Origin of the sequence: Spirillospora sp. NPDC047279 (assembly GCF_040643285.1) — a bacterium.
GTDB lineage: Bacteria > Actinomycetota > Actinomycetes > Streptosporangiales > Streptosporangiaceae > Spirillospora.
Map to the genome: position 1 here is coordinate 224643 of NZ_JBEYUA010000004.1, position 52015 is coordinate 276657.

Annotated in this window: 73 protein-coding genes and 5 tRNA genes (1 of these 78 running past the window's edge); 39 read left to right on the top strand and 39 right to left on the bottom strand. The window is 64.8% G+C overall.

What is annotated here, in order from left to right; all coding sequences use genetic code 11:
* The first annotated feature begins 511 nt into the window (after positions 1 to 511).
* Together lepB and ABZ810_RS11435 are read left to right on the top strand one after the other, a co-directional pair.
* Positions 512 to 1483 carry a signal peptidase I gene (gene lepB, locus ABZ810_RS11430; protein WP_358402118.1) on the top strand — a complete coding sequence of 324 codons (972 nt, stop codon included), beginning with the start codon at positions 512 to 514 and terminating at the stop codon, positions 1481 to 1483.
* A 50-nt stretch (positions 1484 to 1533) separates the two neighbouring features.
* Positions 1534 to 2262, top strand: a complete 729-nt coding sequence (locus ABZ810_RS11435; protein ID WP_358402120.1) for a ribonuclease HII — start codon at positions 1534 to 1536, stop codon at positions 2260 to 2262.
* Between the two features lie 65 nt (positions 2263 to 2327).
* Here ABZ810_RS11435 and ABZ810_RS11440 read toward each other — a convergent pair whose 3' ends face one another.
* A complete protein-coding gene (locus ABZ810_RS11440) occupies positions 2328 to 3215 on the bottom strand; it encodes a helix-turn-helix transcriptional regulator (RefSeq protein ID WP_358402122.1) in 888 nt (295 codons plus the stop codon).
* A gap of 103 nt (positions 3216 to 3318) precedes the next feature.
* On the opposite strand from ABZ810_RS11440, the gene ABZ810_RS11445 reads away from it, so the two are divergent.
* A complete protein-coding gene (locus ABZ810_RS11445; protein ID WP_358402124.1) occupies positions 3319 to 4836 on the top strand; it encodes an MFS transporter in 1518 nt (505 codons plus the stop codon).
* Positions 4837 to 5720: 884 nt separating this feature from the next.
* On the top strand, positions 5721 to 6035 hold the full coding sequence (locus ABZ810_RS11450) for a DUF2469 domain-containing protein (protein ID WP_358402126.1): 315 nt from the start codon (positions 5721 to 5723) through the stop codon (positions 6033 to 6035).
* A gap of 239 nt (positions 6036 to 6274) precedes the next feature.
* Here ABZ810_RS11450 and ABZ810_RS11455 read toward each other — a convergent pair whose 3' ends face one another.
* From ABZ810_RS11455 to ABZ810_RS11490, 8 genes are all read right to left on the bottom strand, one after another.
* Positions 6275 to 6463, bottom strand: coding sequence for a hypothetical protein (locus tag ABZ810_RS11455; protein WP_358402128.1), 189 nt, complete (start codon positions 6461 to 6463; stop codon positions 6275 to 6277).
* Between the two features lie 566 nt (positions 6464 to 7029).
* Positions 7030 to 8097, bottom strand: coding sequence for a DNA-processing protein DprA (dprA, locus tag ABZ810_RS11460; protein WP_358402129.1), 1068 nt, complete (start codon positions 8095 to 8097; stop codon positions 7030 to 7032).
* A 620-nt stretch (positions 8098 to 8717) separates the two neighbouring features.
* A complete protein-coding gene (locus ABZ810_RS11465; RefSeq protein WP_358402131.1) occupies positions 8718 to 10130 on the bottom strand; it encodes a YifB family Mg chelatase-like AAA ATPase in 1413 nt (470 codons plus the stop codon).
* A 704-nt stretch (positions 10131 to 10834) separates the two neighbouring features.
* Positions 10835 to 11239, bottom strand: coding sequence for a hypothetical protein (locus ABZ810_RS11470; protein ID WP_358402133.1), 405 nt, complete (start codon positions 11237 to 11239; stop codon positions 10835 to 10837).
* A gap of 60 nt (positions 11240 to 11299) precedes the next feature.
* Entirely contained in the window at positions 11300 to 11494 is a 195-nt protein-coding gene (locus ABZ810_RS11475; RefSeq protein ID WP_358402135.1) for a DUF397 domain-containing protein, read from the bottom strand.
* A gap of 87 nt (positions 11495 to 11581) precedes the next feature.
* A complete protein-coding gene (locus ABZ810_RS11480; protein ID WP_358402137.1) occupies positions 11582 to 11866 on the bottom strand; it encodes a hypothetical protein in 285 nt (94 codons plus the stop codon).
* Positions 11850 to 12182 (bottom strand): hypothetical protein, encoded by a 333-nt coding sequence (locus tag ABZ810_RS11485; RefSeq protein ID WP_358402139.1) that lies wholly within the window; start codon positions 12180 to 12182, stop codon positions 11850 to 11852. Before ABZ810_RS11485 ends, ABZ810_RS11480 begins: the two co-directional genes overlap by 17 nt.
* A 375-nt stretch (positions 12183 to 12557) precedes the next feature.
* Positions 12558 to 12695: a hypothetical protein gene (locus tag ABZ810_RS11490; protein ID WP_358402141.1), complete on the bottom strand. Its 138-nt coding sequence runs from the start codon at positions 12693 to 12695 to the stop codon at positions 12558 to 12560.
* 258 nt (positions 12696 to 12953) lie between these two features.
* Between ABZ810_RS11490 and ABZ810_RS11495 the strand changes: the two genes are divergently transcribed.
* The 3 genes from ABZ810_RS11495 (at position 12954) to ABZ810_RS11505 (ending at position 14507) form a co-directional block, all read left to right on the top strand.
* Positions 12954 to 13772 carry a helix-turn-helix transcriptional regulator gene (locus ABZ810_RS11495; RefSeq protein ID WP_358402143.1) on the top strand — a complete coding sequence of 273 codons (819 nt, stop codon included), beginning with the start codon at positions 12954 to 12956 and terminating at the stop codon, positions 13770 to 13772.
* Positions 13769 to 13957 (top strand): DUF397 domain-containing protein, encoded by a 189-nt coding sequence (locus tag ABZ810_RS11500; protein ID WP_358402144.1) that lies wholly within the window; start codon positions 13769 to 13771, stop codon positions 13955 to 13957. Before ABZ810_RS11495 ends, ABZ810_RS11500 begins: the two co-directional genes overlap by 4 nt.
* A gap of 202 nt (positions 13958 to 14159) precedes the next feature.
* The gene (locus ABZ810_RS11505) at positions 14160 to 14507 is read left to right on the top strand and encodes a hypothetical protein (protein ID WP_358402146.1); all 348 of its coding nucleotides are present in this window, start codon (positions 14160 to 14162) and stop codon (positions 14505 to 14507) included.
* Between the two features lie 33 nt (positions 14508 to 14540).
* Here ABZ810_RS11505 and ABZ810_RS11510 read toward each other — a convergent pair whose 3' ends face one another.
* A complete protein-coding gene (locus tag ABZ810_RS11510) occupies positions 14541 to 14915 on the bottom strand; it encodes a hypothetical protein (RefSeq protein WP_358402148.1) in 375 nt (124 codons plus the stop codon).
* Between the two features lie 133 nt (positions 14916 to 15048).
* Here ABZ810_RS11510 and ABZ810_RS11515 point away from each other — a divergent pair, with 133 nt between their 5' ends.
* The 25 genes from ABZ810_RS11515 to ABZ810_RS11635 all read left to right on the top strand — a co-directional run bounded on the left by ABZ810_RS11515 (position 15049) and on the right by ABZ810_RS11635 (position 27479).
* A complete protein-coding gene (locus tag ABZ810_RS11515; protein ID WP_358402150.1) occupies positions 15049 to 15525 on the top strand; it encodes a hypothetical protein in 477 nt (158 codons plus the stop codon).
* A gap of 1432 nt (positions 15526 to 16957) precedes the next feature.
* Positions 16958 to 17338, top strand: coding sequence for a hypothetical protein (locus tag ABZ810_RS11520; protein WP_358402152.1), 381 nt, complete (start codon positions 16958 to 16960; stop codon positions 17336 to 17338).
* Positions 17339 to 17484: 146 nt separating this feature from the next.
* A complete protein-coding gene (locus ABZ810_RS11525; RefSeq protein ID WP_358402154.1) occupies positions 17485 to 17676 on the top strand; it encodes a hypothetical protein in 192 nt (63 codons plus the stop codon).
* 62 nt (positions 17677 to 17738) lie between these two features.
* Positions 17739 to 17981, top strand: a complete 243-nt coding sequence (locus ABZ810_RS11530; protein WP_358402156.1) for a hypothetical protein — start codon at positions 17739 to 17741, stop codon at positions 17979 to 17981.
* Between the two features lie 247 nt (positions 17982 to 18228).
* On the top strand, positions 18229 to 18471 hold the full coding sequence (locus ABZ810_RS11535; protein ID WP_358402158.1) for a hypothetical protein: 243 nt from the start codon (positions 18229 to 18231) through the stop codon (positions 18469 to 18471).
* 155 nt (positions 18472 to 18626) lie between these two features.
* Positions 18627 to 19415 carry a hypothetical protein gene (locus ABZ810_RS11540; protein WP_358402160.1) on the top strand — a complete coding sequence of 263 codons (789 nt, stop codon included), beginning with the start codon at positions 18627 to 18629 and terminating at the stop codon, positions 19413 to 19415.
* Between the two features lie 49 nt (positions 19416 to 19464).
* Entirely contained in the window at positions 19465 to 19773 is a 309-nt protein-coding gene (locus ABZ810_RS11545) for a hypothetical protein (protein ID WP_358402161.1), read from the top strand.
* 63 nt (positions 19774 to 19836) lie between these two features.
* Positions 19837 to 20349, top strand: coding sequence for an antirestriction protein ArdA (locus tag ABZ810_RS11550; protein WP_358402163.1), 513 nt, complete (start codon positions 19837 to 19839; stop codon positions 20347 to 20349).
* Positions 20350 to 20422: 73 nt separating this feature from the next.
* Positions 20423 to 20548, top strand: coding sequence for a hypothetical protein (locus tag ABZ810_RS11555; protein WP_358402165.1), 126 nt, complete (start codon positions 20423 to 20425; stop codon positions 20546 to 20548).
* A gap of 113 nt (positions 20549 to 20661) precedes the next feature.
* Positions 20662 to 20880 (top strand): hypothetical protein, encoded by a 219-nt coding sequence (locus ABZ810_RS11560; protein WP_358402167.1) that lies wholly within the window; start codon positions 20662 to 20664, stop codon positions 20878 to 20880.
* Complete coding sequence (locus ABZ810_RS11565) at positions 20880 to 21059, top strand: hypothetical protein (RefSeq protein ID WP_358402169.1); 180 nt, start codon at positions 20880 to 20882, stop codon at positions 21057 to 21059. Before ABZ810_RS11560 ends, ABZ810_RS11565 begins: the two co-directional genes overlap by 1 nt.
* Complete coding sequence (locus tag ABZ810_RS11570) at positions 21059 to 21298, top strand: hypothetical protein (protein ID WP_358402171.1); 240 nt, start codon at positions 21059 to 21061, stop codon at positions 21296 to 21298. Before ABZ810_RS11565 ends, ABZ810_RS11570 begins: the two co-directional genes overlap by 1 nt.
* The gene (locus ABZ810_RS11575) at positions 21295 to 21492 is read left to right on the top strand and encodes a hypothetical protein (RefSeq protein ID WP_358402173.1); all 198 of its coding nucleotides are present in this window, start codon (positions 21295 to 21297) and stop codon (positions 21490 to 21492) included. Before ABZ810_RS11570 ends, ABZ810_RS11575 begins: the two co-directional genes overlap by 4 nt.
* A gap of 85 nt (positions 21493 to 21577) precedes the next feature.
* Entirely contained in the window at positions 21578 to 22831 is a 1254-nt protein-coding gene (locus ABZ810_RS11580) for a DUF3987 domain-containing protein (protein ID WP_358402175.1), read from the top strand.
* Entirely contained in the window at positions 22828 to 23571 is a 744-nt protein-coding gene (locus ABZ810_RS11585; RefSeq protein ID WP_358402177.1) for a hypothetical protein, read from the top strand. Before ABZ810_RS11580 ends, ABZ810_RS11585 begins: the two co-directional genes overlap by 4 nt.
* Positions 23540 to 24079 (top strand): transcription elongation protein SprT, encoded by a 540-nt coding sequence (locus tag ABZ810_RS11590; protein WP_358402179.1) that lies wholly within the window; start codon positions 23540 to 23542, stop codon positions 24077 to 24079. The genes ABZ810_RS11585 and ABZ810_RS11590 overlap by 32 nt, the downstream gene beginning before the upstream one ends.
* Complete coding sequence (locus ABZ810_RS11595) at positions 24076 to 24330, top strand: hypothetical protein (RefSeq protein WP_358402181.1); 255 nt, start codon at positions 24076 to 24078, stop codon at positions 24328 to 24330. Before ABZ810_RS11590 ends, ABZ810_RS11595 begins: the two co-directional genes overlap by 4 nt.
* 11 nt (positions 24331 to 24341) lie before the next feature.
* The gene (locus tag ABZ810_RS11600) at positions 24342 to 24680 is read left to right on the top strand and encodes an Lsr2 family protein (protein ID WP_358402183.1); all 339 of its coding nucleotides are present in this window, start codon (positions 24342 to 24344) and stop codon (positions 24678 to 24680) included.
* A gap of 67 nt (positions 24681 to 24747) precedes the next feature.
* Positions 24748 to 25113, top strand: coding sequence for a hypothetical protein (locus ABZ810_RS11605; RefSeq protein WP_358402185.1), 366 nt, complete (start codon positions 24748 to 24750; stop codon positions 25111 to 25113).
* Positions 25110 to 25361, top strand: a complete 252-nt coding sequence (locus ABZ810_RS11610) for a hypothetical protein (RefSeq protein ID WP_358402187.1) — start codon at positions 25110 to 25112, stop codon at positions 25359 to 25361. Before ABZ810_RS11605 ends, ABZ810_RS11610 begins: the two co-directional genes overlap by 4 nt.
* Positions 25362 to 25631, top strand: a complete 270-nt coding sequence (locus ABZ810_RS11615; protein ID WP_358402189.1) for a hypothetical protein — start codon at positions 25362 to 25364, stop codon at positions 25629 to 25631.
* Between the two features lie 68 nt (positions 25632 to 25699).
* Positions 25700 to 26224, top strand: a complete 525-nt coding sequence (locus ABZ810_RS11620; protein ID WP_358402191.1) for a hypothetical protein — start codon at positions 25700 to 25702, stop codon at positions 26222 to 26224.
* A 60-nt stretch (positions 26225 to 26284) separates the two neighbouring features.
* Positions 26285 to 26497, top strand: coding sequence for a hypothetical protein (locus ABZ810_RS11625; RefSeq protein WP_358402193.1), 213 nt, complete (start codon positions 26285 to 26287; stop codon positions 26495 to 26497).
* 38 nt (positions 26498 to 26535) lie between these two features.
* Positions 26536 to 26940, top strand: a complete 405-nt coding sequence (locus ABZ810_RS11630; protein ID WP_358402195.1) for a hypothetical protein — start codon at positions 26536 to 26538, stop codon at positions 26938 to 26940.
* A 107-nt stretch (positions 26941 to 27047) separates the two neighbouring features.
* A complete protein-coding gene (locus tag ABZ810_RS11635; RefSeq protein WP_358402197.1) occupies positions 27048 to 27479 on the top strand; it encodes a DUF4352 domain-containing protein in 432 nt (143 codons plus the stop codon).
* A 48-nt stretch (positions 27480 to 27527) separates the two neighbouring features.
* On the opposite strand, the gene ABZ810_RS11640 is transcribed toward ABZ810_RS11635, so the two are convergent.
* From ABZ810_RS11640 to ABZ810_RS11780, 29 genes are all read right to left on the bottom strand, one after another.
* Positions 27528 to 28271 carry a C1 family peptidase gene (locus tag ABZ810_RS11640; RefSeq protein ID WP_358402199.1) on the bottom strand — a complete coding sequence of 248 codons (744 nt, stop codon included), beginning with the start codon at positions 28269 to 28271 and terminating at the stop codon, positions 27528 to 27530.
* A gap of 63 nt (positions 28272 to 28334) precedes the next feature.
* The gene (locus tag ABZ810_RS11645; RefSeq protein WP_358402201.1) at positions 28335 to 28634 is read right to left on the bottom strand and encodes a hypothetical protein; all 300 of its coding nucleotides are present in this window, start codon (positions 28632 to 28634) and stop codon (positions 28335 to 28337) included.
* A gap of 13 nt (positions 28635 to 28647) precedes the next feature.
* Positions 28648 to 29415 carry a peptidoglycan-binding protein gene (locus ABZ810_RS11650; protein WP_358402203.1) on the bottom strand — a complete coding sequence of 256 codons (768 nt, stop codon included), beginning with the start codon at positions 29413 to 29415 and terminating at the stop codon, positions 28648 to 28650.
* Positions 29415 to 29543: a hypothetical protein gene (locus ABZ810_RS11655; RefSeq protein WP_358402205.1), complete on the bottom strand. Its 129-nt coding sequence runs from the start codon at positions 29541 to 29543 to the stop codon at positions 29415 to 29417. The genes ABZ810_RS11650 and ABZ810_RS11655 overlap by 1 nt, the downstream gene beginning before the upstream one ends.
* A gap of 8 nt (positions 29544 to 29551) precedes the next feature.
* Positions 29552 to 29839, bottom strand: a complete 288-nt coding sequence (locus ABZ810_RS11660; RefSeq protein WP_358402206.1) for a hypothetical protein — start codon at positions 29837 to 29839, stop codon at positions 29552 to 29554.
* A gap of 69 nt (positions 29840 to 29908) precedes the next feature.
* Positions 29909 to 31918: an alkaline phosphatase D family protein gene (locus ABZ810_RS11665; RefSeq protein WP_358402208.1), complete on the bottom strand. Its 2010-nt coding sequence runs from the start codon at positions 31916 to 31918 to the stop codon at positions 29909 to 29911.
* Positions 31919 to 31931: 13 nt separating this feature from the next.
* Positions 31932 to 33422 (bottom strand): hypothetical protein, encoded by a 1491-nt coding sequence (locus ABZ810_RS11670; protein WP_358402210.1) that lies wholly within the window; start codon positions 33420 to 33422, stop codon positions 31932 to 31934.
* Positions 33423 to 33432: 10 nt separating this feature from the next.
* Positions 33433 to 34809, bottom strand: coding sequence for a hypothetical protein (locus tag ABZ810_RS11675; protein WP_358402212.1), 1377 nt, complete (start codon positions 34807 to 34809; stop codon positions 33433 to 33435).
* 69 nt (positions 34810 to 34878) lie between these two features.
* Entirely contained in the window at positions 34879 to 35823 is a 945-nt protein-coding gene (locus ABZ810_RS11680) for a hypothetical protein (protein WP_358402214.1), read from the bottom strand.
* A 23-nt stretch (positions 35824 to 35846) separates the two neighbouring features.
* A complete protein-coding gene (locus ABZ810_RS11685) occupies positions 35847 to 37994 on the bottom strand; it encodes a hypothetical protein (RefSeq protein WP_358402216.1) in 2148 nt (715 codons plus the stop codon).
* Between the two features lie 58 nt (positions 37995 to 38052).
* Entirely contained in the window at positions 38053 to 38463 is a 411-nt protein-coding gene (locus tag ABZ810_RS11690) for a hypothetical protein (RefSeq protein WP_358402218.1), read from the bottom strand.
* Complete coding sequence (locus tag ABZ810_RS11695) at positions 38463 to 38810, bottom strand: hypothetical protein (protein ID WP_358402220.1); 348 nt, start codon at positions 38808 to 38810, stop codon at positions 38463 to 38465. Before ABZ810_RS11695 ends, ABZ810_RS11690 begins: the two co-directional genes overlap by 1 nt.
* 94 nt (positions 38811 to 38904) lie before the next feature.
* Positions 38905 to 39489 (bottom strand): hypothetical protein, encoded by a 585-nt coding sequence (locus ABZ810_RS11700; protein ID WP_358402222.1) that lies wholly within the window; start codon positions 39487 to 39489, stop codon positions 38905 to 38907.
* Between the two features lie 61 nt (positions 39490 to 39550).
* Positions 39551 to 39967, bottom strand: coding sequence for a hypothetical protein (locus ABZ810_RS11705; RefSeq protein WP_358402224.1), 417 nt, complete (start codon positions 39965 to 39967; stop codon positions 39551 to 39553).
* Positions 39964 to 40257 (bottom strand): DUF5403 family protein, encoded by a 294-nt coding sequence (locus ABZ810_RS11710; RefSeq protein ID WP_358402849.1) that lies wholly within the window; start codon positions 40255 to 40257, stop codon positions 39964 to 39966. Before ABZ810_RS11710 ends, ABZ810_RS11705 begins: the two co-directional genes overlap by 4 nt.
* Positions 40257 to 40646 (bottom strand): hypothetical protein, encoded by a 390-nt coding sequence (locus ABZ810_RS11715; protein ID WP_358402226.1) that lies wholly within the window; start codon positions 40644 to 40646, stop codon positions 40257 to 40259. The genes ABZ810_RS11710 and ABZ810_RS11715 overlap by 1 nt, the downstream gene beginning before the upstream one ends.
* Entirely contained in the window at positions 40646 to 41311 is a 666-nt protein-coding gene (locus ABZ810_RS11720) for a hypothetical protein (protein WP_358402228.1), read from the bottom strand. The genes ABZ810_RS11715 and ABZ810_RS11720 overlap by 1 nt, the downstream gene beginning before the upstream one ends.
* Before the next feature lie 57 nt (positions 41312 to 41368).
* Complete coding sequence (locus ABZ810_RS11725; protein ID WP_358402230.1) at positions 41369 to 42415, bottom strand: hypothetical protein; 1047 nt, start codon at positions 42413 to 42415, stop codon at positions 41369 to 41371.
* A gap of 73 nt (positions 42416 to 42488) precedes the next feature.
* Entirely contained in the window at positions 42489 to 43067 is a 579-nt protein-coding gene (locus ABZ810_RS11730) for a hypothetical protein (RefSeq protein WP_358402232.1), read from the bottom strand.
* An 80-nt stretch (positions 43068 to 43147) separates the two neighbouring features.
* Positions 43148 to 44506, bottom strand: coding sequence for a phage portal protein (locus tag ABZ810_RS11735; RefSeq protein ID WP_358402234.1), 1359 nt, complete (start codon positions 44504 to 44506; stop codon positions 43148 to 43150).
* An 82-nt stretch (positions 44507 to 44588) separates the two neighbouring features.
* Positions 44589 to 46190, bottom strand: a complete 1602-nt coding sequence (locus ABZ810_RS11740; protein WP_358402236.1) for a hypothetical protein — start codon at positions 46188 to 46190, stop codon at positions 44589 to 44591.
* Positions 46191 to 46201: 11 nt separating this feature from the next.
* Positions 46202 to 46627 carry a hypothetical protein gene (locus tag ABZ810_RS11745; RefSeq protein ID WP_358402238.1) on the bottom strand — a complete coding sequence of 142 codons (426 nt, stop codon included), beginning with the start codon at positions 46625 to 46627 and terminating at the stop codon, positions 46202 to 46204.
* Positions 46628 to 46916: 289 nt separating this feature from the next.
* Positions 46917 to 46989 (bottom strand) — tRNA-Asn (locus ABZ810_RS11750).
* A 5-nt stretch (positions 46990 to 46994) separates the two neighbouring features.
* Positions 46995 to 47067: transfer RNA gene (locus ABZ810_RS11755), tRNA-Lys, on the bottom strand.
* Between the two features lie 2 nt (positions 47068 to 47069).
* Positions 47070 to 47142: transfer RNA gene (locus tag ABZ810_RS11760), tRNA-His, on the bottom strand.
* A gap of 2 nt (positions 47143 to 47144) precedes the next feature.
* Positions 47145 to 47217, bottom strand: a tRNA-Pro gene (locus tag ABZ810_RS11765).
* A 112-nt stretch (positions 47218 to 47329) separates the two neighbouring features.
* A tRNA-Trp gene (locus ABZ810_RS11770) sits at positions 47330 to 47402 on the bottom strand.
* A 99-nt stretch (positions 47403 to 47501) separates the two neighbouring features.
* Positions 47502 to 47765, bottom strand: coding sequence for a hypothetical protein (locus ABZ810_RS11775; protein WP_358402240.1), 264 nt, complete (start codon positions 47763 to 47765; stop codon positions 47502 to 47504).
* The gene (locus ABZ810_RS11780) at positions 47762 to 48127 is read right to left on the bottom strand and encodes an HNH endonuclease signature motif containing protein (protein WP_358402242.1); all 366 of its coding nucleotides are present in this window, start codon (positions 48125 to 48127) and stop codon (positions 47762 to 47764) included. Before ABZ810_RS11780 ends, ABZ810_RS11775 begins: the two co-directional genes overlap by 4 nt.
* Positions 48128 to 48783: 656 nt before the next feature.
* Between ABZ810_RS11780 and ABZ810_RS11785 the strand changes: the two genes are divergently transcribed.
* The 7 genes from ABZ810_RS11785 to ABZ810_RS11815 all read left to right on the top strand — a co-directional run.
* On the top strand, positions 48784 to 49326 hold the full coding sequence (locus ABZ810_RS11785; RefSeq protein ID WP_358402244.1) for a hypothetical protein: 543 nt from the start codon (positions 48784 to 48786) through the stop codon (positions 49324 to 49326).
* Positions 49327 to 49399: 73 nt separating this feature from the next.
* Complete coding sequence (locus ABZ810_RS11790) at positions 49400 to 49708, top strand: hypothetical protein (RefSeq protein WP_358402246.1); 309 nt, start codon at positions 49400 to 49402, stop codon at positions 49706 to 49708.
* On the top strand, positions 49705 to 50490 hold the full coding sequence (locus tag ABZ810_RS11795) for a PD-(D/E)XK nuclease family protein (RefSeq protein ID WP_358402248.1): 786 nt from the start codon (positions 49705 to 49707) through the stop codon (positions 50488 to 50490). The genes ABZ810_RS11790 and ABZ810_RS11795 overlap by 4 nt, the downstream gene beginning before the upstream one ends.
* Before the next feature lie 49 nt (positions 50491 to 50539).
* Entirely contained in the window at positions 50540 to 50764 is a 225-nt protein-coding gene (locus ABZ810_RS11800; protein ID WP_358402250.1) for a hypothetical protein, read from the top strand.
* A complete protein-coding gene (locus tag ABZ810_RS11805) occupies positions 50761 to 51036 on the top strand; it encodes a hypothetical protein (RefSeq protein WP_358402252.1) in 276 nt (91 codons plus the stop codon). Before ABZ810_RS11800 ends, ABZ810_RS11805 begins: the two co-directional genes overlap by 4 nt.
* On the top strand, positions 51037 to 51855 hold the full coding sequence (locus ABZ810_RS11810) for a DnaB-like helicase C-terminal domain-containing protein (RefSeq protein WP_358402254.1): 819 nt from the start codon (positions 51037 to 51039) through the stop codon (positions 51853 to 51855).
* Positions 51855 to 52015: the beginning of an endonuclease VII domain-containing protein gene (locus ABZ810_RS11815; RefSeq protein ID WP_358402256.1), read on the top strand. Its footprint extends 301 nt past the window's final position; 161 of the gene's 462 nt are visible here — the first part of the coding sequence; the start codon lies at positions 51855 to 51857; its stop codon lies beyond the right edge, outside the window. Before ABZ810_RS11810 ends, ABZ810_RS11815 begins: the two co-directional genes overlap by 1 nt.

A 52015-nucleotide genomic window follows, 5' to 3' on the forward strand; every position in this document is an offset into this window, starting at 1 on the left:
CGCCGCGGCCTCCGGCCCCGCTTCGCCCCCTTCGCAGGGCGGCCAGCCGTCCACCTCCATGCAGGGCAGCGCGGCCTCCGGCCTCTCACAGGGCAGACAGAACGTCAGTTCTTCGCCCGACAGCCAGACGTCCAGCCCTGCACCGACCGGAACGTCCTCCGGCCCCTCGCAGGACGGCCAGGCGTTCAGTGCTTCCCAGGGCGGCGCGGCATCCGGTCCCCCGCTGGACGGCCCCGCTTCTGACACCTCGCAGGACAGCCAGGCGTCCAGTCCCTCACCGGCCAGTGCGTCCTCCAGTCCCATGCAGGACAGCTCTGCCCCCGATTCTTCGCCGGGCGGTCCCGCTCCTGACGCCTCCCAGGACAGCCAGGCGTCCAGTCCCTCACCGGCCGGTGCGTCCTCCAGCCCCATGGAGGACAGCGACAGCCCTGTCCCCGATCCTTCGCCGGGCGGCACGCCCGTCAGTTCCTCGCAGGACGGTGGCTCCTCCGGTCCCTCGCAGGACGATCCCGTGTCAGGTCCCCTGTCGGACGGCGCGGCCTCCGGTCCCTCACAGAGCACTGCTGAGGACGGGGCGCCCGCGGACGGTGTCGCCGTCTCCAAGGCGAAGGGCGGGGCGACTTCGTCCGAGGCGGACGGCGATGACGAAGATGCCGATGAGGATTCGGACGAAACCGGTGGCGGCGGTGCGAAGAAGGGCAAGAAGCAGGGCTCCTTCTGGAAGGAACTGCCGGTCCTGATCGGCGTCGCCCTCGTCCTCGCCCTCGTCATCAAGACGTTCGTGGTGCAGGCGTTCTACATCCCGTCGGAGTCGATGGAGAACACGCTGCTGGTCGGCGACCGGGTGCTGGTCAACAAGCTCGTCTACCACACGCGCGACATCGAGCGCGGGGACGTCGTGGTGTTCAGCGGCCTGGACTCCTGGGACCCCGAGATCAACGTCGCCGAGCCGTCCAACCCGGTGTCCAAGGTGCTGCGCGCGATCGGCAGCACGTTCGGCGTCGTGCCCGGTGAGAAGGACTACATCAAGCGCGTCATCGGCGTCCAGGGCGACCAGGTCAAGTGCTGCGACGCGCAGGGCCGCATCACCGTCAACGGCGTGCCGATCGACGAGAAGTCCTACCTCTACACCGACCCGCTGACCGGCGAGCAGAACAAGCCGTCCGACCTCCCGTTCGAGGTCACCGTCGGCACCGGGCAGCTGTGGGTCATGGGCGATCATCGGGAGCTCTCCTACGACTCCCGCAACCACCGCGGCGACCCCGGCGGCGGCACGGTGCCCGTCAACCGCGTCATCGGCCGCGCCTTCGTGATCGTGTGGCCGCTCAACCGCATCGACACCCTGCCGATCCCCAAGACGTTCGACCGCCCGGCCCTCAACCACGCCGCCGCCGGCGGCCTCCCGATGCTCCTGGGCCTGGCCGGCGCCGTCCCGATCATCCTGATCCGGCGCCGCCTCCGCCTGCGCGCCTCGTCCGGTTAGCCCCCAATAGGGGCACCTTGCGGGTGTGCGGCGCCGTACGCTGGTGTCCCATGATGGGTCGTCCACTCCGCTTCACCCCCCGCCGTGACGCAGGCCTGCACGCGTACGAGCGTGCGCTGGAACACGCCGGTTTCGACCGGGTGGCCGGGGTCGACGAAGCGGGCCGTGGAGCCAGCGCGGGCCCGCTGGTGGTCGCCGCCGCCATCCTGCGGCGCGGCCGTAAGGGCATGATCGAGGGCCTCACCGACTCCAAGCTCCTGACGCCCGCCCGGCGCGAGTCGATCTACGAGCAGATCGTCGAACGTGCCGAGGCCTGGAGCGTCGTCGTGATCCCGTGCCACGACATCGACCGGGTCGGCGTGCACCGCTGCAACATCACCGGCATGCGCCGCGCGCTGGCCGCCCTGGAGCCACGTCCCTCCTACGTTTTGAGCGACGGTTTCACCGTCCCCGGCCTGGACGTGCCCGGCCTCGGAGTCATCAAGGGCGACCAGGTCGCCGCCTGCGTCGCCGCCGCCTCAGTGATCGCCAAGGTCACCCGAGACCGCCTCATGGTGCAGCTGCACGACCGTTACCCGGACTACGGCTTCGACGTGCACAAGGGGTACACGACCCGCGAGCACTCAGCCGCCCTCACCACCCACGGCCCCTGCCCCGAACACCGCTTCTCCTTCGTCAACGTAGGCCGCGCCCGCCGCGACAACGGGACCGAGCCCCCACCCCTCACCCCCGACCTCAGCACCCCCACCCTTTCCACCCCCAACCAAGCCCCCGCCTGACCCCTGCGCGCTGACCCCACCCCCACGAGCGATCATCTGTGGTTCTGGGGTGGTTCGGGCGGCGTTCAGGATGGGTCGGGAGTGGGGTGGGGGAGTTGGTCGGTGGGGAGGTCTTGGTGGGTGCGCTGGCTGAGGAGGCGTAGCGCGTCGGCGGAGGTCGGGTCGTTCGCGGTGTAGATCTCGAGCCGGTGGCCGGGGCTGTCGGGCTGGAGCCAGACCTGGTAGGCGACGCTGACGGCTCCGATGGTGGGGTGGCGCAGGTGCATGTCGCCGACGGTGCAGTCGGCGACCTCGCCGGCCGCCCACATGGCCGCGAACTCGTCGCTGCGCATGGTGAGTTCGCCGATCAGCTGCGCCAGCCGCGCGTCGGTGGGGAACCGGCCGGCGGTGAGGCGCAGATAGGCGACGTGGACGTGCGCCAGCTCGTCCCAGTTGCGGTGCAGGTCTCGTGTGAGCGGGTCGAGGAAGAACATTCGCGGGATCGAGGGCCGGTGCTCGCGAGTGCCCGGCGCGTCGAAATCGACGTGCTCGGCGAAGAGCGCATGGCCGGCGCGATTCCAGGCGAGGACGTCCCCGCGCCTGCCGAGAACGATCGCGGGTGTCGCGTCACCGAGTGAGTCCAGGAGGGTGAGGACGCGGGGATACGGCTCCTCCCACGCCGGTTCGGACAGCCCGGCCTTGGACGGCTGCCGGGCGAGGTTGTGCAGGTGCGCCGTCTCCACCTCGTCAAGGTTCAGCACTCGCGCGAGGGCGTTCAGGACCTGCTCGGAGGCGGTTTCGGCCTGCCCTTGTTCAAGGCGCGTGTAGTAGCCGGCGCTCACTCCGGCGAGCTGGGCGAGTTCCTCGCGGCGCAGCCCAGGGACCCGCCGCGCGGTTCCGTACGTGCGCAGCCCGATCTCGTCCGGCGTGACCCGGTCCCGGCGGTTCTTCAAGTACGCTCCGAGGCTCTCCACGAGATCGAGCGTAGGCGGCCTCCCGCTGACGTGGGTGCACCTGCTGGGTGTACCCACGGCACAGGGATGGCTGGTGAACGTGGCGCGCCCGAACGTGGACGCCATGTCTCGACAGCACACGAACTCATCCGGCGCACGCGCCTGGCTCGGGCTCCTGGTCGTTCTCGGGCCCGTTCTCCTGGTCTCGATGGACGGGTCGATCCTGTTCCTGGCGATGCCGCGGATCAGCCAGGACCTCAACCCCACCGCCGATCAGGCCCTGTGGATCCTGGACATCTACGGCTTCGCGGTCGGGTCGCTGCTCATCGCGTTCGGCACTATCGGCGACAGGTACGGCCGGCTGAGGCTCCTCATGATCGGTGCGACCTTCTTCGGCATCGGCTCCGCCGCGGCGGCGTTCGCTCCCAGTCCTGAGCTCCTCATCGCCGCCCGCGCCGTGACGGGCGTCGCGGGGGCGACCTTGCTCCCGGCCGCCCTGGCCGTGCTGAGCGAGCTGTTCGCTGATCCGCGGCGGCGGGCGCAGGCCATCGGCATCTTCGCCGCGGCGTTCGCCGCCGGGTTCGCGATCGGCCCGGTCGCCGGTGGTGTGCTGCTGGAACGGTTCTGGTGGGGTTCCGTTTTCCTGATCAACCTCCCGGTCATCGCCCTGTTCCTGTGCTTCGCCCCTGTCCTGCTCCGCGAGGTCCGCACGACCCGGCCGGGCCGGATCGACGCCGTCAGCGTCGTGACCTCGGCCGTCGGGCTGCTGTTCGTGATCTACAGCCTCAAGCACACGGCGGCCGAAGGCTTCTCGATCCTCTCCGTGCTGGGCGGGCTGGCCGGGGGAGCACTGCTGACCTGGTTCGGGGTACGCCAGCGTCACCTGGAGCACCCGTTGATGGACTTCTCGCTCTTCAGCGACAGGGTCTTCGCGGTCGCGATCATCACTGGCCTGCTGCCGCTGGCCGCCTGGTCCGCGACGGCGTATCTGGCGGGCATCTATCTTCAGTCCGTTCTCGACCTCCCGGTCCTGCAGGCCTCGCTGCTCGCGTTGCCTGGGGCTCTGGTGCTCACCGTCACCTGTGTCGTCACGCCGGCCGTGGTCGATCGCATCGGTAAGCGCACCGCCCTGCTCATCTGCCACTTCTCGATTCCCGCCGGGCTGATCCTCCTTCTCCCGACCACGATCACCGGTGGGGTCGGCTGGTACGTCGCCTCCACGGTCATCGCGGGCTTCGGATACGGCATCTCCTTCGCCGTCGTGGCCGACACCGCCGTCGGCGCCGTCCCTCCCGAACGAGCCGGCTCGGCGGGGGCGATCGCCGAGGCGAGCAACGAGATCGGTAACGCGCTCGGCATCGCCCTCCTCGGCTCACTCGCCGCCCTGCTGTTCCGCATCCAGGGCCCGGACCTTGCCCCGACGCTCGACGAGACGCTTCACCTCCCTGATCTGACGGCCCCGATCCGGGATGAGGCCAAGTCCGCTTTCGTCACCGGTCTCCATGCGGCAGCCGCCGTGGCCGCCCTCCTGCACCTGGCACTCGGCCTGCTCGCTCTCCGCTGGCTGCCGAGATCGAGTCAGGCGGACCCGTTGCCCCCTCCGGACGCACCGGCCGCCCTGGCGCACCGCCAGCTGCGATGACCCGCAGCACCATGCAGCCTCGTGAACGATCCACGGGACAAGCGTGGAGAGTGGCGAGGCATCGAACATGCATTCGAGGTCTTGAGCTGTTTGGTGGACGACATCGGTCATGATCACCTTCGCGATCCCTGCTGGGCTCCACCGACCCGCAGAACGCGGCTGCGCTGCCGACCGGGCGAGGCACCCCCTGAAGCGGGCAGGATGCCTCGCAGAGCGCCCGCCGCCCAAAGGTGTGGTGTGCCACCCGTGCAGCCTGCGTCATCCGTGCGGCCTGCGTCACCTGTGCGGCCTGCGTCACCTGTGCGGCTTGCGTCATCCGTGCGGCCTGTGTCGCCCGTGCGGCCGACAGCGCCCTTTCTGGCCACTGCGGCTGCATGGGAAGGGTCCTGGCCAATTCGAGCCCCGCGGCCTGCCGGCGGCTTCGAGGCTCCTGATCTCCAGGCCCGAATTCACGAGGGCAGGACGGCCTCGAAGGCGGCACACCCTTGAGCCTGGAGCCCTGCGGGCCAGTCGGCGGCCTGCGGGATCGCCAATTCGTCGACTGGGGAGGGCATCCGCCTTGCCCGGCGGTCATCCGGACGGAGGGAGCGTTTCACGTTGCCGGGCTTTCGGCTTCTGGGTGGAGCGCAGCAGGACCCCGGGTTTCGGCTGGTCGGGCGGAGCCCAGCGGGGCCCGGGTTTTCGGCTGGTCGGCCGACGCTGGCGGCCGGTCTGCGGAGGGGCGTTTCCACTGAATCTGCCCGGTCTCCATTAGCCTTCTTGGGAAGAGTCGGTCTCACCTCTCACGGTCGTTTGATGATCATGGGTGTGGGGGCGGTTCGGCGATCCCGACAGGGGCAAAGTGCCTGGTGGAACGGCCCGCCCGTTCCTGGAGAGGGGTAACGGTGTCCTCCGAAGACCTTGAGAAGTACGAGACCGAGATGGAGTTGCAGCTCTATCGCGAGTACCGCGATGTCGTCGGGCTGTTCACCTACGTGGTCGAGACCGAGCGCAGGTTCTACCTGACCAACTCGGTGGACCTTCAGGTGCGCAGCACGGACAACGGTGAGGTCTACTTCGAGGTCACCATGCAGGACGCCTGGGTCTGGGACATGTACCGCCCCGCGCGCTTCGTCAAGAACGTCCGCGTCGTCACGTTCAAGGACGTCAACGTGGAGGAACTGGCCAAGAGCGACTTCGAGCTCCCCTCCGAGCAGTGACCCGCCCCGAGCCGGAGCCCTCAGGCGCCATGGCCTGACGAACCCAGGAGACACCCCCGGCCCGGGCTCGATGCTGCGAGTTCTCCTGCTCGGCCCGGTGCTGGTGCGTACCCATGTGATCACTCCTTCTGGCTGACCCGAGCCATTGCCGCTCGGGAGTCGGAGGCCAAGACCGTCGCCGCGGACTTGGCCGAATGGGGCAGAGGCCGGCTGAATGCCGGCAGCGTCCCCGCTGGTGGTCAGGGTCGCCATGTTCGTTCGACCCGCCTCCACACCGAACGCGACTTGCGCACACGGGTGTCGGTGGCGATCGGGTCGGCGGATGGCGTTAGAGGCGTTCGTGCGTACAGGTACCGCAGCCGCACCAGCCCGCCCAGCCCTCCGGGCAGCGCCGCCAGGCGGTTGACGCTCAGGTCCAGCACCCGCACGCCCGGGCATCGCCCCTACCGGCGGCATCCGCTCCAACCGGTTGCCGTCCAGATAGAGCTCCTCCAGGGCCGCCAGCTCGGCCAGCTCGGCCGGCACCTGCGCCAGCCGGTTCCTCCCGGCGTCCAGGCACCGCAGCCCGGTGGAGGTCTCGCCCTGGCGCGCGGGGGCCGGTGCCTCCGGGCTGCTGTGGCTCTGGCCACCGTGGTCCGGATGACCGCACGCGGAGAGCCAGCCCGTGTTCGCGGCGGATGACGGCGCAGGAATCCAGGCAGGGCGTTGGTGGCGTTCGTGTGGTGAAGGTTTGCCCTGCCGTATGTCTGCGGGCGGGTGGGCCCCTGAGCGGCTGCGGCCGAGCGCTGTGATCTATGTGAACGCATGCCGGGCGCCAGTTCGTGTACGCAATGCACAGGGTGGTGGTGTTGGCGGTGGACAGGACGGGTGTTGGCGGAGGAGCGAGGTGGCGCACAGGAGCCGGAGCTGCGGGGCCGATGCCAGGGGCGGAGGTTAGCGGCTGTGGTTGGGGTTGGTCCGGGCGGTTGGCGGTCGTGGGTGGTGGTCGGCGGGGTCATTTGCGGGCTTGTTTGGTGAGGCGCCATCCGGTGGGGGCGCGTTCTACGAAGCCGGCTGCGGCCAGGAGGCCGAGCTTGCCGTTGACGGTGCCGAGGTCCAGGCCGGCCTTGACGGCGATCTGGGCGGGGCCGGTGCCGCCCCGCGAGGGGAGGGCCTCCAGGACCGCTCGGATTGTGGGGTCGAGGTTGTCGCGGGGGAGGACCGGGGCTCCGGGTTCTGGGGCGAGGGCCCCGATCGGGCCCACGGCCTCGATCACCTCCTCTGAACGGGTGATGAGCGTGGCGGGAGGCTCCTCGCGCAGGAGTTTGTGGCACCCGACCGAAGAGTGCGAATGCACTGGGCCGGGGACGGCCATGACGACGCGGCCAAGTTTGCGGGCCCAGGCGGCAGTGCCCAGTGCGCCGCTTCGGCGGGCGGCCTCGACCACGACCGTGCCGCGGGAGAGGGCGGCGATCACTCTGTTGCGGACCAGGAAGCGGAGGCGGTTGGGCTCCGTGCCGGGCGGTGTCTCGCCGACCAGCAGGGCACGGCGGGCCATCTCGGCGAAGAGACCGTCGTTGCTCGCGGGATAGGGGACGTCCACTCCGTTCGCGAAGACCGCCACGGTGGGCCCGTCGGCGGCCAGGGCGCCGCGGTGGGCCGCCGCGTCGATGCCGAGAGCACCGCCGGAGATCACCGTCCAGCGTTGTTCGGCCAGTTCGCAGGCCATGTCGGCGGCGACGCGCAGTCCGTAGGGGGAAGCGGCGCGCGAACCCACGATGGCGACCGAACGCAGACAGGCGTACCGCAGGTCCTCCGGGCCACGAAGCCACAGCGCGTACGGTCGTTCGTCGCCGAGATCGTCGAGCGTGGTCGGCCATTCGGGGTCGCCGGGGCAGACCAGCCGGATGTTCAGGTGTTCGCGGATCGCCTGGTCGGCATCAGGGTCGGCGGCCGAGAGCCTGATCCGCCAGCGGTCCAGCCTCGGGGCGGTGCGGTGGGCGTCGACTCCAGGTGGAGGTTCACCTGTGCGGATCGCCTCTAAGGCTCCGGTGGGTCCGGCGACGGCGATCAATCGGCCCATCACCGTGTCCCCGGGCTCGGCGACAGCACAGAGGGTGGCTCGAGCCTGCCGATCATCGTTCATGTGGACTCCTGTAGTGGGGTGGGGCAGCTGGTGTAAGCGGGCGGAAGGGTGTTGGCGGTTGCTCAGGTGGTGTTCGAGGGGCGGTCAGCCGCATGCGGGTGGGCGTTCGCCGTGCTTCTTTGAGTGGGTTGGCCGCTCTGGCTTGGGAGCTACGGGCGGAGTGATGACGGGTTGGGCTTGGTGGAGGGTGCGGGGGGCTGGGGTGTTTCTCGTCGGCATGCGTTGACGTGATTCTCAGGTGTGCGTCGGGGCTGCACTCGGCGCGCGTTGGTGCGCCCTCGGGTGTGCGTAGACGTGATGCCCGGGTGTGTGAGTGCGATCTTCGGCTTTGCGCCCTCCGGTTTCTGGGTGTGCGTGTTCGTGGGTCCGAGGTGGGAGGTTGTGTGGTTGGTCATGGACGGTTCGGTTGTGGACAGTTGGGCGTGGGCGTGGGCGTGGGCGTAGGCCCTTCGGATTGGGCGACCTGACTTCGCTCTCGGGCTCGCTCTCGGCCTCGGCCTCGGGCTCGGCCTGGGGTGGGCGTGCGTGTGGGGTGGTGTGGGGAAGGGCTGGGCGGGTTAGGGGCGGCGGCCTGTCCATAGGGCTAGGGCGCCGCCTATGTCGTTCTCGTCGGGGTGGTCGCGTCCGGCCAGGTCGGCGATGGTCCAGGCGACTCGGAGGACGCGGTCGAGGCCTCGGGCGCTGAGGGTGCCGTGGTTGAGGGCGTCGTCGGCGGCGTTCATGGCCTCGCGGGGTGGGGTGAAGCGGCGGCGGAGCTCCGGGCCGGGGATCTCGGCGTTGCAGCGCCAGGGGGTGTCGAGGAGGCGGTGGGCGGTGCGTTCGCGGGCGGCCTGGACCCGTTCGGCCACGACCTCGCTGGGCTCGGCGAACTCCAGGTCGTAGCGGAGCTCGGTGCGGCTGGCGGGATGGAGTTCGAGTTTGAGGTCGATGCGGTCGAGGAGCGGGCCCGAGATGCGGGCCAGGTATCGGCGCCGGACGGAGGGGGCGCAGGAGCAGTCGAGCTCTTTGGCGGCTGCGCAGGGGCAGGGGTTGGCGGCGAGGATGAGGGTGAAGCGCGCGGGGAAGCACGCGGTGCCCTCGGAGCGGGCGATCCTGACCTCGCCCTCTTCCAGGGGCTGGCGCAGGGCGTCGAGGACGCCGCTCATGTATTCGGGGGCCTCGTCCAGGAAGAGGATGCCGCGGTGGGCCAGGGAGGCGGCGCCGGGCTGGATGACGCGGCCGGAGCCGCCGCCGACCATGGCGGAACGGGTGGCGGTGTGGTGGGGTGCGCAGAACGGTGGGCGGGTGATCAGCGGCTGGTTGGGCGGGAGCGTGCCGGCGATGGAGTGGATGGCGGTGACCTCGAGCGCGGCGGTCGGGTCGAGGGGAGGCAGGAGCGTCGGCAGGCGTTCGGCCAGCATCGTCTTCCCGCAGCCTGGAGGCCCGCTGAAGTAGAGGTGGTGGCCTCCGGCGGCGCTGATCTCCAGGGCGCGGCGGGCCTCGGCCTGGCCCCGTACGTCGCTGAGGTCCAGGTCGGGACGCCGGTCGGCGGGTGCGGCCGTGCGCGGGGCCGGGGTCTCCTCGTCCTCCTCGACCGGTGGTGGCTCGTCGCGCAGGTGGCAGAGGAGGGCGCGGAGGGACGCGGCCGGGATGACCTTGAGATCGGGGACGAGCGTGGCCTCGGCGGCGTTGGCCTGCGGGACGACGACGGTGCTGTAGCCGGCGTTGGCGGCCGCCACGGCGGCGGGGAGAACGCCGGGGATGGAGCGGACGCGGCCGTCCAGGCCCAGCTCGCCGACCATGACGAGGTTGGAACAGGCCTTGGCGGGGACGGCTTCGGCGGCGGCCAGCAGGGCGACCGCGATGGCCAGGTCGAAGATCGAGCCTCTTTTTGGGAGGCTCGCCGGGAAGAGGCTCACGGTGACGTGGCGGTTGGGCCAGCCCAACCCGAAGCGTTGTTGAAGATAGCACGCTTCGAGGAGTGTCGGCACGTGCAGCAACCTCAGCCCCCGGCAAGGCCCGCCCGATGGGCTGTCTACGCAGGGACCCCCGTGGCGCTAGCAGCCGTCGCTGCGCTCGCCTACGAGCCACAGAGCGCCCTTGGTCAAGCAGCCGGATGGAGTACCCGCGTCGCCTGGCTTCTGCCCGTAGCGGTCATTGTGTGCGAGTTGGTGGGCACCCTGGTCTACTTCTGTAGCCCCGAAGGTCCTGGGCGTGAATCTGCGAGGCGGACTGCTACGGCCGCCATCGCCATGAGCTACGGCCTCTCCAGCACCTGGCACGTCTTGCACCCTGGAGCTGCGCCGCTGGGTGTGTCGCTCGTCGTCAGCGCTGTCCCCAACGCAGTCGCAGCGATGATGCTTCACATCGCTATGGCACTCTCATCCGCTCCGGAAGTGACGGAAGCCGAAGGCCCCTTTCTGCCGGAAGTGCTTCCGGTTTCGGAACCTCCAGCAGAGGCACCCAAGGCGCTTCCGGAACCCCGGAAGCCCGCCAGGCCCCGGAACGCTTCCGCCAAGGCGGAAGCACGGAAGCTGTTGGAGACCCTTCCGGAAGACGACTTCCCCTCGGCAGCGGAACTCGCCGAGAGGTTCAAGCGAACCGACCGTTGGGCGAGAGACGTCCTAGCGGAGTTCCGCGCCGTCGCCTGACACGTCACAGCCCCCCGGCTCCTGCCGGGGGGCTTTCTTCTTTCTTAGTGGCACCCCTGGTTCGTGCCCACGATGGCCGTGTGCAGGTGCTGGGATGCAGCGTTGATCCACTCGCCCCAGAGGACATCGTTGCCGCAACGCAGGTCGTGCAGGGCGCGGGCGTAGTGGGCCTCGTCCCGATCGCCGTGCGGCTGCCACTGAGTGCGAAGCCAATCGACGGCATCTTCCGGCGTAGCTGGCGTCAGCAGCAGTGCTGACTGAGGCTTCTGAAGCCACTCCCGTATGACTCGCGGAGGAAGCGGGGAAGACAGGTCCCGCCGCTGCCCCTCGTTGCCGTAGGAGTCAGAGGTCATCCGAGCCATGTAGCAGTGGAAGTGAAGACCGCCTCGCTTCCAGTCGTCGCGTTCGTCGGCAAGGGGAGCGTCGTAGTCGTACGCGGGGACGGTCACGCTGGGATTCTCCCATCAGGGAGGGCCCCGCCCCGGGGAAGACGGGGCCCTCGGTTTGAGTCAGGCGGCGATGTCGAACTCGCCGGCCTTGACGCCAGCGAGGAAGGCTCCCCACTCCTCCGGGGTGAACTGAACGGTTGTGTCAGTCTTGGAGTCGCGGAGTGCGACGATGCCGGGCAGGTTGATGGCGACCTCGACGCAGGCCCCACCACACCCGTCCGAACAGGCAGACGACTGGCGGAACTCGTACTGCATGGCGCGTCCTCCTTAGAGGCCTCGGGCGCGGCTGATTGCCGCACTAACCTCCGCACGGCAGGCCGCCGTCCGAAGGGGACTAGGGGGTTACTCCGGCTCAGTCATAGGGGCGTTGACCTTGTCCAAAATGCGACTGAGTACCGTCTGAGGTGCCTTGTGGGGGCCAAGATCTTTCTCACCGTTCTCCGTGAGAAGGACGAACATCTCGCGATCGGGGTCACTGCCAACCTTGATCGGGCCCCAGTTGCGGTAGGTCACCCGTAGGAGCAACGGATCGCCAGAGCAGTACGCGGTCACGGTTGGGCTGGCGACCTGAATCAACAGCGCCATGCCCTTGAGGTGCCTTTGAGGGTCATCAGCCAGCGCGGTCACTCGAACCTCCAAACCAATACTTGAACTCGCACCGGGCCTCCTCTTGGACGATCTCTAGGTGCAGGCCTCGGGGGGTCGCTGCGACGAGGCGGGGGTTGTAACCACCGGACGGCGATCGGCGGAGCCGGGCGAAGTAGCCGGGTTCGCTGCCCACGGGCAGCTCGCCGTTGGTGTAGCCGACCTGCCAGTGGGGGTGTTTCGCCTCCAGGCTCCAGGTGTTCTCCACGGCTCCGGCCGGCCAGCGGAACACCTTGGCGATGTGTCTGCGGTGGCGCTCCGCGCGTTCAGCTTGGGGGGCCTCCTCAGCCGAGGTCATGGGTTCGTTGCTGCCTTCGGAGTTGGTGCCCTCCGGCCGCGCCGCGGTTGGACCCCGGTGCCGTGTTGGGATTGGACGCGCCGCGGCCGGAGGAGATCTTGGGGGTATGGGCTCACCACGTGCGGTGCTGACGCGGGTGGGTTGAAGGAGGGCCTACGGTCGGCGAACGGTGATGCCTCAGGGGCGGAGCCGCGCCGGGATGGCTCGATGGTGGTCCGGACGCGGGGAAGGACCGGACGGCGTTCCCCCCGTGGTGGCGGCCAGACCCCCTACCGAAGACTCGGGGGTACAGCAGAGCCATGACGACGAGTCCAGTGATGACCCCGCCGCTATAGGTGGCCAGCAACCACCAGAGCGCCTCCCGAAGCGCCTCAGTCACAGGGTGTTCCTGACAGCAGTCCGCTGGCCGTTGTAGGCGGCGGCCAGCTCGTCCTGCTCGGCCATCAGTTCCGTCAGCCGGCTGAAGGTTTCCGCGGACAGGCAGGACTGGAGGCCGAAGACGACCTCGTGCACGGTCAGGGGCCGTCGCGTAGCGACGGTCGGCCAGTCCGTCTGTTCAGAGATGTACGGCTCCCCCCACCGGCCCTGCGACTCCGCTTTGCCTCCAGGGAGAGGGTCGTCCTCGCTGACCCGTGGAACCGTCCGCCCTACGTCCCCTCTGCGAGGCCTGTCCAGGCTCATGACCTTGTCTCCATCCGTAGTGACTCGGTGACAAGCGTGGCGTCAGGGACTTACTCTGAACACCCTTCCGGAAGGATTGGAAAGGTCCGCATGCGTCACGTGCCGCAGACGAATCGCCCTGACCCGAACACCAGCCTGTGGGCCTGGCTAGCCCACGACCTGCGCTTCTACAGAGAAAAGCACGGTCTGTCCCAGGAGGCTCTTGGAGAGATCATCAACCGCACCCCTGCCAGCGTTTCCAACTGCGAGGCAGGGCGTCGTCATATCAACGATGATGAGGCCAAGATCCTTGATGACCTCTGGCAGACCGGTGGGCACTTCCAGCGCCTGCTTCTGTTCGCACGGCGCAGCCACAACCCGGACTGGTTCCGGGAGCACGTCTCCTACGAAGGCCGAGCTAAGGGCATCAGGACGTTCCAGGGACTCTGGGTGCCGGGCATTCTCCAGACCCAGGACTACGCCACGGCCTCGTTCCGGGCCGCAGGAGTGCCGAACGTTGAGGATCTGGTCGAAGAGAGACTGCTTCGACAAGAGATCATGCGACGAAAGGCCCCGCCCCTGCTCGACATCCTGCTAGACCAGGCGGTTCTACTGAGGCATGTGGGCGGGCCGGCAGTCATGGCGGCCCAGCTTCGACACCTTGCCGAAGCTTCCGAGCTTCCTAACGTGCTGGTTCGCGTAATTCCGTTCTCCGAGGGCGCCCACATGGGACAGGATGGCGGGTTCAAGATCCTGACGGGCGACTTCGGCGAGGTCTCGTACGTAGAGGCGCCCCATGGGGGGCGTCTCATGTCAGACACCTCCGAGGTAAGGTCTTCGACAGAACGATGGGCCCGTATCGGGGCGAAAGCCCTGCCTGAGGGCCCCTCCAAGGCCCTGCTCCTCTCGACTATGGAGAGCATGAAGTGACTGCACAGTGGCGCAAGTCGTCCTACAGCAGCTCGACTGGAGGAGACTGCGTTGAGCTTGCCAAACTGAATGGAAAGGTAGGTCTCCGGGACAGCAAGGCCCCCTCCCAGGGGCACCTGACGGTCTCCCGAAGTGACCTGGCGACTCTCGTGGGCCGAATCCGGGCGGGTGAACTGGACCTCTGACCTCCAGAACGTGAAAACCCCTCGCATCTCGCGGGGGGTTTTCGTACTTTTTGGGGCATTCGGAACCTTGGGCCTGTCGATTCGGCTCCAAAGTGGCCCAAATATGGTCGATTCGTTACTGATCGACTGAACGAAGCTGTCTGTGGGGCGCCGTAGATTGATCTCGTTCCCCCGCTATGGAACGTTTCAAGGGAGAAAGTGCATGGTGTCCAAGCCCCTAGGCCCTCGAAGGCCCCTAGACCCGGTTGACGAGATCGTCGAGCTTGGTCACGGCGGCGAGGACGGCAAGGATCTGAGACTCCTGGCGCAGCGTTACCAGGACGGCTGGATCTACGAGTACCGGATTCCCCACGGGTCCATCTACGACCAGGCCGGCGGAGCCTGGAGTTACCAGAACGACGGCCTCTTCAACGGTGCGGTGCTTCTGGGGGCGTCCCAGGGGACCGAGGAGTACAGCACGGTCGGGATGTGGTACACGGAGGAGGCGCACGAGCGACTCCTCCAACGGCCGGAGTTCCAGGGGCTCCGCAAGAAGCTCCGGCTCAACTAAATACGGGGGCCCCGGCCAGTGGCCGGGGCCTACTCATCTCTCCGAGTAGTTGATCGGAGGTGGCGGAGGAGCGGACACCGGCTTCCCGGTCTCCTCTTCGATCTCCCGGGACAAGCGGTCGTAGAGCGCCTTCTTGGCCGGCCAGCAGTCGTCGTCGGGGCACTCCAGAACGGCGAGCTTCCGAGAGGCTCTTGTCCAGTCCTGAATGACAACACCCTCCTCGGAACTGATCAAGCCCTCCCTCACGGACTCGGCCGCGGCTGCGCCGGCCAGGCTCATGACGAGGCTGAGGTACTTCTCGTCAGCCGCTTCCCTGGTTGCCAGGCTCGGGTCCGATAGATGTATCTGGAGCGCAACGTCGTCACCGCCGTCCTTGCGCTCCACCAGGATGGTGTGCCAGTGACTCATCTCTTCACGGTACTCCCGGCCGCCAGGCCAGCCCCAGGTCGGGGGTTCCGTGGCGAGCGGTCCAGTCCCCATAGTTATCCACAGAATGTGAATCCAGTGCCGTGGGCTAGTGCTCGTCGCTAAATTGGTCGCCATGGGGTCATTCCTGGAGGTCGCAGACAAGATCGCTTCGATAGTAGGGGCAACTGCTGGGGTTGCGGCGCTGGCTGTCGCCCTTGTCGCGTTGAAGCGACAATCAGAGCCGTCTCCGCATAGGGAAGAGTCCTCCAGTTGGGCGTTCAGCATTCCGCCGGAAGCTAAGGCTATGGGCACGTCTGCTGTCGCCGTGCTGCTCTCGGTAGCGACACTCCCCCTTTTCTTGGGCCTTTGGATTCTCGACATTGAATATACCGCCTTTGAGAAAGCGGTTAGGATCGGCCTGGTTGTCCTGTTTGGGTTTTTCGGAAGTGTCGCTGGGGCGATTCGCGCAGAAGCCGCTGAGGTGGCTGGCAACAAGAAAGTCCAAGAGGCTTGGGGTGCCTTTTCGGGCGCCATAGGGACACTGACATTGCTCGTTATCATCAGTCTCGTCATACAGCTACTGGAATTCCTCCTGTCTTGGGTACTTTGACGCTTGCACTGAAAGTCGCTCACCTTCCCGCTGAGGGCTGCCTGGGCATCGCTGCCGGCCTGTCAGGGCACCCAGTTTTGCCATCTCGTGATCTAAGGCGTTTCCCCAGCTAGATCGTTACTTTCGGTGCCTCTGAGGACACCGAAAGGCATGTCCCAGATTCGTACATTCCCGGAGAGGGGAGACTACCCTCCCACGTGAATACGCATGATCGTAGGTATCCCCCCACCCTCTGACCTGGGCTTTCGCCCCCCACTGTGCCCCCCACCTGGCACTTCCTTCTTTAGTCCCAGGCCCTGCCTCTGTCGCTGACTAGCCCCTGTTTGCCCAGTTCAGAGCCTGTTTCCTGCCCTCTCTGCCCTGCCTGCCCTGCCCTACTGAGCCCCTGTCTCAGGCCAATTTCTGCCCCCTGACCTGGGCATGTGGAAGAAAGTAGGGGCCGGGTGTTGACAGCAGTTTGACAGTCTGCGCTTAATGGAGACGTTCCACCACGGAGCACCGCCCCAACCGGAGCGGAGCACCGAGGGGGAGCCCCCGAGAGTCTGCCCCGCAAGGGGCGGCTGGACTGGAAAGTCACAGCAGTTTGACAGTGGCTGGACAGCCCGCTAGATTCGGGGCCAACCCGAAAGGGCGACTCGCCAAGTCGCACTGCTCGGGAGGAAGGCGCGGGAGACCGGATCGCGAGGCGATGCCGCACCGAAGATTCCTCCGAAACAGCAGTTTGACAGCAGTTCGAGAGCCTCGCTAAGGTGGAAGCCAGAAAGGCCCGGCAACGACGACCGGGAGCGCGGGAATCGCTCGCGGAAGTGCCTCCCGCTAGGAGGTAACCAAGCGCCCGAAAGGGCGCGGTAGGGCAGTCACTATGAACGCCAGTGACCCGGTTGCGCCGGGAAGCGGAGTGACTGCGCGAAGGGGTAGGGCCTAGCGGGCCGGGCGGCCGTTTCTTGAAAACTGAAAAGCGTGTCGAGAGTGCTTTGGGTCGGAGGACTGCCCATAGGACGCTCGGGAATGCCCTCGCTGGCAGGCTCGCCGGAACGTCGTGAGACGCCCCGGACAGAAGCCCGGTGAATCAGCTACCCGACCGCCTAGACGAGTCCAATGACCATGCATTCGCTCACTCGACACCACGTGAGAGCGCCGAAATGCGCTCGACAAATCGCGAGTAGACGGCTCTGCTCGCATGACGGACAGGCCCTAGCCGCCTATGGGGCGATGCAAGCAAGCACATTACCTGTCCAGACCCTACAAAGGCCGGGCAACCCGCAAAGGTTGCGTGGGTAGCCAGTCGCTTCCGGCGACAGGTGACGCGAGGTTCGAATCCTCAGCCCGGCCGCGTGGGCAAAAAATTTGCCCTCAAACAGCAGTTTGACAGTAGTTTGATAGGAGGTGCGAGATGGCACGGAACGCAGATGGTCCCTGGACCATGGATCGAATGGTCAACCTCCGGCGCGGTGAGCGTCTGAGGAGCAAGGACTCGCAGCACCGCACCAAGGGTGCGCACATCAAGAAGCCCTACCGCACCTCCGACAGGCCGAATGGCCTGGGCCTGGAGAACAGATTCGAGGCCCTGCCGGGCAACTCTCGGGACCGTCGCAAGCTGCGCCGTGCGCTGGAACGCCAGGAACAGGCCCGGAATGGCCTGGAGGCGAACACGGCCCCTGCGCTTAAGGACAAGGCCCCTGGTCGGCAGGCCGGAATGGGCACCGACTTCACCGAGGTCCTGCACACGGCCATGGGTCACGACACCAAGGCACACGAGGAATTCCACGCCAAGCGTGGGTCCGGCATCTGGCGAGAGCGGGAGTGCGGATGAACCTCGGGAAGCTGAACCGAGCCAAGCTCGAAAGCTTGGCCAAGAGCGCCGGAATTACGCGTGAGGACCTGGAAAAGGCCCTCAAGGACAACGCCCGTCTTGTCGCCCGTCACGGGGCGACCCATTCCACCCACTAGGAGGATTCCATGCGCGAAATCACCATGATTTTCGACGCCGCTGAGACCGCGAGCATCAAGGTGCTCGACACCGGCACTTACGTCACGGAACGGCAGGGGGATGACTCCCGCACCTGGGTTTCGATCTCGACTCCGGACGAACTGATCGGAATGTATCGCGAGGACGGCTACCGCCTCTACTCCGACCGGACGTTCGCCTGACTCCTACGCGGGCCCTGCGGGGCCCGTGTGGAAGACATACGAACCCTGATCGGAGGCTATTCATGCCCGTCAAGTTTGCGAACGGCATTTCGTACTACCCGTCTGCCCAAATGGCGGACGGCACCCGGAACGTCATGGCCTCGATGCCGCTTCAGGACTCGCACAAGGTGTGGTCCATCGCGGACTACTTCAAGGCTGGCTCCGTGTGGACGTACGCCTCCAAGGGGCGTGCCGTCATTCGCCTCAAGGGTGTCGAGTCGCTCGACGTCCTTCACGCCATGGCCCATTTTCTGCCCAACCTGTGAGGTTCGACATGGCTAAGCACCGTAAGCCGCCACGCCGGAAGCAGGTCATCCTCGCAGCCTTGCTGGGACTCGGGGCTGCCCTCGTCGTTTACACGCTCTTCCGGCTATTCAACGCGCCGGAGGACTCGGCACCCGTCTGGGTCTGCTCGGTCCAGGGCAACCGCACGTGCGGGCCGGAATGCCCTCCTGTCTCCGTCTACTGGGGCCAGTTCCTGCGCCCGTCGACCTGGCTCTGAAAGGGGCTCACGTGGTGAATCTCAGGAAGCTCAAAGTGGAGTGGGACGACACCGGTTTCGCTTCCCACTCACTACTCATCGACGGCGAGTACTGGGGATACGTGGTCCGCGTTGAGGACCACAGCGACAAGACGTTCGGCTACGTCCTGGACATGGGCGAGGGGGCTCACGTCTGGGTCGTCGTGCAGCCCACATGTGAGGAAGCCAAGGCCGCTCTTCTGTCCAACGTCCGTGCTCGCATCATGTCCGCCTGACTTCCATGGAGCCCTTCGGGGCTTCGTGGTGGACATACGGACCCACGAAAGGACCACTCATGGCCGAGGTGCTGGCCATTGTCGCCATCTCATCCGCAGCCGGATTGATCGTCGGGGCTGCGTTTCTCGTCAAGGACTGGATTCGGAGGTAAGTCATGACCGTTCTGCACGCTGACTATGGCCGCGTCTGGCAGCTCGACGCACCCGAGACCATGGATGACACGGAGGTGTCGTCCGCTCTCCAGGAGCTGATCGACTCCGGAATCGTGGACCTGGAGAACGGGATCGAGTTCTGCTACGGCTCCGACACGGAGTTCAAGATCGAGCTGATTGGCCCGTGGCAGGGCTCGGACTACAGCGGGGACGACGTCAACGAGTCGAACCAGCGTTCGCTGCTCCGCGACTTCCCGGACCTCCTGATCAATGACACGCGGTGGTGGGGGCACTGCGGCTACGGGCTTCAGATCCAGCCGGACTTCGGGTCCGACTCTGAGACCGCAGAGCAGGCGGAGGAACTGGTCAAGATCCTGATCGGCCTCAAGCACGACTACCCGCTGTACGACGAGCAGGACAACGGGGAGCTGATCCAGGAGCGCGCACAAGAGGCGTGGGACTCGTGGCTCCGCATGGACACCGAGAGCGAGATCCAGAAGCTCACCGGGCTCAGCATCGAGCTGGGCGACATGGAGGACGAGTTCTGGGAGCTGCTGTCCGAGCACCAGATCTACCCGGAGGCCGAGGGGCACCGTGACGTCCGCTTCGAGGGCCTGAAGGACGAGTCCTTCGTCCTGGCCCTGGCCGTCCGTGGGGTCGAGCTGGGGCACTTCGACCGGGACGAGGTCGAGGACCTGACAGACACGGGCTACGCCCTGCTCGGGGCCTGGATCAACGCCACGTACGAGTGGCCGCTGAAGGGCCAGATGAGCGTCTTCGAAGCCCTGTAGATCGCGCGACTTCTTTCATCCGTCCACGTACCGCATGAGGAGTGTCCCCATGTCCAACGTCAAGGCCCTGCCGATCGTCGCCCGACTGACCAACTACGACCGGCAGAACGCCCAGCTCGGGCGCAAGGACTACACCGCTGCGCAGGGTCGGCGACTGCGCAAGACGTACCGGCGCTACCTGAAGGCCAAGCGTCTCGCCCGTGAGCGTCTCGCCGTTCAGGTCCAGGTGGACACCTCCGACTTCACGGAGAAGCTCACGCCGGCGGTTACCCGTCCGTGTGGCGGAGTGGACCACTGCGTCACCACCTCGGGGGCGAAGGCCCGCGCGACCCACAAGAAGTGCGAGACCGCCGCCTAGCCAAACCCCCGACGACGTCCAGGCCGCCTACGGGCGGCCTTTCTCATGCCCTGAGGAGGCCCAATGCTCAGCATCTACGTCGCCTGTCTCGCCGCGTACAACGACGGAGAGCTGCACGGCCGGTGGCTCGACCTGAAGGACTACGACTCGCAGGAAGAGCTGGTCGCCGCGATCGAGGACATGCTCGCCGCATCGCCGGTTCCGGACGCGGAAGAGTTCGCGATCCACGACTACGAGTCCACCGAGTTCGACACGGCCGTGGAGATCCACGAGTACGCCGGAACCGACTACGTGTGGCGTCTCGAAATGGCGCTGCGCGAGACGTCGGACCCGGACGCGTTCGCCGCCTTCCTGAGCTACCACGGCAACGACCTGACGTACGCGATGGACTACTTCGAGGAGGCGTATCACGGCCTCTGGTCGTCCATTGAGGACTACGCGCTGGAGTTCTTCGAGGACGTCTACGGGGATGTGAACTTCCCCGGATTCCGGATCTCGGTGGACACCGTTGCCTGGGAGTCGGAACACACAGTCATTGACGCCCGTGGTGGCGTCTACGTCTTCTCCTGTATCTGACGACCTTTGGTGGGGCCGGGCCATGTGCCCGGCCTTGGCCATGGCTAATCAGCCACATGGAAAGGGCTCGCACATGGATGACGACGACATTGAGTACCGCATCAAGATGAACCGCTCCGGTGAGTACGAGGTCATTCGCACTGACCACGAGACGAACGAGGTCCAGTCCGTTTACACGCACGACCTCTGGGATTCCTGATCAGCGCAGAGGACGCGCTTCGACGCGAACTCAAGAAAGAGGCGATCAAGAAGGTCCCGAAGACGGACCCGAAGGCTTTGGACAAGATCCAGAAGCGAACGAAAGGCGGTTAGGTGACCAAGCGTTACGAGTTGAGGACCAAGTACGTCAGCACATTCGGTGGCGTACACGCCTGGGAGAAGACGCTCGACAGCAGCCAGTTTGCTTCCGTCTCGGAGTTCCTGGCCGAGGCGCGGTCCTGGTATGAGATCAACGACCACAACCACTACGCCGAGATCTTTCAGGTGAAGGAGAAGAAGGTTCAGAACTGGACGGAGTTGGAGGGGTACTGATGGCGCTTCAGGAATGGCTCGTCTACGAGGCCGTCTGCGATGGCTGTAGCGACGTGCACGACGCTCCCGACAACTTCGATGAGAACGAGGCACTCACCCGAGCGGAAGCCGCTGGCTGGGTTCGCACGGAGGACGAGATCCACTGCCCGGAGTGTGTGGGAAAGCAGGTGGTCGCCTAATGAGCACCTTCACGGACGCAGAAATCGTCGAGGTTGCGCGGGAGTTCGTGAAGATCTGGGCCGATCTGGCCCAGGACCTGCCCCACAATTACGGCTGCACGCTGAACTGCGATGAGGCGGAGACGCTGGCTCATCTGTTTGTCGTGTTCGGCAAAGACGACGTGGCCGACTCAATCGTGGAGTGCCATGCCGAGTTCGACGAGCTCGGAGACGCGCATTATGAGAGCGAGGACGAGTGATCGACATGGCCGCCCTGGTCGGACTGAGCGACCGCGTGCAGTCCTGGCTGGAAGACCGCGAGGACATCAGCGAACGCGACGGCGCGCTCACCAACCCCACCCACTACACCGAATGGGAATCGTCCGACGACGAAGCATCGGACATCGTCCACTACCTCGCCGGTGTGCTCGGCGTGAAGGCGCACAGCAACTAACTCGGACGGATTCATTGAAGGCCGGGCCTACGGGTCCGGCCTTCTTTGTGTCCTGCCCGAATCCACTCTCCGAAAGGACACTGGAATGGCTACCAAGAAGGCTACCCCCGTAATCGATGAGACCGCGTTCGACAACCCCTTCGGGGACCTGGCCGAGGCCCTGGACCCGTACTGCGAAGGCGCCAAGGTCGGCGTGATGGTCACGCTGATGTCGGCCTTCAGCGCCTACATCGGCCCGGAGGTCCGGGTTGAGACCGGGCGGGGCACATCCCCGCTGGCATGCTGGTTCGTTCTGGTCGGCGTTTCCGGCAAGGGCCGCAAGGGCGCCACGGCAAGGGCCTCGATGCCCGTGATCAAGAATGGCTTCAAAGCCTGGGGTGCGGCCCACGTGATCCACGGCTTTCAGGCCACCGGCCTCGGCTTCATGACCACGCTGACCGAGCACCGCAGCTCCAGCCTCTTCGTGATCGAGGAGGAGATGGACACCTTCGTGGCCAATGCCAAGAGGGACGTCAAAGTGGGCGTCTACCTGCGTAAGGCTTGGGACGGGGAGGCGATCACTCACAAGACGGCCAAGGCTGACATGGAAGTGTCGAACCCGCATATCGGGTTCATCGGGCACGTGCAGCCGAAGAACTGGGGCGCGATCTCAGGGTCCAAGGACGCTACCGGAGGTACCTACAACAGGTTCCTCGCGGTCTACGTGGAAAAGAGCAAGCGGGTCCCAGTTTTCGGAGGCCCGGACACAACCGAGGTTGTTCGCGCCGCCGCCGAGCAGCTCCAGAGACTTGGCTTCTGGGCCCGTGAGACACAGCCGGTGGTCAAGGTGCCGGCTGAGGTTGCAGCCAGGTTCGAGGAGCACCACCGCCCCGTGTGTGAAGGGCTCACCGAGGACAACGAGGCCCTGTCGGAGATGGCCGAGCGGGCTCTTGCCTACATGATCCGGATCAGCGCTCTGTACGCCCTGGCGGACAGGCGGACGGAGATCACGGTCGAGGACCTGGACAGCGCACTGGCCCTCATCAAGTACAGCGTGGACAGCGTTCGGTACGTCCTCCCGGAGACGGGCGGAGAGTCCCTCTCGCAGAAGATCCTCCACGCCCTGGAGGACAACATCGACATGGAGTCGATGGAGCGCGTCCCAATGAGCATGACCGAGGTCTGGGACGTGGTCGGACGCAACGTCAAGCTCGTCGAGATCAACCGCGCCCTCGGTCAGCTTCCCCAGGTCGAGCGGTTCAAGGGCGAGTCCTCCGGTGGACGTCCGCCGATCATGCTGCGCCTGGTTGAGGAGACCGAGGAGACCGAAGAGGCCGAGGAACTGGAGACCGTGGCTTGACCAAGCTGAAGTGCCAGGGGTCGGGCTGCAAGGAGCGAATGGAGTGGCGGGGCTCGGGGCGGAAGCCCCGATACTGCCCCGGCTGCAAGAAGGGGGCCAAGCGCAAGCAGGACCGGCAAAAGGACCTGCGAGTTGACCGGCACTCCAAGGGACGTGCGGTCTCCAGGTTCGGGGATCTCTGGCTCACGAATGGCCAGGCAATCCGCCGAGAGGCTCGGTACGTCTGGGGAGCCACAGGAGACGACGACGAGACCGTGAACGGTCGATCGGGTGTCTTCCACAAGTGCGGGCCAGACGGCCTTCCGGACATGGGTCTCACGATCTCCGACGCTGACGGCTACGGCGACGTTCGCTGGCGAATCCTGGAGAACGCCAGGCTCGCCAGAGAGTCGGACGAGGCGATGGCCTGGCTCAAGGCCAATCACAACTGGTGGAAGTTCGAGACGTTCGCGCACGACGTGTTTGCACGCGACATCACGGACTCGGTTCTGGTCCACGGCGGTCAGTACGTGGACGACCCGGATGAGGCCTCGCACACGGATCGGTGCTCGTTCTGTTGTGAGCGCAAGTCGCTGATCCTGTCGGCCGAGTTCTGCTCCGAGGAATGCATGGAGGACTTCGTTCTTGCCTTCGGCCCTGACGGAAAGGGGGGTTCACGGAATGTGGGAGACGACACGAGAGGGATGGCTGAGGGCAGCCATCGACAGGATGACGCCCTGGTTCGAGGAGTTGCAGCATGAAGTGCCCGAGGTGTACGTCAGCGTTTCCTTCCCCAGCACCGGGGCTAAGGGTCGGGCGATCGGCCAGTGCCACTACACGTCGAAGGACGGCCGCCCCCACCTGCTCATACACCCGTACCTGGACAACCCGATCGAGGTCCTGGCCACGCTGCTTCACGAGGTGGTCCACGCTGCACTGCCCGTAGGAACGCAGCATGGGCCGGCGTTCAAAAAGCTGGCCACCGGCCTCGGGCTCACCGGACAGATGACTGCCACAGTCCCCACCCAAGAACTGGTCGGGTCACTCGCCGCCATGGTGCTGCGGGGGCTTGGCCCCTACCCGCACGCAGCCCTTCAAGGAGGTGTCGGAAGAAAGAAGCAGACCACGCGCATGATCAAGCTCGTCTGTCCGGTCCAGCATGGAGAGGACGAGACCAAGACCTACACGCTGCGAATGACCCGTTCCTGGATTGAGGACATGGGTGCACCGACGTGCCCGTGTGGCGAAGTGATGGGGGTGGTCGCTTGAGCGAGGAGACCAAGTGGCCTGAATGGAGGGCGCAGGCCCGTATTCACGCGGACGTTCTCAAAGAGCATGTCGAGACGGCCGCGGACTACGGCGAGGAAACGTCGTACCGCATGGAGGGCATGACCGACTGCCCGGAAATGCTCGATCTGGACAGCATCGGAAACGCGCTCAAAAACATCTTGGCTCACGCTGAACGGGCCAAGATCCAGCTCACCATTCTCCGCACGCTCATCCCCGCCGACACCCCCTGAGAGGAACCACCTTGCAGAAGACCATCATCACCCTCGTGGACGACATCGACGGCACCGAGGCGGCCGAGACCGTCTCCTTCGGACTCGACGGCTCCCTCTACAAGATCGACCTGAGCGACGTTCACGCCAAGGAGCTGCGTGAGGCGCTTGCGCCGTTCATCAACCACTCGCGCCGACAGGGTCGGATGGCGCTGACGAACCGCACCCGTTCGCAGGACACGGGCGGAGTGTCCAGGGCGCAGGCGATCCGTGCCTGGGCAAGGACGCAGCCGGGGATGCAGAACCTGAGCGAGCGAGGCCGCCTCCCGATCTGGGTTGAGCAGCGGTACGACGCCGCGCACGCCGCCTAGTCCCCAACCAAACCCCTGATGTGCCCCGGCCTACGGGCCGGGGGCTTCTTGCTGAGAGAGGAAGCGCATGAAGGTTGAGATCTTCCACAACGTGGCCAAGGACGACAGCGGACGGCTGCTGGGCTTCTTCGGCTACCAGCCGGACCACAACGTGGTGAAGGTCTTCGAGTACAACACCGCTCCGCTGCCCGGTTACACCCTGAGCGACGTCGCCGAGGACGCCTTCAGGGTCGGCAACGGCGTGGACAACAAGAGCGACGACTACTTCCGCCGCGAGCTGCGCACCCTGTCGGTGGGAGACCTGGTCCGCATCGAGGGCCAGTGGTTCCGCTGCGACGCCGTTGGCTGGTCGGGCCTGGTGGACGACCCGAACGACATCACCAAGGCGCACGAGGGCGAGCACGGCACCCAGCCCTGGAAGGACGAGGAGTGAGCGAGCGCACGGACCAGATTGACGAGCTGCTGGGCGAGCTGCCCGGCTACGTGTCCCAGGTCGAGATCCATGCGCAGGACGAGGACTGGGGCGACGCGATGGCGGAGCTACACCTTCTCGTCAGCGACGCCGTGAAACTGATCGCGCTGTGCCTGGAGGAGTCGGGCGGGCCGCGCACCACCGCGGACTACGGCGAGTGGCTCCGCGACCCAACGGCGTTCCTGTACCGCGACGCGAGAGGGGAGTGAGTGAAGCTCCGCTTCGAACTGACTGTCGAGCTGGACGAGAGCTACTTCATGGCCCGCCACGCCTGTGATCCAGAGGAGGTCCGGACCAAGGCCGCGTGCGAGTTCGCGGCCGACCTGACGGAGACGGACTTCTGGGACCAGTTCGTGAAGTCGGCCAAGTGGCATCGGATGGCGGCTAAGGAGATCCCCTTCGTGATCGAGTACGCCTCCGAGAAGGGGCGCTCGATCAGGGTCCAGATGGAGCTGGACGACCTGGGGGCCTTCAGCTAACCCACACCTTCTTTCTTCCTCAGCCGGACGACAGTCCGGCTTTTTTTGATGCCCACAGAGAAGGAGCCATGGACCTCAACGAGCTGGTGACCAGCCTGGAGAACGAAACCGCACCCATCTTCCGGCAGATGGAGATCGCCGAGGAGGAGATCAAGTCAGCGATGGAGCGGCACGGTGAGTGCCCTCCTGAGTGGGACGAGGGCGGAAGGCTTACCAAGGAGCCCGGTCCGATCTGGAAGTCGTTCAAACTGCTCATGACAGCGCACTTCCCGCGGCCGATGCCCGAGCTGCTCTACCGGGGATACGTCTCAGAGCTGCTCGACAGGCGGGTCAAGGGCGAGGACACGCGGCCAGCGACGGCGGCTGAGATGGTCTTCGCGCTCTCGGAGGTAAGCCTGGCCGTCCCGCTCAACAGCGCCGGCGCGGGCCTCTACCTGAAGCTCATGTACCAGTGCTGTCCCGACTTGATCAGGGACGTGCTGGACGAGATCGGCAGGGACGTTCAGGACTACGAGCGCATCCACGGCCAGGAGATGGCCGAGATCGAGGAGCGCCTCAGGAAGAAGATGCTCCAGAAGTGGCGCACTCTCTAACCCCAGACAGATCACGGGCCCCGGCGAATGCCGGGGCCCTTTGTTGTCGAGAGGAGACGCATGGACCCCAAGATCCTGACCGTCCTGGACTACACCGCTGACCACGAGAACGACGAGACGCTCACGCTCGCCGAGCTGCCGAACATGGATCTCCTGCTGATCTACACCTTCCCCGACGAGGACCCCGAAGTGCAGCTCTGGGCCGCGAGGGACAAGCACAACGCCTGGGACGCCTACTTGCGTCGCTCCGAGGCGATGAAGGAGCACTCCTGATGGCTCACGGTGGTAACGCGATCTGGGGTGGCTCCCGAGTGGAGCTGATCGAGATGCACAATGCCTTCCGGCCCGGCATGCAGGGCGTGAACCGGGGCCGGCGGATGGACGGCGAAGTCGTGATCGAGCTGGACGACGGCCGAGAGGTCCGCTTTCCGCTGACGAAGCTCGTTCGGATCGACAAGCGAGAGATCACAGCCGACGACCTCTCCTCCTGGTACCCGTACAACCCTGAATCGGATAAGGGCCGGCGTGTCAGGAGGGTCCTCCGGGACCGGGCCAAGGGGTATCTCTACGAGGTGCGTGGGAGCACGGGCCGATGGTTCGTCCTCCGGGCCTACGAGGACGGCACGGCTCTGGAGAGCCAGATCTTCCGCACCAGGTTCTTCCCGAGCCAGGCCGACGCCGAGACGGTGTTCAACCACTTCGTCTATGGCCACTGACCTAAAACGACGAAAGGCCCCCGGCCGAATCCGGCCGGGGGCGGGTGTATCTGGACGAAACAGTCGGTGGTGCTGGCTACTCTCTCGCTGATCGCGAAGGAGAGCGCATGAACAAGGGTGTCGTGGGGGTCGTCCTGGGAACCGTCCTGGGATTGAGCGCCTGTGGGGGAACCACCGAGCCGGGCATCAGCCCGGACAACACCGCTAAGCCGAGAGCCGCAGTCCAGGAGACGCAAGCCGAGAGCCCCATCAAGTTGGTGGCCAGGAAGGTGCGGCCAGGGGTGATCAAGGTCGTTCTCACCAACGGGTCGGACAAGAAGCTCGACGTGAACCCCCTCTACTTCAAGGCATTGGATGGTGCGAGCGAGGAGCATCAGTCCACGATCACTGGCAATCCGGGAGAGCTGAAGACGAGCATGATCGCCGCTGGAGTCAAGGTCAGCGGTCAGGTCTACTTCGAGACCAAGAAGGCGCTCGTCAAGGTCAGCTTCACCAACGCCATGGGCGAAGAGATCGTCAGCATCACCACCTTGAAGTAGCCCTGGAACGACGAAAGACCCCCTCCCGAAGGGAGGGGGCTTCTTTCTTCACCAGATGGGGATCGTCGCGTCGCCACGGTCGGCAAGCGCAGAGGCGAAGTCTGCGTAGGTCATACGGAAGTTCCCGGAGACACCCCAGTTGGGGCCCCAGGAGTTCCGGAACATCAGTGTCTTGGAATCGACGTCGCAGCCGATCAGGACAACCTCGTGTCCGCCCACGTTCGTGCCGGTGTAGCTCACCAGGCCGTCTTCGGCCGGCGAGTACATGTCCCGGCGCCAGATCAGCCCGAACAGCATGGGAGTGGTCTGGAGGGCCAGGAGAACCTGGTCGAGCGAGAACGCGTGCCTATATCCGGAGACCCAGCCGCGGCTTCGCGCGTACTTCATCACGCCCAGGCCGGAACAGCCGGTGTCCACGGGCGGGTACGTCCCAGGGATGTCGTCCAGGCGAGTTCCGCCGGAGTAGATGTCGATCGCCAAGCGCTCGTCGACGGACAGCATCAGGGGAGCGCGTCCCGCGCTCGGGGAGGCCAAAAGGTGTGCCATCGACATGCCCGTGCAGCTCCCTAGCGAGCCCTGGTTCAGAGCCGGGATCACCGGCTCCCAGAGGATGCTTGCGATGATCGAGGAGTCCTTCTTGCAGCAGTGCGGACACCCGCAGGTACACGGCACCGGGGCAGGCGCTGTGAACGGGTAGGCCTTGCTCCGGTCGTCGTGGTAGACGTACCGGCCGAGCCCGAGGGCAGGGTTCGGAATGCCTTCCGGCTGTAGGGGGTCGTAGAAGATCGCCACAGGGGGTCCTCTCAAAAAGAAAGAGCCCCGCCCCCGAAGGGGCGAGGCGTTTACACGGCTTCGTTACTTGGAGGCCCGGAGGAAGGCGAACACGGCCGCAACCGCGACGGTGCCACCCGTGTTGAGCAGCGACGGGAGGTTGTGGTTCCCGCTCTGGATCTCGGACCAAACGGCAGGGCCGGCCGTGATCAGCGCGGCCAGGACTGCGCCCTCGACGAGGGCCAGGACGACGCGCTTGAGGCGGTCGGCGTTGGCCTTGGAGAGCTTGCCGTCTTCGGCTAGGTCGGGAACGACCTCGTCTCGGAACCAGCCTGCCTCGTCGGACAGGTCGACCCTGCGGGGCTTGCGGTGCCTACCGGCCATGACGCACCTCCTTTCAGGTGATGGGGGCTTCCCAGGACAGGCGCCAGGTGGAGGGGCCGACCACGCCGTCCTCGGACAGGCCCTTCTCGCGCTGGAACCGCTTGCACACGGACTTGGAGTCAGCGCCGTAGAGACCGTCAACGACGATCTTCCAGCCGCGCTTCTTCATCTGCTCCTGCCACTTCCGGCAGGTCTCGGACTTCTTCAGCGGCGGGTAGCGCAGGTAAACCCCGGGGAACGCCGGGGCCTTGGACGGCTTCGGCGCAGGCTTGGGCTTGCTCGGCTTGGAGGCCGGCGGCTTGGACGCCGCAGCGCCGTACGCCGGACGGCCGTAGCCCGCGATCTCGGTGGCACCGCGGATGCGCCGCTTGCAGGCGTTCCCGGTGTTGGCCTCGATGGTCTGGACTCGACCCCCGCCGAGGACCTTCTCAATGACACCGACGTGGTCGATGGCGCCCACCGAGTTGGTGTTGCCCCAGTCGAAAAAGACGATGTCGCCAGGCTTGGCCTTGTTGAGGTTCTCAACCGTGCCGGTGTGCCACTTCCCAATCTTCTGGAAGTCCTGGGCGTGCCACACGGTGTAGGCCCGGTCGCCATTCGGCAGAACGGCCTTCTCGTTGCCGCTCTTACGGGCCCAGTAGGTAACCCCCATATCGCACCAAGCCGCGTTCAGGAACGCGTTTCCGTGGCGCTTGGCGTAGTCCTTGGTGATGGTGTTGGGGCGGCCCGACATGCCCAGGGACTTGCGAGCCTCGGCCAGCATTGCGGCGGCGGTACCCATTACTTCTCCTCCCCGTCGAAAACGCCATCGGCGTTCGGTTCGCCATACAGCTTCCGCAGCACGGCGTCCTCGTCTTCCTGAGTGGCCTCGGCCTTCGGCTCGGGAAGGTCAGGCATCTCTTCGGGCATGAGTTCTCCTACTTTCCGGTGATCTTCAGGTAGCCGGTGACGATGCTTGCCACGGCGGCGAGGAGCGCGGTGAGTGCGGTGGCCGGCATGCGGTTCTTCCACCTTTCGACCTCGCGAATTCGGTCCTCGTGGTCCTTCACTTGACTAGTGGTCTCGCTCGTCTGCTCGCTCATGGAGCGGATGTCGGAGCGAATCTCGGTGAGTCGCTCGTTGGTCCGGTCGATGGATTCGCGGAGCAGGTCGTAGATGCGTTCGGTGGGGATGAACACCCCGCCCTCGGATTCACGCTCGGCCATGTAAGTTCCTAGGAATTAGAAGGGCCCCGGTGGAGGCCGGGGCCCAACAGTGAAAGAAGAAAGAAGTACTTAGACGCCCGGGAAGATCTGCTCGAACTCGACAGGGACAACAACCTCTCCGTCCCATAGGCCTTCGAGAACCGATGGGACTTCGTTGGTGCCGTCCCAGATGGACCAGTCGGAGTCGGCTGGGATCGCCCAGGTGTTGGTCTGGGTGATGCGGATGTTGCCGCCGGCGTCCATGCCCTTGTAGGTCAGGGAGAGGGAGCTGCCGTTCCAGTCAACGTCGAAGATCCCGAACTGCTGGAAGTACTCGGGTGCCTCGGAGTCGTACGTGGGGTACGTACCTGCCGAGTAGGTGCCGTTGCCCAGGTAGCTCGTCTGGTCCAGGGGAGAGGCGACGAACACCGGGAAGCCGCCGGCCACGTGTGAACCGTCGTCGGCGGCCAGGACGTGAAGGTCGCCGTGGATGTAGGCCACGTTCGCGTCCGAGCTGGTGATGTGGGCCGCGATCTCCGCGCGCTCGGTCGAGTAGGCAGACCAGGTGTCGTCTCCGACGTAGGTAGTCCCGTTCGCCCAGGCGTCTTCGTGAAGCCAGATCTTCAGCAGGTAGTCCGGGTTGGCGAGCTGGTCCATGAGCCACTGCTTCTGAACCGAGCCGAGCTTGGTCTTGGTGGCGTCATCCGGATCAGCGATCGGGTCCATGTAGGACCGGCCGTCAGTGACGATGAACAAGACCTCGTCGGAGACGGCGAAGGAGTGGTAGATGCCCTTCCCGTCGCCTACGGCGAGCGGGTAGTGCGGAACCCTGGACCGGTAGACGGCCTGGGCCGCCGGTCCGCCTGCTCCGCTCCCGTCCGCGTTCGGGTGGCTGAAGTCGTGGTCCGACCAGATGTACGGGACGTTGATCTTCCGGTAGAACTCGTTCTGCCTCGGCGAGGTCATCACATGATCCATAGCCGCGTGCCACCGGGACTGGTCGTTGATGCCCAGGTCCTCGTAGTGCAGGTCGCCTAGGTGGGCGAAGAACAGCGGGGACTTACCAGCCGGGGAGACGTAGTTCCGGATGGCATCGAAGGCCGCGGAGTTGGACCAGGTCCTCGCGCAGCTCGCCGCAGCGAAGGAAAAGGAGACCGGGCCGGCGCCGGGCAGGGTCTGGAACTCGCCGTTCATGGGCGAGTCCACGGTTCCGTCGACCTCGAAGCCGTAGAAGTACCGCGAGTCCTCAGTCAGCCCGGAAACGTTGAGGCGAACCACGCCGTCTGCGTCCGGCGTCGCCGAGCTGGAGTAGACCGGGCTCTCGGACAGATCCGAAGCGGTCGACGCCTTAACACGGACAGTGCCGGCCCCAACCACGCGGGCAGTGACCGTGGCAGCCGTCTTGGAGACGTTCCCTACCCATCCAGAAAGAAGAAAGCCCGTCCCGAACGGGGCCGGGCCCTGGTCGGACAGGTACGCCTGAATCCAGTAGGACTGCGCGGCCGTCGAGCCGTTGACCGTGCCGATCAGGACCTCGTTGTCCACCCCGGTCCGGAAGTTCCGGCCGGTGACCGGGGCAACCGACTCGGTGGGCGTTGGGGACAGCGGGTCGTTGCGCAGGTCGAGCTGGACCGAGCCGTTGGTGGCGTCCAGGACGAAGCTCACGTCGACCCGAACCCACTGGCCGAGCGCGATTGGAGTCGTTGTGGAGGCGACCGTGGTCCCCGCTGAGTCGTAGGCCCGCACGTGGCCGGTGGAAACGACTCGGATCTCCATGCACCGCTGAATCGAGGTGTTGGAGAGGAACAGGACCGACGTCGAAGCCGCCGGGTTGGAGTCGAACCAGAGCCACATCGTGGCGGCCCTGGAGGGGGCGGAGGTGCGGAACGACCGCTGCCAGCGCAGGTAGGCGTTCTGGCCCGCCGTGGTGGTCACGTGAACTGAGGCGCCTCCGAGGAATGCCTTGGAGGTGTCGGCCGTGATGGCGCAGCCGGTGCCGAGGGTGACCAGCTCGATGGGCGTGCCCGCCCGGCGGCCGGAATTGCTGGAGGTGACTGCGGCACCGTTGGCGATCCCGTCGCCGAGCTGAGCAAGCCTCATGGTTCCTTCTTTCTTAGGCCGAGCGGAAGATGAGCGTTCCCGGGGCGGTGTCCGCCGGGACGGGGTCACCCGCCCCGAGCACCAGGACGGGAACGAAGTTCGGGGCGAACAGTCGTCCGTTGCCGTCGAAGCCGGCCACTGGAGTGGTGGCGGCGTTCCGGACTTCGATCGGGTTGGCTGTCTGGCCGCTGCGCGTGTTCACAGCGATGCCGACGCGGTCTGGTCCGCTGGGGGTGACACGAAGGTCGCCATTGGGGTCCATGTAGGTGACCCGCACCCAGTTGGGAGAGGCGTCGGTGCCGTCGTTGCGGACGATGGCGAAGGAGTCGACAGCGCTGGACCGGTCGCCGGCTGGGACCCGGATTTGCAGCGCCCGGGTGGCCGTGTCGCCGTCTGGGATTCGGATGATCGAACCACCGGAAGTGAGGACCACCTGCGAGGGCTGAAGGCCCCCGCCGCCGCCCTCCCCGCCAGGAGCAACGTCCGTGTAAACGGGTTCGACCATCAGGTAGCGGAAGAAGATCTTCGCGTTGTAGGTCGCGTTGCTGCTGCTGTGCATGGTCCGGACGAAGTAGGTCGCACCCGGAGTCAGACCGGTGACGAGCCTGCGAACCGACGAGGAGACGAAACTCCCCTCCTGGACGGCTGCGGAGTCGTTCTGGGCCGCGCTGCGGACCACTGCCCCGGAGGCGTTGGTGTTGCGGATCTCGAACCCGACGTAGGCCGAAGCCGGGCCATCGGCTTCGAGTTGTGCGTTGACGTTGATCAGGACCCGGCCAGAGGGCGGAGCCTCGAACGTGGTCGAAACCTGAGGGCTACCCGCCGTGAACGAGGTCGACTTGGTCGTCTGGTCGCTGTCGCTCCAGGCAACCTTGACCTCCGCTCGCTCGGAGGCGAGCGGGTACCACGGAGCCCAGTAAGGGGTCCCGTTGGAGTCCAGCCGGCCGAGCAATACCGTGCCGTTGCCGTCCTCGGTGGGGTCGAAAATGAGGGCGCCTGGCTTCGCCGGCGGAATCGCGGACTCCATGTAGGGCCGGACACGGTTGCCGATGAACCAACGAGCATCGGTGGCCTCGCCCCAGTACTCAGCCGTGACGGCCGAGGCCGGCGGCTGCTTCCAGATGCCGATCGGGCAGCGGTCGCTACCGATCTCCCAAACGCCTGACCCCGCCAGCAGAACGGGCAGGATCTCCTTGGTCTCACGATCGAGCTGGAGCACCACGGCGTCGAGACGGTCAGTTGTCCCGGCGTTGGCCACGGTGCTGATGACCTTGGGCGCGGTCAGCCGGTAGTGGAATCCGGAGAGCTGGGCGTCGCCGATGTTGATCTGGATGGTGTTGGGGTCGGGGCCCGGCTGAATCTTCAGGTCCAGCGTGCCAGGGTGGCCGTACACACCGTCGTCCTGGAAACCGGTCGTCATTGCCGCCCAGTCGTCCTCAGTCACATACTCGCCGGGACCTTCAGCGAACGGATAAGCCCGCTCGGTCACCGTGGGATCAGCCATGGGGGAACTCCTAGTAGCGGTTTTTAGTGGCCTCGACCTGTCGCCGGAGGCGCCGGATCATCCGGTACACGTAAGGCGTGGACGAGGATTCGTCGCCGCCGACCTTGGGCTGAATTAGCCACATCTCGTCAGCGGAGCAAGCAATGCGGACCTCTTGGATTGGCTGTCGAAGCAGCCCATCGGCGTCGAGCATCGACTCGGGTAGTGCGCTGGTGTTGAGCAGCGCCCGCACGGTGTCGCCGATGTTGTAGTGCAGCCCGTAGCGGCACTTGTCGGTGTCGAGGGCGTCCAGGGTGACCAGGCCGCGCTGGGTGTTCTCAACCAGGTAGGCCAGGGCCTGACGGTCAAACAGGCGCCGTTCCGCCGAACCAGGCGGAGGAGGTAGGGCGGCGCCGGGGGACGCGGGGTTGGACTGGTAGGCCCACTTGGTCTCTCGTACGTCGACGTAGCCCTCAGCGGTGACGCCCCATTCGACCTCGATGGCCTTGCGGCCCCACCACGGATCGCTCCACAGGGCCGGGTTGCTGGTGGTGTCGATGTCCTGCCAGCCAGGGGGATTCCACAGGTCGCTGCGCCGCAGCTCGTAGAACCGGCGTCCGCCGTCTGTCGCAGGGGTTGCGCCGGCCAAGAAAACCCGGGTGTTGGTCGGGGCCTCGGAGGTGAACTCGTAGCCCGCCAGGTTCCCCGCGGCCTCGTCGAACACGATGGTCTGACTGAGGTCGATGGACGGGCGGATGGTCGGCTTGATCAGGCCGGTGGTGGCGTCGTAGCGGAACCGGACAGTAAGCCCGGTGAGCCGGGCCAGATCCCAGACAGCATCCTCGACGGCAGACATCTGCACGGGGTAGGACTGCCACAGGTCATCGGCAGCTAGGGCAGAGATCGATGCTGGGCAGTCTCGGGTCATGTCCAGGTAGCGGATGCGACGAGAAGTGTCGCCGCCGGAGACCAGCTCGGGGCAGATCAGGTTCTCTGCCAGCAGGCCCCAGATGAACTCGCCGGAGTTGACCGGGGCGCGATAAGCGCCTCCGGAGTAGACGACCGGCTGCCACTGACGAACGGTCTCGTCCTCGCGGGCGTAGATGCTGCGCGGCTGGATACGCCCGAGGCGCTCGCGCACGATGACGTTGTCGCAGACGCCGGAGACGGTCATGAGGCCGTCGCCGCCGGTCTCCTGAGTGGTGGAGACCTTGATGGAACGGATCGGGCCTGAAAAGGCCACAGAGTCGGGATTGGAGTCCAGAAAGACGGTGATCCCCCGGCCCGGCCTGATCAGCTCCGCATCCGCGGACTTGGCGGGCAGGGTCAGCGTCCAGGCCCCGACGTCCAGGTGCCGTTCGATGCTCTCAAAGGACAAGAAGCCGTCGATCCGGCCGATCAATGGCATGGGAGCCTTGGCGCTCAGGCTCGGGGCTAGGGGCCTCTCTCGGACATGCAGAGTGAACGAGGTGGCCATTTACATTCCCAGGTACTTGGGGCGGAAGGTGATCGAGACCGATGCAGGCTCGGTAGACAGGTCGACGATTGAGACCTCGTTCGGGCCGGGGTCCAGAGCCCAGAACCGTGGATTAACGGCGAGGCTCGACCAGACGGCCGAAGCGCCGGCCGACGTCGTCAGTTCCACCCGGCCCGGCTCGGTCACGAGGGTCGCTGACTGGCCAGCCGCCAGCGTGAGAGACCTGACGCTCAGAATCTCTTCGTCGCTGTAGGCGGTGGCACCGCGGACCAGGTTGAACGGGCCCGCTGTCGGGCCCACGAACGTCCAGGTCGGGTAGACCGGCTCATCACCGGCGTTGTTGACCGTGATGGCTGGGGTGAACGTCGGGGAGGGACTGAGCTTAAAGCCGCCGGAGAGCCCGTCCTTGGAGACGAACGACTCCCCTTCAGGAGGAAAGAAGTCGCGAGTCAGGCCGTAGCTGGCGAACGGAACCCTGATGTCGCTCTGGGCCCGGAAGTACGGGTCGATCGTCTGAAGGACCAGACCGAACTTCATCCAGTTGAGCCCGTTCTCGGTGCCCTCGTCGCCTTCCAGGCCGCCGCCGTAGTAGACCTCGATCTCGCGATGCGCTTCCAGCGCGCCGGACGCAGAGACCTCGGCGACGACAAGCTTCGCCATGCGCTGCCACATGCGGGTCGGGGGCAGGGCCCGCATAAGCCGGCGCTTGGTGGCCACGGCTTCGGGCCGCGACTCACCCCAGATGGTCAGTGGAAGAAAGATCTCCCGGTCGGCCCCCCGCGCAGAGCGGGGGACCGAACCAGCGAGACGAGGGAACCTGTCGACCTGGACGTCGAAGACCGGCATGTCCAGGCCCTTGGCTCCCTTGTTCAGCCAGATGTTCCCGGTGGAACCAATGGCCGAAAGGGCGAACTGAGATCCATCCACCCCTTCGAGGGTGACCATTGGCGCATAATCCACAGGAACTCCTAAGCTGCATAGAGGGTGTCGGCGTAATCCATCCACTTCACAAACTGCTTCTCGACCGGCTCATTTGGTGCGGCGTACGTCGTGAAGTTGTAGACCTTCGTAGCGAGGGAATCGGAATTGCCCGAGACGGTTGGGCCTTCAGTGTTCGCCGCCTTGTACTTCGTGCTAAGCCCGGAACCGAGCTTCGAGAGCTGATCGACGGAGTCGAACATCGAGAACGCCTTGAAGGACGCGGAGCCTCCCGCAGGCGGGGGGTCACCCCTAAAGGTCGGCTTGGACGCGTCTTCAGGTGCGTCGGGGGCAGGCGCGAAGAATGGCACCTTGTCGAGAAGGCCCTTCAGTTGCGACGCCCGGCTGATGGCTCCGCTGATGGCGCCCGAGATTCGGCCGACGATACCGGAGATCACAGACCAGGCTCCATTGACGATGCCCTGGATTCGCCCCATCACCCCGGCAATGGCGGAAGCCAGGCCGTTGAAGGGGCCAATTGCCGCAGCCTTGGAATTGTTGGCTCCTGAACGGTTCGCCCCGGTGATCCGAGCCCATATTCCGGAGATCCATCCGGCGAATCGGCCCATGATGCCCTGGACGCTGGAGACCAGGGAGTTCCATTGGCCAACCACGCCGGCCTTCATGCCGGAAGCAGTGCTAACCACGCTCTGCCTCAGGGAACTCCACTTGGCCCTCACCCAGTTCACCAATCCATCCCAGGCGGCCTTGATGTTCGTAGCAGCCGAGTTCGTGATTGCGACGAGGCGGTTCCAGTTCTCGATCAGTACCCGAATGCCCAGAACGATTGTCATCAAGAATCCGGCGATGGCTTGGAACGAGAAGTCAGCGAACTGGGCCAGCGCTGCGAGAGTCTTCGGGTCCTTGAGAGTTTCGAATAGCATGGACAGAGCCTCTGTCAGACTCGAAATGATCTCTGGGGACACCGTTGCGAAGGCATTGCCCAGCTCCGCGAACTGGTCAAGGAGCTTCCGGAGCGCCTCACCCAAAGCGGCTAGCGTCTTGCCGTGGTCGGCTCCGCCGAATGCGAGGGTCTCGAAAAATCCACCAATTCCGGTACCGAGTTCCTCGAACAAGGTCTTGAGGCCGACGATCGCCTTCTGCATCCCCGGGTTCTTGAGAGCATTAGCCACGCCGGCCAACGCCTGGCTACTGAAACCCATAAGCGCATCCGCAAGTTCGTCCACGTACTTGGACGCACCCAAAAATGCCTGCCGTAGCGGCCCCGTCATGGAGGTAATCCACTTGTCGACAAGTGGAACCTGCTTGGCGATGGCCTTGGACATCGGCTGAACAGCGAAAGCTAGCGTGTCCTTAGCGGTCTTCTTGATCTCGTCCAAGGACTTGCGGAATGCCTTCGCCTGCTTATCACTGCTCTTGAAGAGATAGACGGCTCCTGCCGCTACGAGCCCTACAACCGGTACGACTGCGAGGAGGGCCGCAACAACGCCGACAGCAGCAATGATGAGGCCAATGAGGGCGCCAACCAGAATGCCAATGGCCGCCACGAGAAGGGGTAGGACTACAATTGTGAGGTACCCCATTGCTCCGGACATGCCTCGGGCGCCCTGCGTGCCCTGCTGAAACGCCTGGCCCATTGCATTGCCAGCTTGACGTCCCATCGACATCATGTTTCGGCTGAGCCCCTGGAGCAGGGTGACCATGGCTTCCATCTGTTCGAAGGCCGTGCCAAACCTGTCCCGGTCCATGTCAATAAAGACGCGAAGTCGGCGGTCTCTCAGAAAAAGCCTGAGGGCAGCACGGGCCCTGTCAAGCTTCAGATCGACATCAATGGAGAGGGCACGATTCCGGGCCAGGTTGTTCAGCTTGGCCTGGACGTAGTTCGTGTCCACGTCGACATGCAGGTTTACGGCTCGGTCGCGGACCAGTGTGGCGAGCTGCCGGCGGACCTCCGCTACGTTCTCCAGCTCGACCTTGAGCTTGACAACGAGGTCCTTGGCCAACGCGTCCAGCTTGGCCTTGACCTTCTTCTCGCCCTTGAGTTCGAGGCCAACCTCGATTTCGGACTCAGCCTCGGCCTTTTCGAGGAAAGCCTTCAGCTTCTTCCTGAAGCCGCCGGTGTCTGGAACGACCTTTACTGCAAGCCGCTCGACTTCGTGGCCGCCAGCACCAGCCATGAGTCCACCTCCTTCCGTCCAACTACTGTCAAACTGCTGTTTGAGGTCAAAAAGAGAGCTAGGACGGGAGGGGGATCAGAGATCCAGGTCCGAGCTTTGGTGCCGGGGGAGCGCCCTCGCCGCGAAGCTTCCTCAGCAGCAAATCCGGCTCAGTGGGCCCCTTGGTCTTGGGGCGGGGATATGGGTCCGGCGTGGGAACCTTCTTGGGGTTCTTCGCATTCGACGAAAGAGTCACGTGGTGCAGATGCAGGACCGCGTCGATCAGGTCTGCGGTGAGGTAGGCCTGGCGATCCCAGCCGTAGAACTCAGCTCCGCCCCGGCGGGCCACTGCCGTGGCCGACTCGATGGGCAGGTACTCCACAAGCGCGAGGGCATGGCGGGGAGGCAGTGAGCCGTCGAAGACGGCGTGCACGTCCACTCCGTAGTAGCGAAGGAGGTCAGCGTAGATCTCGCCGCCATGCTTCTCCATCAGCTCGTGGAGTCTGATGCTTCCGGGCCCTCAGCCGCCTCCATCCACACCTTGAAGATCTCCATGCGGGCCTCGGCCGGCAGGTTGTCGACTGAGTCACGCATGGCCTTCTTGCGGTCTGCGGCGACGATCAGCATCTGGTCCATCGCGTCCAGGCGGAGCTGGAAGGAGGTGTCGTCGTTCTGGATGACGTCGACCAGGGCGAGGGCGTTCTTCAGCTCGGCCTTGTTCAGATGCAGCAGCGGACGGAGGAACAGCTCCTTGCCGTCCTTGGCGATGAAGGGCTGCCCCTTCTCCCGCTCAGCCTGTTCGGCCTTGGTCTTCAGGTCAGCGAAACTCAGGGTCATGTCGGTGTCTCCTCGAAGTGCAGATGTGCAGATGAGAAAGACCCCCGGCCCCTGTCATCTGCGAACAGGGGCCGGAGGCCGGGCGGGGGTTGGATCAGGCGACGTACTTCAGGCGCTCGGAGATGGTGCCGGTGTGCGCGGAGCCGTTGTGGCTCAGCGTGGTCGCGGTCACCGGAATCTCCGCCAGCGCAGTCGGGTCGTACTCAATGGCGCCAGCGCCGATAATCGACGCCAGGCCGTAGTGCTCGACCACCTGGTACTCGCCGTCCACAGCCACGATCAGGAGAGCCTTCTCCTGAGGCACCGCGTTGGCCGGGATCTGAAAAGCCTTCACGGTGTCGGTCTCGGTGGCCGGCGTGACGCCGTCCGGGCCGACCACGACGCCGCCGCCGTAGTAGAGGGCGTAGGCATCGACGGTGAAGTCCAGCAGGTTGAGGGTCAGTGACCGGGTCTTGATCGGGCGGGTCGTCTTCAGAGCCGGGTTCTGCCAGCTCCCCAGGACCTCGGGGTCGTCCCCCTCTACGTCACGGGAGATGCCGTTCTCCAGGCTCGTGTTGCCGATCGACACCCATCCGGTACCAGGGACCTTCGGGTTGGCAATCGGGAGAGTCGGCATTGCGGTACCGGCGTTCGCCACGAACACATAGCCAGTACTCGGCAGTACGGGGGCGTCTGCCATCAGGGGCCTCCAAAATGAGAAAGCCCCGCCGAAGGCAGGGCTAAGAAGAAAGAAGGAAGGATCAGGTTCGGGCTCGCGCCCAGAGGTCGTAGGTGGCGTCGAAGTTGTGCGAGTCCGGGTGCTTGCCGGACAGGCCATCTCGATCAGGCTGGGGGCCCTTGATCGTCTCGAAGAAGGAGACAACGCCCTCGTCTGAGAAGTAGGCATCCATGCTGGCCTGGTAGAAGGCCGCCTGGACCTTCCGGGCCAGGTCGGACGCCTGCTTGCGCTGCGCGGCAATGACAGTCACCGAGAGGATCGCGTGGTCGACCACGGCATTCACGGTTGTCCCGCCGACGCGTACGACCCACACGAAAGGCATGGCCTTGGACCAGTCGGCCTGGGGCGTGACGACATATGACGCTTCGCCGGGCATGTAGTGGTTCAGGAGATCGAGGGCTAGGGCCTCCATGTCGGGGAGCTTCGGAACGAGTGTCATCCGTAGATCGCCCCCTTAATGAAATGGAGTCCCTTGATCCGTTCGTTGGTCCAGTTGTGGGTGAATCCGAAGTTCACGGGGACCGCATAGCGAGCGCCGACAAAGACCCAGTAGTCCTTCGAGTTGGCGCGCTCGACGCCCACCGAGGAAAGCAGGTAGCCCGTCTTGGAATGCGGAGCGATGGCGACCTTGATCTTTGCCTCGGTCTTGAGAGCCGCGGCCTTCACACGGGCTTGCACTCCCGGCAGCTCGGCGATGACCTCGTCGAGGTTCTTTCTTACGTACGCCATCACGCAGCCCCCATCAGCTCGGCCGTGAGGGTGACGTAACGCTGACTGGCCCGCAGGCCGACGTACTCACGGGGGTCTTCCTGCACAGTCCATGCCTGGCCGCGGAACTCCAGCCGACCCCACTTGTCGGTGGGGACCTGGCCGTTAACCGGCTTGAAAATAAGTCGGACGCGGTTGACGTCCGCCCAGCCCTGCGCAGTGATCCGGGCGTCGATCGCCCACCCTGCGCCGGAGAAGCCCACGGGCAAGATGAAGGACTTGAACACCACGGACGGGAGCGGATCGCCGTTGGCGTCCAGGTGTGTCGGGGTCTTCCCGCCGTACCCGTCGTCGGCGTACCGGATGGGATACGCCTTTACCTCCTCGTTGGCCTTGTCGAGAATCGCCATCAGGGCACCTCGTACACCGTGGTCAGGGCGAGCGTCCACTTCGATGGGTCGGCATCGACCTTGAACCGCGCACGCCACCGGTAGGTGTTGGAGGCTGCTGGGGCCATGAGAGAGGCACGCCAAGCGGGGAAGCTCCCGTCGCTGCGATCTAGCGATTCAGCGATAGCGAGGTCCTGCCAGTCGAAGGCGTCCAAGCTGTACTGCACCTGAACCAAACCCTCGGACTGCGTCCGGCCTGAGATCGTCAGATCCGCCGGCCCCTCTACATAGAGAGGTGCAGTGAAGGTGGGCAGGGGAACGGCGGACACCCGGACAGGTGAGACGAGCCGGATGGACCCATACCTCGGGGAGATCCACCGAAGGTAGTTGGTGAGGAGGTCCAGGGAGCTGTTCGACAGGATGACCGCGGCCCCGCCGTAGGCATAGCCGCTCGACAGGTCTGCGATCTTCTCGTTGGAGACGCCGGGCTCGGAGTTGAGAAGCCGGCGAACCTCAATGAGAGCCACGGCCTTGATGACCCCGGGGGCGGGGTCGGGGAAGGTCTTGCGGCAGTACGCCTCGATGGCGTCGCTGACATTGGTGATGAAGCTGTTGACCTTGTCCAGCTCCGCACCCGTGTAAACGGTGCCGGTCTGGACGCTGACTTCAGCAGCGGTGATGAGCACGGGATCTCCCCAGGTGAAGGGGAGGGGCCCCGCAGGGCCCCGTCCCAATGCGTCGGATCAGGCAGGGGCGGCGAAGGTGCCGGCGACCACGAGCTGCTCGGGCCGGATGACCTTCGCGTCGTAGATCAGGCGGCTCTTCACGGCCGAGGTGAAGCTGTTCTCCGGGTTGTAGGCGGCCATCTCGGCGTGTGGCAGGACCAGGGAAACCGCGTTGGTCGCGCCCATGACCATCTGGAGCGACTTCGCGCCCGCGTGGGTCGGAGCGACCAGCTTCTTGGTCCGGGTCGCCACGGTGTTGGCCAGCGTGTTGCTGACGCGGACCGGGACGCCGAGGATCTCGCCGATGACGCCGGACGGCATGACGGCCTGGCCACCCCAGTGGCTCGCGTCGCGGAAGTTCGGGTCCTTCAGCAGCGCAGCGCGGATGCTCGGGGCGATGATCAGGTAGCGGTCGTCGGGAGCGGAGTTGTTGTCCAGCTCCGTGAGCATGTCCACGATCGTGTCGTAGATCGGGCTGTCGCCAGTGCCGGGGATGGTCTTCTGAACCACGGAGCCGTGCAGGGCCGGGAGCGCGTTCCAGTCGGCGAGGACGGTCGGGACGACCTTGGACGCCGAGGCGTTCAGGTCCTTGCCGCCGAGCGCGGCGGTGATGGTCTGCGCCACCAGGGCGTCGATCGCCTGGGCGGTGACGCGGGCCCGCTGACGGACCAGGTTCGACATGAGGTCGATACCGGCCTGGGTCTGGAGCTGGTGGAGGGAGTCCACCTCGAAGCGGAAGCTCGAACCCTTCTGGACGACGAGCTTGATGTACTCCAGCTCGGCCCGGTCCATCTCCCCGGCCGCGAACGAGTCATACGCCTGCTTGAGGCCGTAGTCGTCCACGGTGTCCATGAAGTGGGGGATGTGCAGGACGTCGCCGTGCCGGCGGAACTCGCCCTCGTAGTTGCGGTTGGTGACCAGGTTGGAGCCCAGGATCAGACTGGCCTCCAGGTCCTGGAGCAACTGGGCGGTCCACAGCTCCGGAATGAACAGGTTGTCAGTGGTCTGGAGCGGGTGGCCCGCAGCCGAGTCCTTGTAGGTGCCGCCAGCGAAGCTTTCGGCCATGGTTGGTCTCCTTTAGAGCGCATCAAAAAAGGCCCCACGGATTTCCGTGAGGCCCTGCAATGGGGAATTGGGGTTAGAGCTGTCCCCGCATTAGCGCGTCGAGGCGACCCTCTTCCTTCGCCTTCATGATCTCCGGAGGAGACATGCGCTGAAGGTCTGCTCGGGTGAGCTGGCCGGCGTTGGCGTTCGACTGCGCGCCGATCTTCAGATCAGAGGCGGACTTCTCGAACTTGCGCTTGGTGCCGGAAAGGGAAGCCAGAAGCTCAATGTTCGGTTCACCGTCGTCGGTGAAAACCTTGCTGGGGTCCAGGAGGCTGAGAACCTCGTCGGGCACGCCGGCCGTCGCGGCGGCGGCCTCAAGCCTGGCCTGCCGAAGCTGGGACTCGAACTCCGCCTGGGCGGCGCTCTTGCCTCGCTCCTCGGCTTCGAGAATGGCCTTTTCCGTCTCGGAAAGGTTGGCCCTCTCGATCTCCTGGAGGCGGTTCCAGTGCTCCTTCTTCGTCGCCTCTTCCTTCTTCGCGAGCGACTTGTACTTGTCGCGGTCGTTCTCCAGCTCGGCAATCAGGGCCTGAAGGTCCTCGACCTTCGGGGCCTCGGTGGCCGGCTCAGCCTCTCCTGCCTGAGTAGTCGGCTCGGTCGGCTGCTCACTCATAAGGGCTCCATCTCGGAATTGAAAAGACGCACAGGCATCTCGCCTTGTGCGTCCAGGAAAGTGAGGGTTGGCTAGATCGCCTAGCGGTTCGCCTTCTCCTTCTGGCGCTCAGTGGAAGCGTCCTTGGAGGGTGAAGACTGGCTGGAGCCGTTGGGCTCCTCTTCCTTGGGGCCGTACTTCTCTCGCCACTCGGCCTCCTGCTTCAGTTCCTCTTCCTGCATCTCGCGGAATCGGTTGATCTGCTGAGGTGAGTAGCCAGCGGACTCCCAGAGCTGCTTGACGGGAGTGCCAAGAAGCTGCTTCTCCTTGCCGAGAGCATCGACAAGGCTGGACCTCTGACGGTGTTCCGGGTCGCTCCAGATCACCTCGGAGTCGAACGCCTCTGCGCGAGGGTCGTCGAGAACCTGGAAGGCCAGGCGCATGGCCTGCTCCCAGCTCTCGCCGAAGTGGAGCATTCGTTCCCTGGCCTTGGCCACGAGACCCGCTTCCGCAGCGGTGATGCTTTCGCCACTCGGAGCCTGCCCACCATTAAGCAAAAAGTAATGGAAGGGCACACGGCTTTGAGAAGCCATGTGCTGGACAAGCATCTCGATGAGCTTGACGTAGTTGCCCAAGTCCGCAGCGTCGAACTGACCGAACTTCACGTTTTCGCCGTCGAAGGCAAGGATTCGGTCGATATATGCCTTCAGCATCGCCGTGCGTTCCTCGTCGGAATCGTCAAAGGGCTCAAGGCCGGTAATGACGCGCTGAGGGAACGCAGCGAATTCGGAGGCGACAATGGCGTCCGCTGACACCTTGTTGATGGCGTCCTGCACAGGCAGGACCGCCGCCAGCTCGGAGAAGGGCGCCGCCTTGAGCCGCTTCCGATTCGTGAGCGGGACAATCGGAACCACACCAAGGGGATTTTCCGAGCTTTCGGGGGCCTTCCAATCGAGCTTGTCCCTAGTGGCGGTGTAGACCGCATCGGGGAGCCACAAAGTGGCATGCGTCTGGCCCCAGTCGTCTACGAACTCGCGATAGCCAGCGTCCAGAACGCGGCGGCTTCCCGGAGCGAGCTGGACGCAGACCTCCGAGGCGGACTCAGGGGTGATGACCGGCTGGTCGTCGTCGTCTCCCCAGACCAGCAGGAAGGACGAGCCCTGGATCATTGCGTCGATCATCGCCGCGTTGCTATCGGCGTCCAAGTAGTTCTTCTGCCAGATCTGGAGAGCATCCTTGTCGGCGTCCTCCTCTGGGCCCATTCGGAAGCCCTTGATGGACAGCCGTTCGGAGATGCTGTCCACGATCAGAGGTGCGAAGTTGTCCCGGTAGTTGTGGAACATCGCGCCGAAGACTTCGCGGAACTTCTCCTGTGCGTAGGAAAGGACGGTGTTCTCAGAGTCGTAGTACTCGACGTACTTCCTGCCCTGGGCTGCCTGCGTGTGCAGCTTCCCGGACATGTAGTCGATCCACTGGAGTGGAGATTCGGGCTTTTCGATGATCCCTCCTTCCTACGGCTGCAATACTGCTGTCAAACTGCTATTAGTAGCTACGCATACGGGCCTTGCGGCGGATCTTCATGCGCCCGTCTTCGATGGCCATGCCTCGGGCCTCGTAGGCGAGGACGGCTGCCATCGCGGCGTCGATCTTGCGCTTGGAGGTCTTGGACTCCTTGGTGATCAAAACGCCCTGGGGAACCTCGTACGTCACGGTGTTGGTGATGTGCCGGCTCAGGTCCTTGTCGCCGTCGTGGCAGAGGCCATCGCCCAGGAGGACAGCGGTGTGGAAGCGCTCGACTGCGCCGGCCATCTTCCCCACGCGCTGGGGCGGGAACTCGAAGACGATGTCCCTGCCGTCCTTGTCCAGCTCCCTGAAGTCGAGCGCCCAGACCCCCACGAGGTTCTGCCAGTACGAGGGGTCGCACATGATCCACTCAACCCTGTAGGTCTCGCGGGCCTGGCGCATCGCCCGGTCCACAAGGAACTGGTTGACCTGCCAGTCGGGATCGTTCTCGTCCTGCTCCTGGAGGTGGACCAAGAAGAGCTTCCCGTCCCTCAACCTGGCGCCCACGATCGCCGTGGCGTCTGATCGGAGGGAGCCGTCGAAGCCGAGGGCGACTTGGTCGCCCGGCAGGATCGGATCGTCATCCCGGCGCAGCTCGTCCCAGGTGTACTTGTCGATCCAGTTGTCAGCGCTCTCGGCTATCTGGTTCAAGTAGAAACGCCAAAACACCGCGTCGGGTGTGAGGGGGTCCGTAGCCAGATCGACCAGGCCCTCTACCGGGGCCCAGTGCGAGTCGCCGTACGCCTGCTTGAGAGCTGCTAGAACAGCCTCAGTGTCCGTCAGGTCCTCTACAGGCTGCCCCTCTCGGCAGTCGTACAGGAGGCGCTTACGGCCGCTCATGAAAGCGTCGTAGGTCCTTTGGGCGACGGAGTCTTCGTTAGGATTGAAAGCGTTAGTCGTTTGCATCAACCGGCTGCCGGCCTTCATCGTCTTGTCTACGTTTCGCTGGAGAGTCTCGTAGACATAGACGCCGCCGTTGCTGGCGATCCAGTGGTGCGTTTCGTCGCAAATCACGAAGGTGGGCCGTGCGCCCTCCAGGCCGCGCGAGCTGGACGCAACCGGCTCGATCCGACCCGGCTTACCGTCCTTGAACTGAATCCGCTCCTTGCCGATCTCAAGGCCGTAGATACCTTCGGCAGGGGACTCGCTCAACATCCCTCGGATCATGTCCCGCGTGTTCGCGGTCTGCTCTAGAGAGACGGCGGCAATCTGCACCAGCGGGAGCTGGACGGGGACAGCGACAGGCTGCCCGTCCTTGGCCCAACCCCCGAAGCGACAGGGGCCGATGAACTCAATGATGGCCAACGCCGCCAACAGCGGCGTCTTTCCCCAGCCTTTACTGCGCCTCAGCGAGACTCGGCCGTAACGCCATTCCCCAGTCTCGGTAATCGAGTACGCCCAGAGGATGTAGCGCTTCTGTTCGGGGGTGAACTTCCATGGCTGGCCGGCGGTCTCGCCGTCCGGCTGCACGATGTAGGTCTCGCACCAGCGGAGGATCTGGTAGCCGAGCGTCTCGTACGGCGTCGGAACGCCCTTGGGGAGGTTGCCGGTCTGCGAGTCCCATTCAGGGTCGTAAGCCACCGGCTCACCTCCTATTCGTTATTCAGCTCCGCGTAGAGTTGGAGGTCCGCCTCGATGGTTGGCGGAGCCTCAACCGGTTTCTGGTTCTTGTCCTTGAGGGCCGCGACCTTCAGTCGCATCCGGTCGGCAATCGTTGCGCCGAGGAGAGATTCGCTCTGTCGAATCTCGGCCATGATGAAGTGCCCTGGCTTGCGGTAGTAGCTCTCCACCAGGGGAGCGAGCATCTGGAGACGGAGCCAGTCCGTCTCGGCGAAGTACTGAGCCTGCTCGCTGTTGGCCCACGTGTCCCACCAGAGCTGCGTGGCGGCCGAGTAGCTTGCCCGCTTCTGGAGCTTCTTCAGCTTGTCGGGGACGTCGTAGTCCTGCTCCAGGTGCGAGGTGTCCACGATGTTCCGGCGGACAGCGTTCTCCTTCGGAACCTGGCCGAAGCCAGCCATGAGACACCTCCCAAAGTGTCTGAGGAAGAAAGAAGGTTTGGCAGGTGCCGGCCGATGGCCGGACACTCTGCCCAGCGGGATGGAGGGGATCGAACCCTCTCTTCCGGCCCTAGTTGCGCGACCAAGCGCCCTTTGGGGCCAGAGTGCATACCTCACACCACATCCCTGCGGCTATCGTTGCGCGCTGGTTAGGCGCGCTATTGTCACCGTTGCTTCCAGCCAAGGACTCGAACCTCGATTACCTGATCCAGAGTCAGGCGTCCTTCCGGTTAGACGAGCTGGAATCGTGCTGGCCTGGCAGGGCTCGAACCTGCGACCCGCGGATTAACAATCCGCTGCTCTGCCTACTGAGCTACAAGCCATTGAGTTGGTCCGGTGGGGATCGAACCCACAACCCTCCGGGTAAGAACCGGATGCTCTGCCAATTGAGCCACAGACCAGGGGTGACGCTCGGGACTTGAACCCGAACCACCGGCTCCACAGGCCGGTGCTCTAACCGTTTGAGCTAGCGCCACAGTATGTTCGGAGGGATTCGAACCCCCGCCCCCACGGACCCAAACCGTGTGCTCTTGCCTCTAAGCTACGAACATTTGTGTTCGGCGGTCCGGATTCGAACCGGTGCCCCCTTCACGAGGGCCGACCCTTGCCAAGGGCCCCTGATCACGCCTGGCGTTTCCGATCAGGACTCCGCGCCGAACTACGCACGACGGCCAGGACTCGAACCTGGAACCGGCGGTTTTGGAGACCGCTGCTCTGCCAATTGAGCTACCGACGCTTGGAGTAGAAGGGGCCGCCCGTGGGGTGGGAGAGGAGAGGACACGGGCGACCCCACAGCCACGGGAGCTGCCTCATGGGCGCTCGAACCGTGACCGAGTCATTCAGTGGCCCACCAGCCGAACGCAAGGTGGCCGACGAGCCAAGTGCCGAACGCGAGCTGGAGGACGACGAGCACCAGGCGGATGGACTTGGGGACCTTCGAGTGAACGTGGAAGAGCGTCCACCAATGTTCTGAGAACGTGTCGCCCTTCCTCTTGCGGAGGAGGGCGTACCCCTCGACCAGAAGAAAGAAGACGATCCACAGGGCCCATGCCCAGGTGAAGGCGCTGGGGCGGAACTCCTCCTCGTCCTGCTCCCTCATGCTGCTCGCCTCTCCCGTGCTCGTTGCCGACCCCTCTGGGCCTCCTGCTGGACCTTGATCTTGTGGTGTGGCTTGCAGAGGAGCTGGAGGTTGTTCAGCCGCCACAGGCCGCGCTCGGCAACGGGGTCGATGTGGTCGACGTCCGTGCCGGCCTCTTCGCAGTCTTCGATGTCGCAGACCCCGCCCGCGGCATCGATCACGTCAGCGCGAAGCTTGCGCCAGTTACTCGGCCGCTGAGCGTTCCAACGTTCCTTCGCTCCCGCGAAGGGAACAGGGCGGTGAGCATCGCAGTAGGGCCCTTTGGTGGCGATTCCGCGGCAGTCGGCCGCGCATAGCTTTGGTGCTCTGGCCATGGTGCTCACTCCCTCCCCTCGGTAGCCCGAAGGCCGTTGGACATGACAGAGGCCGCCCGAAGGCGGCCCCGGTAAGGCTGTGAGTAGGAGGGCCCTGAAGGCCCTCCCTGTACTAGTAGGGGAGCCCTTCAAGGCTCCCTCTGTGGTCGTCGTCGTTCGGGAGCTTCGCTCCCTCTCTCCTCCCTCTCCTCACTTCACTTGATGTGCCCCCGTTCGGAAAGCGGGGCACCCTGTGACTGTGATGTACGTCACATGACGTAGATCTCGTTACGCAAACAAGGTTGTTCGTCTACACAAGGTCACGACTCTTTGCCGTTCAATTACCTGGCGAGCCATGAGTTGGACCGGTCCGTTCCGCTGGTCCACCCGATGACCTGCGGTGACACTCCGTGACGATCGGCGGGGCGGTCTGGTTTACAGCTCAACCGAAACACGTATCAGTCCTCGAACGAATGTTCGAAGTCACAAGTTGTGACGAATGTGAGCGCTGCGGCATACTCCTAGGCGCAAGGGGTTCTGCAAGGGGGTTGCGGAACTCGGGGGCGTGGGGGGATTGGCCGGAAAGCGGCCTCTGACCTGGGGAATCAGCGAAAAAACTAGTATTGGTTGGAGGGCGGAGACAGCAGAGTGACAGGGGTTCGACAGTCGCCTGCTAGCCTCACCACTTGAACGCTCCAGCCGCCAGGGCTGGCAATCCGTCCAGGAAGGAAGCTTCCCCCGCCATGAAGCATCGGAAGGTAGAGCCGGATGATCTGAGAGACATGCTCTATGGCAACAAGATCAAGGGCATCCCGAAGATGACCTATGCCCAGATTGCCGAGGCAACCGGTCTGACCGAGTCAGGCGTTGCTCAGGCAGTCCGGAGATACAAGCTCCAGCGAAAGCCCAGGCTGGATCACAAGTGGGCGGTTCCCTGGAGCGTTCTCCGAGACCATTCGGGCGGCAAGGGAGGCAAGGTCTACAAGTACCTTCGCGATCTTTCTGTCATAGCGCAGGGCGGGGATATCAGTGACGACGGAATAGCGACAGCCATTCGATGGGCGCAGAACCTGGTCGATCAGGACCTCGACATCGACTACGACCGTGATCAGCCGCCGAACGACGAAAGCATAGTCGGGGGCTTCTTCACGAAGCCTGCCGACGAGAGTGACTGGCATCTGAAGAAGGTGCTGAACCGAGCCAAGGCAGGTCTTACGAGGAAGTTGTAGGCCCTTGGTGGAGGGGTCGGGTGGGCCCCTCCTCCTTCCGGGTTAGCACTATAGATATGGAGAACAGTCCGTCATGTCCATCGAGTGTGTTGCTCCCGCCGACTACTTCGGACCGTTCGATCCGCTTTCTCCTGTGGGGACAGTCGAGACGGTTCTCGACCAGCATGAGGGCCTCAGGGTCCAACGGCGAGAGTTCGAGGACGGATGGGTTTACGAGGTCATCGTCCGAAGGGGGCTGATGTTCGCCGCCATGTTCGCGGCCATGAACGTGATCCCGAAGAACGCGGTCTGGTCTGAGGTCATGAACCCGGCCGACCTCGGGAACATGATGAGCCGTGATCTGCACATCACGGTGTGGGTCGGTAAGGAAGGAGCCCCGTGACAGATGGCCGAAGGCGTTATTCGCCTTCACGGTTGAAGACCTACTCGGCGTGTGGATACGCCCACTACCTTGCGAAGATCGAGAGAGTCCCCGAACGTCAGGCGGTCTGGTTCGTCCAGGGCACGTCGGTACATGAGGGGATCGAGGCTTACGAGCGATCGTCCCGAACCCTGCCTCTCGGTGCGGCCGAGGAGGTGTTCGTCGCCGCCTGGGACCGCGAGCTGGCGGCGGCTCGGGAGGCGCAACCCGACGACGAGATGTGGATGGTGGGGGGCCGCAAGAAGCTCGCCGCAGACATCCAGACGCGCTTCGAGATCGGCCGTCAGCAGGTGGCCGACTACATTGAGCGCCATACGACACAGGACGATCTACAGCCTGCTGAACTGGCTCCAGCGGAGCCCGCAGTCGAGGTCGGGTTCGAGCTGGATTTCGGCGACTTCTCAGTACTCGGCTACATCGACTGCATCATGGAGAGCAGGTCCACCGGGGCGCTGATGCCGTTGGACTGGAAGACCGGATCGAAGATGCCGACCGATCCCTACCAGCTAGCGACGTACGGCATCGCCATCACGGAACTGACGGGCCAGCCCGTTGAATGGGCCGCCTACTGGGACTGCCTCAACAACAAGCTGGTGCGCAAGGACCTGAAGATTTACCCCAAGGAAATGGTCGGCAACTGGTATCGCCAGTTGCACAATGGCATCCAGGCCGGCTCATTCCTGCCAAACCCCGGAGACTGCTTCACCTGCACCGTGAGGCCGTCTTGTATTTTTGGCGCGTAATAGCAGTTTGACAGTGGTTCGATAGTCTAGCGAAAGGGATCTTTCTTCCATGGACACCCTCATGATCGAGCTTCTCCACGCAGAGGGCCAGCGTCTTCGTGAGCTGATCGACTCCGTGTCAGCCCAGCACCAGGACGTGGCGGACGTCTTCCTGGACCTGGCGCTGCTGACCATCCTGATCGCCCCCAACGACCCCGTGGCAGTGCTGGGGGTCATCGAGCAGATGCGTCAGACCATCACCACCGTCTACGACCACCTGGCGGTGAGCGCGTGAGGCACACCACCGGCTGGCGCGACATCGAGATGCTGGCCTCCATCGGCTTCACCGACACCGACGAGATCGCCGACGAGGTCTACGCCCAGGTGCGCCGCGAGGTCCTGGCCGTGGCCACGCTGCCCACCGACCGCGTCCGCGAGTCCTGGCGCGAGCACGCCCGCCGCGAGTTCCTCATGGAGACGGGCGCGCTGAACATGTGGAGCTACAACCGCCAGATGAGCCGCCGGCGGGACCTGGACGCGCTTCAGCGGAATCTGGAGGCCGCCTGAGTGGGGCTGTATCACCTGGGCTCCGCACTGCGGAGCAACCGATCGTCCGGCCGGCCTCTCAAGACCGTCTGGAAAACCCTTGACGAGGCGACGGCGGTGTTCCGCAAGCCCCAGCTCGTCCTGATCGCGAGTGCCCCCGGCGGCGGCAAGTCGGCGTTTGCCCTCAACCTCGCCGTGAAGTCGGAGGCGTCCTGCCTGTACTTCAGCGCGGACTCGGGACCTGGCACACAGCTCACGCGAACTGTGTCCATCCTCACCGGCCGGGAGACCGGAGAGGTTCAGCGGGCCATGGAGAAGGGCTACACCTTCGACACCGAACTGGAGCCCGTCAGTCGCATCTGGTGGGAGTTCGACGCAGGCCCGTCCATGGACCTGATTGAGAAGTCCATCACGGCCCATGGCTATCTCGGCGCCTATCCCGACATGTGCGTGATCGACAACCTGCTGAACGTCGATCCGGGTGAAGAGGGAAATGAATACAAGAGCATGGAGAATGTCTTGCTCTTCGGCCTGGAGCTGGCTCGCAAGCGGAACATGTGCGTGGTCGTGTTGGCACACCTCACCGGCGAGTACGAGGACGGGACGACGATCCCGCCCCTCTCGGGCTTGAGAGGAAAGGTCAGCAAGGTCCCCGAAATGGTCCTGACCCTGTTCCGGGAGGAGACTCTGCTCGGAACTGAGGACATGGGAGTGGCCATCGTCAAGAACCGGGACGGTATTGCCAACGCGGCAGGCCGGCACACGGTGAGCTTGCGGATGGACTTGAACCGCATGGCCATCGAAGACCACCACAACATTCCGACCTTGCAGGCGGCGTAATGAGCCGTGCTGGATTTCGCGAGTGCCAGAAGTGTGGGAGAAACAGAGCCGAACGGTTTTACGCCTCCAATCGCGGTCGGATTTGCGTAACCTGTCGAAAGAAGGGGCGCAGTAAGGCAGCGCACGAGAATCGAGTGGTAGCAACCTACGGCCTTCAGCG

What these genes read in the sequence shown, in the direction of transcription:
- ABZ810_RS11435 (WP_358402120.1), top strand. Translation starts at nt 1,534, where the DNA reads ATGATGGGTCGTCCACTCCGCTTCACCCCCCGCCGTGACGCAGGCCTG.
- ABZ810_RS11445 (WP_358402124.1), top strand. Translation starts at nt 3,319, where the DNA reads ATGTCTCGACAGCACACGAACTCATCCGGCGCACGCGCCTGGCTCGGG.
- dprA (WP_358402129.1), bottom strand. Translation starts at nt 8,097, where the DNA reads ATGGGCCGATTGATCGCCGTCGCCGGACCCACCGGAGCCTTAGAGGCG.
- ABZ810_RS11475 (WP_358402135.1), bottom strand. Translation starts at nt 11,494, where the DNA reads ATGCAGTACGAGTTCCGCCAGTCGTCTGCCTGTTCGGACGGGTGTGGT.
- ABZ810_RS11485 (WP_358402139.1), bottom strand. Translation starts at nt 12,182, where the DNA reads ATGACCTCGGCTGAGGAGGCCCCCCAAGCTGAACGCGCGGAGCGCCAC.
- ABZ810_RS11495 (WP_358402143.1), top strand. Translation starts at nt 12,954, where the DNA reads ATGCGTCACGTGCCGCAGACGAATCGCCCTGACCCGAACACCAGCCTG.
- ABZ810_RS11505 (WP_358402146.1), top strand. Translation starts at nt 14,160, where the DNA reads ATGGTGTCCAAGCCCCTAGGCCCTCGAAGGCCCCTAGACCCGGTTGAC.
- ABZ810_RS11510 (WP_358402148.1), bottom strand. Translation starts at nt 14,915, where the DNA reads ATGAGTCACTGGCACACCATCCTGGTGGAGCGCAAGGACGGCGGTGAC.
- ABZ810_RS11515 (WP_358402150.1), top strand. Translation starts at nt 15,049, where the DNA reads ATGGGGTCATTCCTGGAGGTCGCAGACAAGATCGCTTCGATAGTAGGG.
- ABZ810_RS11520 (WP_358402152.1), top strand. Translation starts at nt 16,958, where the DNA reads ATGGTCAACCTCCGGCGCGGTGAGCGTCTGAGGAGCAAGGACTCGCAG.
- ABZ810_RS11525 (WP_358402154.1), top strand. Translation starts at nt 17,485, where the DNA reads ATGCGCGAAATCACCATGATTTTCGACGCCGCTGAGACCGCGAGCATC.
- ABZ810_RS11530 (WP_358402156.1), top strand. Translation starts at nt 17,739, where the DNA reads ATGCCCGTCAAGTTTGCGAACGGCATTTCGTACTACCCGTCTGCCCAA.
- ABZ810_RS11540 (WP_358402160.1), top strand. Translation starts at nt 18,627, where the DNA reads ATGACCGTTCTGCACGCTGACTATGGCCGCGTCTGGCAGCTCGACGCA.
- ABZ810_RS11545 (WP_358402161.1), top strand. Translation starts at nt 19,465, where the DNA reads ATGTCCAACGTCAAGGCCCTGCCGATCGTCGCCCGACTGACCAACTAC.
- ABZ810_RS11550 (WP_358402163.1), top strand. Translation starts at nt 19,837, where the DNA reads ATGCTCAGCATCTACGTCGCCTGTCTCGCCGCGTACAACGACGGAGAG.
- ABZ810_RS11555 (WP_358402165.1), top strand. Translation starts at nt 20,423, where the DNA reads ATGGATGACGACGACATTGAGTACCGCATCAAGATGAACCGCTCCGGT.
- ABZ810_RS11565 (WP_358402169.1), top strand. Translation starts at nt 20,880, where the DNA reads ATGGCGCTTCAGGAATGGCTCGTCTACGAGGCCGTCTGCGATGGCTGT.
- ABZ810_RS11570 (WP_358402171.1), top strand. Translation starts at nt 21,059, where the DNA reads ATGAGCACCTTCACGGACGCAGAAATCGTCGAGGTTGCGCGGGAGTTC.
- ABZ810_RS11580 (WP_358402175.1), top strand. Translation starts at nt 21,578, where the DNA reads ATGGCTACCAAGAAGGCTACCCCCGTAATCGATGAGACCGCGTTCGAC.
- ABZ810_RS11590 (WP_358402179.1), top strand. Translation starts at nt 23,540, where the DNA reads ATGACGCCCTGGTTCGAGGAGTTGCAGCATGAAGTGCCCGAGGTGTAC.
- ABZ810_RS11605 (WP_358402185.1), top strand. Translation starts at nt 24,748, where the DNA reads ATGAAGGTTGAGATCTTCCACAACGTGGCCAAGGACGACAGCGGACGG.
- ABZ810_RS11620 (WP_358402191.1), top strand. Translation starts at nt 25,700, where the DNA reads ATGGACCTCAACGAGCTGGTGACCAGCCTGGAGAACGAAACCGCACCC.
- ABZ810_RS11625 (WP_358402193.1), top strand. Translation starts at nt 26,285, where the DNA reads ATGGACCCCAAGATCCTGACCGTCCTGGACTACACCGCTGACCACGAG.
- ABZ810_RS11635 (WP_358402197.1), top strand. Translation starts at nt 27,048, where the DNA reads ATGAACAAGGGTGTCGTGGGGGTCGTCCTGGGAACCGTCCTGGGATTG.
- ABZ810_RS11645 (WP_358402201.1), bottom strand. Translation starts at nt 28,634, where the DNA reads ATGGCCGGTAGGCACCGCAAGCCCCGCAGGGTCGACCTGTCCGACGAG.
- ABZ810_RS11650 (WP_358402203.1), bottom strand. Translation starts at nt 29,415, where the DNA reads ATGGGTACCGCCGCCGCAATGCTGGCCGAGGCTCGCAAGTCCCTGGGC.
- ABZ810_RS11655 (WP_358402205.1), bottom strand. Translation starts at nt 29,543, where the DNA reads ATGCCCGAAGAGATGCCTGACCTTCCCGAGCCGAAGGCCGAGGCCACT.
- ABZ810_RS11660 (WP_358402206.1), bottom strand. Translation starts at nt 29,839, where the DNA reads ATGGCCGAGCGTGAATCCGAGGGCGGGGTGTTCATCCCCACCGAACGC.
- ABZ810_RS11665 (WP_358402208.1), bottom strand. Translation starts at nt 31,918, where the DNA reads ATGAGGCTTGCTCAGCTCGGCGACGGGATCGCCAACGGTGCCGCAGTC.
- ABZ810_RS11670 (WP_358402210.1), bottom strand. Translation starts at nt 33,422, where the DNA reads ATGGCTGATCCCACGGTGACCGAGCGGGCTTATCCGTTCGCTGAAGGT.
- ABZ810_RS11675 (WP_358402212.1), bottom strand. Translation starts at nt 34,809, where the DNA reads ATGCCATTGATCGGCCGGATCGACGGCTTCTTGTCCTTTGAGAGCATC.
- ABZ810_RS11680 (WP_358402214.1), bottom strand. Translation starts at nt 35,823, where the DNA reads ATGGTCACCCTCGAAGGGGTGGATGGATCTCAGTTCGCCCTTTCGGCC.
- ABZ810_RS11685 (WP_358402216.1), bottom strand. Translation starts at nt 37,994, where the DNA reads ATGGCTGGTGCTGGCGGCCACGAAGTCGAGCGGCTTGCAGTAAAGGTC.
- ABZ810_RS11690 (WP_358402218.1), bottom strand. Translation starts at nt 38,463, where the DNA reads ATGGAGAAGCATGGCGGCGAGATCTACGCTGACCTCCTTCGCTACTAC.
- ABZ810_RS11695 (WP_358402220.1), bottom strand. Translation starts at nt 38,810, where the DNA reads ATGACCCTGAGTTTCGCTGACCTGAAGACCAAGGCCGAACAGGCTGAG.
- ABZ810_RS11700 (WP_358402222.1), bottom strand. Translation starts at nt 39,489, where the DNA reads ATGGCAGACGCCCCCGTACTGCCGAGTACTGGCTATGTGTTCGTGGCG.
- ABZ810_RS11705 (WP_358402224.1), bottom strand. Translation starts at nt 39,967, where the DNA reads ATGACACTCGTTCCGAAGCTCCCCGACATGGAGGCCCTAGCCCTCGAT.
- ABZ810_RS11710 (WP_358402849.1), bottom strand. Translation starts at nt 40,257, where the DNA reads ATGGCGTACGTAAGAAAGAACCTCGACGAGGTCATCGCCGAGCTGCCG.
- ABZ810_RS11715 (WP_358402226.1), bottom strand. Translation starts at nt 40,646, where the DNA reads ATGGCGATTCTCGACAAGGCCAACGAGGAGGTAAAGGCGTATCCCATC.
- ABZ810_RS11725 (WP_358402230.1), bottom strand. Translation starts at nt 42,415, where the DNA reads ATGGCCGAAAGCTTCGCTGGCGGCACCTACAAGGACTCGGCTGCGGGC.
- ABZ810_RS11730 (WP_358402232.1), bottom strand. Translation starts at nt 43,067, where the DNA reads ATGAGTGAGCAGCCGACCGAGCCGACTACTCAGGCAGGAGAGGCTGAG.
- ABZ810_RS11735 (WP_358402234.1), bottom strand. Translation starts at nt 44,506, where the DNA reads ATGTCCGGGAAGCTGCACACGCAGGCAGCCCAGGGCAGGAAGTACGTC.
- ABZ810_RS11745 (WP_358402238.1), bottom strand. Translation starts at nt 46,627, where the DNA reads ATGGCTGGCTTCGGCCAGGTTCCGAAGGAGAACGCTGTCCGCCGGAAC.
- ABZ810_RS11775 (WP_358402240.1), bottom strand. Translation starts at nt 47,765, where the DNA reads ATGAGGGAGCAGGACGAGGAGGAGTTCCGCCCCAGCGCCTTCACCTGG.
- ABZ810_RS11790 (WP_358402246.1), top strand. Translation starts at nt 49,400, where the DNA reads ATGTCCATCGAGTGTGTTGCTCCCGCCGACTACTTCGGACCGTTCGAT.
- ABZ810_RS11800 (WP_358402250.1), top strand. Translation starts at nt 50,540, where the DNA reads ATGGACACCCTCATGATCGAGCTTCTCCACGCAGAGGGCCAGCGTCTT.